General features: G+C 64.8%; 43 protein-coding genes and 1 pseudogene. 21 read left to right on the top strand and 23 right to left on the bottom strand.

Annotated elements, in window-relative coordinates:
* Positions 1–485, bottom strand: a pseudogene (locus AB7F49_RS17990) (Fe-S cluster assembly protein SufB); the annotation flags it as partial.
* 97 nt (positions 486–582) lie between these two features.
* Positions 583–1,746 carry a cysteine desulfurase family protein gene (locus AB7F49_RS17985; protein WP_428524768.1) on the bottom strand — a complete coding sequence of 388 codons (1,164 nt, stop codon included), beginning with the start codon at positions 1,744–1,746 and terminating at the stop codon, positions 583–585.
* 258 nt (positions 1,747–2,004) lie between these two features.
* Here AB7F49_RS17985 and AB7F49_RS17980 point away from each other — a divergent pair, with 258 nt between their 5' ends.
* Both AB7F49_RS17980 and AB7F49_RS17975 read left to right on the top strand, forming a co-directional pair.
* The gene (locus AB7F49_RS17980; RefSeq protein ID WP_428524766.1) at positions 2,005–2,670 is read left to right on the top strand and encodes an alpha/beta hydrolase; all 666 of its coding nucleotides are present in this window, start codon (positions 2,005–2,007) and stop codon (positions 2,668–2,670) included.
* Positions 2,671–2,746: 76 nt separating this feature from the next.
* Entirely contained in the window at positions 2,747–4,783 is a 2,037-nt protein-coding gene (locus tag AB7F49_RS17975) for an ABC transporter ATP-binding protein/permease (RefSeq protein WP_428524764.1), read from the top strand.
* 147 nt (positions 4,784–4,930) lie between these two features.
* Here AB7F49_RS17975 and AB7F49_RS17970 read toward each other — a convergent pair whose 3' ends face one another.
* On the bottom strand, positions 4,931–6,082 hold the full coding sequence (locus tag AB7F49_RS17970; protein ID WP_428524762.1) for an anhydro-N-acetylmuramic acid kinase: 1,152 nt from the start codon (positions 6,080–6,082) through the stop codon (positions 4,931–4,933).
* A 238-nt stretch (positions 6,083–6,320) separates the two neighbouring features.
* On the opposite strand from AB7F49_RS17970, the gene tyrS reads away from it, so the two are divergent.
* Positions 6,321–7,574: a tyrosine--tRNA ligase gene (gene tyrS / locus AB7F49_RS17965; protein ID WP_428524760.1), complete on the top strand. Its 1,254-nt coding sequence runs from the start codon at positions 6,321–6,323 to the stop codon at positions 7,572–7,574.
* Between the two features lie 15 nt (positions 7,575–7,589).
* Here tyrS and AB7F49_RS17960 read toward each other — a convergent pair whose 3' ends face one another.
* Positions 7,590–11,108 (bottom strand): DUF3971 domain-containing protein, encoded by a 3,519-nt coding sequence (locus AB7F49_RS17960; RefSeq protein ID WP_428524758.1) that lies wholly within the window; start codon positions 11,106–11,108, stop codon positions 7,590–7,592.
* A 164-nt stretch (positions 11,109–11,272) separates the two neighbouring features.
* Between AB7F49_RS17960 and bcp the strand changes: the two genes are divergently transcribed.
* Both bcp and AB7F49_RS17950 read left to right on the top strand, forming a co-directional pair.
* Complete coding sequence (gene bcp, locus AB7F49_RS17955) at positions 11,273–11,743, top strand: thioredoxin-dependent thiol peroxidase (RefSeq protein ID WP_428524756.1); 471 nt, start codon at positions 11,273–11,275, stop codon at positions 11,741–11,743.
* 98 nt (positions 11,744–11,841) lie between these two features.
* On the top strand, positions 11,842–13,233 hold the full coding sequence (locus AB7F49_RS17950) for a peptidoglycan DD-metalloendopeptidase family protein (RefSeq protein ID WP_428524754.1): 1,392 nt from the start codon (positions 11,842–11,844) through the stop codon (positions 13,231–13,233).
* Positions 13,234–13,612: 379 nt separating this feature from the next.
* Here AB7F49_RS17950 and prfB read toward each other — a convergent pair.
* The 3 genes from prfB to AB7F49_RS17935 form a co-directional block, all read right to left on the bottom strand.
* Positions 13,613–14,744 (bottom strand): peptide chain release factor 2 gene (gene prfB / locus AB7F49_RS17945; RefSeq protein WP_428524752.1). Its coding sequence is split into 2 segments (ribosomal slippage): positions 13,613–14,674 and positions 14,676–14,744, totalling 1,131 coding nucleotides; the frame shifts between segments, so codons are not numbered across the junction.
* Between the two features lie 96 nt (positions 14,745–14,840).
* Positions 14,841–17,366, bottom strand: coding sequence for a penicillin-binding protein 1A (locus AB7F49_RS17940; protein WP_428524750.1), 2,526 nt, complete (start codon positions 17,364–17,366; stop codon positions 14,841–14,843).
* Positions 17,367–17,522: 156 nt separating this feature from the next.
* On the bottom strand, positions 17,523–18,725 hold the full coding sequence (locus AB7F49_RS17935; protein ID WP_428524770.1) for an N-acetylmuramoyl-L-alanine amidase: 1,203 nt from the start codon (positions 18,723–18,725) through the stop codon (positions 17,523–17,525).
* Positions 18,726–19,081: 356 nt separating this feature from the next.
* On the opposite strand from AB7F49_RS17935, the gene AB7F49_RS17930 reads away from it, so the two are divergent.
* A complete protein-coding gene (locus tag AB7F49_RS17930; protein WP_428524748.1) occupies positions 19,082–19,918 on the top strand; it encodes an alpha/beta fold hydrolase in 837 nt (278 codons plus the stop codon).
* Positions 19,919–20,158: 240 nt separating this feature from the next.
* Positions 20,159–20,419: a PilZ domain-containing protein gene (locus AB7F49_RS17925; RefSeq protein WP_428524746.1), complete on the top strand. Its 261-nt coding sequence runs from the start codon at positions 20,159–20,161 to the stop codon at positions 20,417–20,419.
* A 35-nt stretch (positions 20,420–20,454) separates the two neighbouring features.
* Here AB7F49_RS17925 and AB7F49_RS17920 read toward each other — a convergent pair whose 3' ends face one another.
* Both AB7F49_RS17920 and AB7F49_RS17915 read right to left on the bottom strand, forming a co-directional pair.
* Entirely contained in the window at positions 20,455–21,426 is a 972-nt protein-coding gene (locus tag AB7F49_RS17920; protein ID WP_428524744.1) for a Bug family tripartite tricarboxylate transporter substrate binding protein, read from the bottom strand.
* Positions 21,427–21,442: 16 nt separating this feature from the next.
* Positions 21,443–21,916 (bottom strand): MarR family winged helix-turn-helix transcriptional regulator, encoded by a 474-nt coding sequence (locus AB7F49_RS17915; protein WP_428524742.1) that lies wholly within the window; start codon positions 21,914–21,916, stop codon positions 21,443–21,445.
* A 101-nt stretch (positions 21,917–22,017) separates the two neighbouring features.
* Here AB7F49_RS17915 and AB7F49_RS17910 point away from each other — a divergent pair, with 101 nt between their 5' ends.
* The 3 genes from AB7F49_RS17910 to AB7F49_RS17900 all read left to right on the top strand — a co-directional run bounded on the left by AB7F49_RS17910 (position 22,018) and on the right by AB7F49_RS17900 (position 25,493).
* Positions 22,018–23,565, top strand: coding sequence for a sulfatase-like hydrolase/transferase (locus AB7F49_RS17910; protein ID WP_428524740.1), 1,548 nt, complete (start codon positions 22,018–22,020; stop codon positions 23,563–23,565).
* Positions 23,566–23,606: 41 nt separating this feature from the next.
* Positions 23,607–25,100 carry a sulfatase-like hydrolase/transferase gene (locus AB7F49_RS17905; protein WP_428524738.1) on the top strand — a complete coding sequence of 498 codons (1,494 nt, stop codon included), beginning with the start codon at positions 23,607–23,609 and terminating at the stop codon, positions 25,098–25,100.
* Between the two features lie 132 nt (positions 25,101–25,232).
* Positions 25,233–25,493 carry a PilZ domain-containing protein gene (locus AB7F49_RS17900; protein WP_428524736.1) on the top strand — a complete coding sequence of 87 codons (261 nt, stop codon included), beginning with the start codon at positions 25,233–25,235 and terminating at the stop codon, positions 25,491–25,493.
* 80 nt (positions 25,494–25,573) lie between these two features.
* On the opposite strand, the gene AB7F49_RS17895 is transcribed toward AB7F49_RS17900, so the two are convergent.
* Positions 25,574–25,777 (bottom strand): hypothetical protein, encoded by a 204-nt coding sequence (locus AB7F49_RS17895; protein WP_428524734.1) that lies wholly within the window; start codon positions 25,775–25,777, stop codon positions 25,574–25,576.
* Between the two features lie 207 nt (positions 25,778–25,984).
* Positions 25,985–26,350: a DUF3597 domain-containing protein gene (locus AB7F49_RS17890; RefSeq protein ID WP_428524733.1), complete on the bottom strand. Its 366-nt coding sequence runs from the start codon at positions 26,348–26,350 to the stop codon at positions 25,985–25,987.
* Positions 26,351–27,177: 827 nt separating this feature from the next.
* Here AB7F49_RS17890 and AB7F49_RS17885 point away from each other — a divergent pair.
* From AB7F49_RS17885 to AB7F49_RS17855, 7 genes are all read left to right on the top strand, one after another.
* On the top strand, positions 27,178–30,195 hold the full coding sequence (locus AB7F49_RS17885; protein WP_428524731.1) for an Rne/Rng family ribonuclease: 3,018 nt from the start codon (positions 27,178–27,180) through the stop codon (positions 30,193–30,195).
* A gap of 19 nt (positions 30,196–30,214) precedes the next feature.
* Positions 30,215–32,275 carry a bifunctional aldolase/short-chain dehydrogenase gene (locus AB7F49_RS17880; protein ID WP_428524729.1) on the top strand — a complete coding sequence of 687 codons (2,061 nt, stop codon included), beginning with the start codon at positions 30,215–30,217 and terminating at the stop codon, positions 32,273–32,275.
* 23 nt (positions 32,276–32,298) lie between these two features.
* Positions 32,299–33,126 carry a CmcJ/NvfI family oxidoreductase gene (locus AB7F49_RS17875; protein ID WP_428524727.1) on the top strand — a complete coding sequence of 276 codons (828 nt, stop codon included), beginning with the start codon at positions 32,299–32,301 and terminating at the stop codon, positions 33,124–33,126.
* An 83-nt stretch (positions 33,127–33,209) separates the two neighbouring features.
* Positions 33,210–33,641, top strand: a complete 432-nt coding sequence (locus tag AB7F49_RS17870) for a hydroxyisourate hydrolase (protein WP_428524725.1) — start codon at positions 33,210–33,212, stop codon at positions 33,639–33,641.
* Positions 33,642–33,750: 109 nt separating this feature from the next.
* Positions 33,751–34,722 carry a Bug family tripartite tricarboxylate transporter substrate binding protein gene (locus AB7F49_RS17865; RefSeq protein ID WP_428524723.1) on the top strand — a complete coding sequence of 324 codons (972 nt, stop codon included), beginning with the start codon at positions 33,751–33,753 and terminating at the stop codon, positions 34,720–34,722.
* 45 nt (positions 34,723–34,767) lie between these two features.
* Positions 34,768–35,259 (top strand): tripartite tricarboxylate transporter TctB family protein, encoded by a 492-nt coding sequence (locus tag AB7F49_RS17860; protein WP_428524721.1) that lies wholly within the window; start codon positions 34,768–34,770, stop codon positions 35,257–35,259.
* Positions 35,260–35,261: 2 nt separating this feature from the next.
* Positions 35,262–36,767: a tripartite tricarboxylate transporter permease gene (locus tag AB7F49_RS17855; protein WP_428524719.1), complete on the top strand. Its 1,506-nt coding sequence runs from the start codon at positions 35,262–35,264 to the stop codon at positions 36,765–36,767.
* On the opposite strand, the gene AB7F49_RS17850 is transcribed toward AB7F49_RS17855, so the two are convergent.
* Both AB7F49_RS17850 and AB7F49_RS17845 read right to left on the bottom strand, forming a co-directional pair.
* Positions 36,764–39,577, bottom strand: a complete 2,814-nt coding sequence (locus tag AB7F49_RS17850; RefSeq protein WP_428524717.1) for a methyl-accepting chemotaxis protein — start codon at positions 39,575–39,577, stop codon at positions 36,764–36,766. The two genes, AB7F49_RS17855 and AB7F49_RS17850, sit on opposite strands and share 4 nt — an antisense overlap.
* Before the next feature lie 310 nt (positions 39,578–39,887).
* Entirely contained in the window at positions 39,888–40,385 is a 498-nt protein-coding gene (locus AB7F49_RS17845; protein WP_428524715.1) for a chemotaxis protein CheW, read from the bottom strand.
* A gap of 282 nt (positions 40,386–40,667) precedes the next feature.
* Between AB7F49_RS17845 and AB7F49_RS17840 the strand changes: the two genes are divergently transcribed.
* A complete protein-coding gene (locus tag AB7F49_RS17840; protein ID WP_428524713.1) occupies positions 40,668–42,863 on the top strand; it encodes a tetratricopeptide repeat protein in 2,196 nt (731 codons plus the stop codon).
* Between the two features lie 30 nt (positions 42,864–42,893).
* Here the strand turns inward: AB7F49_RS17840 and AB7F49_RS17835 are convergent, their stop codons facing one another.
* Together AB7F49_RS17835 and AB7F49_RS17830 are read right to left on the bottom strand one after the other, a co-directional pair.
* Entirely contained in the window at positions 42,894–44,756 is a 1,863-nt protein-coding gene (locus AB7F49_RS17835) for a methyl-accepting chemotaxis protein (RefSeq protein WP_428524711.1), read from the bottom strand.
* Between the two features lie 140 nt (positions 44,757–44,896).
* Positions 44,897–46,108: a polyhydroxyalkanoate depolymerase gene (locus AB7F49_RS17830; RefSeq protein WP_428524709.1), complete on the bottom strand. Its 1,212-nt coding sequence runs from the start codon at positions 46,106–46,108 to the stop codon at positions 44,897–44,899.
* Positions 46,109–46,237: 129 nt separating this feature from the next.
* On the opposite strand from AB7F49_RS17830, the gene AB7F49_RS17825 reads away from it, so the two are divergent.
* Both AB7F49_RS17825 and AB7F49_RS17820 read left to right on the top strand, forming a co-directional pair.
* A complete protein-coding gene (locus AB7F49_RS17825) occupies positions 46,238–46,894 on the top strand; it encodes a glutathione S-transferase family protein (protein WP_428524707.1) in 657 nt (218 codons plus the stop codon).
* A 163-nt stretch (positions 46,895–47,057) separates the two neighbouring features.
* Positions 47,058–48,032, top strand: coding sequence for a hypothetical protein (locus AB7F49_RS17820; RefSeq protein ID WP_428524705.1), 975 nt, complete (start codon positions 47,058–47,060; stop codon positions 48,030–48,032).
* Between the two features lie 6 nt (positions 48,033–48,038).
* On the opposite strand, the gene AB7F49_RS17815 is transcribed toward AB7F49_RS17820, so the two are convergent.
* Together AB7F49_RS17815 and AB7F49_RS17810 are read right to left on the bottom strand one after the other, a co-directional pair.
* Positions 48,039–49,772, bottom strand: coding sequence for a caspase family protein (locus AB7F49_RS17815; RefSeq protein WP_428524703.1), 1,734 nt, complete (start codon positions 49,770–49,772; stop codon positions 48,039–48,041).
* A 137-nt stretch (positions 49,773–49,909) separates the two neighbouring features.
* Positions 49,910–51,091 carry an FAD-dependent monooxygenase gene (locus AB7F49_RS17810; RefSeq protein WP_428524701.1) on the bottom strand — a complete coding sequence of 394 codons (1,182 nt, stop codon included), beginning with the start codon at positions 51,089–51,091 and terminating at the stop codon, positions 49,910–49,912.
* A 106-nt stretch (positions 51,092–51,197) separates the two neighbouring features.
* Between AB7F49_RS17810 and AB7F49_RS17805 the strand changes: the two genes are divergently transcribed.
* Positions 51,198–52,175, top strand: a complete 978-nt coding sequence (locus AB7F49_RS17805) for a Bug family tripartite tricarboxylate transporter substrate binding protein (protein WP_428524699.1) — start codon at positions 51,198–51,200, stop codon at positions 52,173–52,175.
* Between the two features lie 126 nt (positions 52,176–52,301).
* Here AB7F49_RS17805 and AB7F49_RS17800 read toward each other — a convergent pair whose 3' ends face one another.
* From AB7F49_RS17800 to AB7F49_RS17775, 6 genes are all read right to left on the bottom strand, one after another.
* Positions 52,302–52,757, bottom strand: coding sequence for a cupin domain-containing protein (locus AB7F49_RS17800; RefSeq protein ID WP_428524697.1), 456 nt, complete (start codon positions 52,755–52,757; stop codon positions 52,302–52,304).
* Between the two features lie 8 nt (positions 52,758–52,765).
* Complete coding sequence (locus AB7F49_RS17795) at positions 52,766–53,740, bottom strand: Bug family tripartite tricarboxylate transporter substrate binding protein (protein ID WP_428524695.1); 975 nt, start codon at positions 53,738–53,740, stop codon at positions 52,766–52,768.
* Between the two features lie 104 nt (positions 53,741–53,844).
* Positions 53,845–54,882 carry a S1C family serine protease gene (locus AB7F49_RS17790; protein WP_428524693.1) on the bottom strand — a complete coding sequence of 346 codons (1,038 nt, stop codon included), beginning with the start codon at positions 54,880–54,882 and terminating at the stop codon, positions 53,845–53,847.
* Positions 54,883–55,043: 161 nt separating this feature from the next.
* Entirely contained in the window at positions 55,044–55,565 is a 522-nt protein-coding gene (locus tag AB7F49_RS17785) for a DedA family protein (protein WP_428524691.1), read from the bottom strand.
* Positions 55,566–55,567: 2 nt separating this feature from the next.
* Positions 55,568–56,356 (bottom strand): LssY C-terminal domain-containing protein, encoded by a 789-nt coding sequence (locus AB7F49_RS17780; RefSeq protein ID WP_428524689.1) that lies wholly within the window; start codon positions 56,354–56,356, stop codon positions 55,568–55,570.
* A gap of 17 nt (positions 56,357–56,373) precedes the next feature.
* The gene (locus AB7F49_RS17775; protein ID WP_428524687.1) at positions 56,374–57,108 is read right to left on the bottom strand and encodes a YoaK family protein; all 735 of its coding nucleotides are present in this window, start codon (positions 57,106–57,108) and stop codon (positions 56,374–56,376) included.
* Positions 57,109–57,232: the final 124 nt, after the last annotated feature.

Raw genomic sequence — 57,232 nt, 5'->3', positions numbered from 1 at the left:
ATCACGCCGGCTTTCTTCAGTTCGGCCTGGAAGGTGGTCGCGACCGAGACCGAGACGAACACGGCGTCGACCGCGACGCGGCGCTCGCCTTCCGGCCGGACCACACCCGCCAGCATTTCCTGCTCGCGCAGCGGAATGCCAAGCTTCTCGTAGGTCGCCAGGATTTCCGGATCGACCTCGTCCAGCGAATTCAGCTGCGGACGCTTCTTCGGCGCCGCGTAATAGTAGTAATCCTGGAAATCGATCTTCGGATAACTTACCCGCGCCCAGCTGGGCTCGCGCATGGTCAGCCAGCGGCGATAGGCATCGAGCCGCCAGTCGAGCATCCATTGCGGCTCGTTTTTCTTCGCCGAGATGAAACGGACAATGTCCTCCGACAGGCCCTTCGGGGCCTTGTCGGATTCGATCAGCGTCTCGAAGCCATATTTGTATTGATCGACGTCGATACGGCGAACCTGTTCGACGGTCTCTTGTACGGCCGGCATTCTCGTCTCCCCTCGCGGTTTCAAGGACCGCAGCGGATGTGTCGGTTATGTCAGTTTCAGTCCTGGGCCCTGCGTCGGTTTCCCTCCGCCAAGCCGCTCAAGCGGCGATGACTGTTCGCCCCTTAAGTAGTGATTCAGACAGCTTTATCCAAGCGTTCAGAAAGCGTTCAATATCCTCGTCCCGGGTCTCCGGGCCGGTCGAAACCCGGATCGCTCCGCGCGACAGCGATGGCTCCACCCCCATCGCCTCGAGCACGTGCGAGGGCTGGACCTTGCCTGACGAACAGGCCGAACCGGACGAAACGGCGACCCCCGCGAGATCGAGTGCGATGATGGCCGTCTCCGCCCGCAACCCTGAAAGGCTGAAGGCTGTGGTGTTGGGCAGCCGCGGCCCGGCCTCGCCAAAAATCACGATATCCGGCGTCGCGGCCCGCAGCCCGGTCTCCAGGCGCTCACGCAGTCGCAACATGTGCGCCGCATCAGGCCGCAGGCCGAGGCGCGCGGCCTCGCACACCGCGCCGAAGCCGGCGATTGCCGCCGCATTCTCGGTTCCGGCGCGCAACCCTCGCTCCTGTCCGCCGCCCCGGATGAGCGGATCGGCCAGATGCAGGCCCGCGCGGCGGATCAGGGCGCCGGCGCCCTTGGGACCGCCGAATTTATGCGCAGAGACCGCTAGAAAATCCGCACCCAATCTATTGATATCACAGTCGATACGACCGGGACCCTGCACGGCGTCCACATGCAGCAGGCCGCCCGCCTGATGCACAATATCAGCCACCTCATGAACTGGTTGAATCGCGCCGGTTTCGTTGTTGGCCAGCATCACCGACACCAAGGCCGGCCGCCCGGACCGAAGCGCGGCGCGCAGCGCATCGAGATCGACCATCCCCCCCGGCGACACCGCAACCCGCGAGATCCTGTCGGCATCAAACCGACCGCCCTGCAGGACCGATGGGTGCTCGATCGCCGAAACAACCAGCCTCTGCCATGGCCCCGCGCCGGGTTCGGCCGACCATGCCGGCGATAGCGCCAGTGCGTTGGCTTCGGTTCCGCTCGACGTGAAGGTGACATCTGCGGGGTCGACACCGGCGAGCGCTGCAACCTGTCCGCGGGCGCGCTCGACCAGGTAACGCGCCGCGCGACCCTCGGCATGGATCGACGATGGGTTACCGGCGCGCGTTAACGCATCCATCATCGCCGCACGCGCTTCCTGCCGCAGAGGGGCGGTCGCATTCCAGTCCAGATACGCACGCTCGGTCATGCTACTGTATTACCGCCGCCAGAGTTCCGATCGCGATGGTCCTACCACAAGGCGTGAGAAAGCTTGCATTCGACCCCTTGCCTCATGATAGAAACCGGCCACGCTCCAACGGCTTGACACCCCCGGTTTGCAGCCGCTGGGCGCTCAATCTTTAGAATGGTTCTAAAAAACTACGTGCGACCGATCGATCCGTCAAGCGCGCATTAGAACCATGCAGCAGGGCTCCCGGCCCTTCGAAGCACCAGCCGAGGTCCTTTCATGCCTGAAGTCATCTTCACCGGTCCCGCAGGACGCATCGAGGGCCGGTACCATCCGGCCGCCCAGAAGAATGCGCCACTCGCCCTGATCCTGCATCCGCACCCGCAATTCGGCGGGACCATGAATCACCAGATCGTCTACCAGCTCTATTATGCCTTCGTGCACCGCAATTTCTCCGTGGTGCGGTTCAACTTCCGCGGGGTCGGAAGAAGCCAGGGCTCGTTCGATCACGGCGTCGGCGAATTGTCGGATGCGGCCTCCGCGCTCGACTGGGCACAGACGATCAATCCGGAGGCACGCTCCTGCTGGATCGCGGGATTCTCGTTCGGCGCCTGGATCGGCATGCAGCTGCTGATGCGCCGTCCCGAAATCGAGGGCTTCATCTCGATCGCGCCGCCCGCCAATCTCTACGACTTTTCGTTCCTCGCGCCCTGCCCGTCCTCGGGACTGATCATCCATGGCGACAAGGACGCGGTGGTGCCGCATCGTGACGTAACGACGCTGGTCGACAAGCTGAAGACCCAGAAGGGCATTGTCATCGAGCAGAAGGTGGTGACCGGCGCCAATCACTTCTTCGACCAGAAGATTGAATCGCTGATGCTGTCGGTCAACGACTATCTCGACAAGCGGCTCGGCACCAGCGGCCGGAAACCGAGCGCGGCATAGGCCCTGCCGCCTGCGACAATCTGGAACGGAACTTTGCTGACGGCGTTGTGCCCCGCATCCAGCGGGGGCAGACGCCATGTCCGACGGCGATCCAGCAAATGCCAAGACCGGGCCGGCTCCCGACGCAGCAGGCCGGCTGACGAGGGACGACGCGCCGAAAATTTCGGGCGAGAGCAATTCGCCCGACACACCCGAAGCTGCGCCTGAAAAGTCGCTCGACGACAGCGCCGCCGAACCGGAAGCGCCGGCGCAGCCGGATAGCGATGCCGAGGACGAAGCAGAAAAGGAAAAGCTGCGCCGCCGCGCCCTGCTCGGCCGGTTCTGGGCTTCGGCAAAAGGCTTCTGGAGCCCGCGTCAGGGGGACCGCCTCGCCTGGCCGCTGACCATCGGCATCGCGCTGCTGGTGATCCTCGCGGTGCTCGCGCAATACGGCATCAATGTCTGGAACCGCAAGATTTTCGACGCGCTGGAGAAGCGCGATTCCGCGACCGTGCTGGTGCTCGCCATGGTGTTCTTCCCGCTTGCCGCGGCGAGCGTCGGCGTCGGCGTCGCCAGCGTCTATGGCCGCATGTCGATGCAGCGGCGCTGGCGGGCGTGGCTGAGCGATCATGTGCTCGACCGCTGGCTCAAGAACGGACGCTATTACCAGCTCAATCTTGTCAGCGGCGATCACCAGAATCCGGAAGGCCGGCTGACCGAGGATTTGCGCGTGTCCACCGACGCCCCGATTGATTTCGCCGTCGGCGTCTCGACTGCGAGCCTGTCCGCACTCACCTTCATCGCCGTGCTCTGGACCATCGGGGGCGCCCTCACCGTCCCGCTCGGCGGCACCGAATTCACGATACCCGGCTTCCTGGTGATCGCGGCGGTGCTCTACGCGGCGATCGCAAGCGGCGCGATGGCGATCGTCGGCCGAAGCTTCGTCGCGGTCTCCGAAGCCAAGAACCAGGCCGAGGCCGACTATCGCTACAATCTCACCCGCGTGCGCGAGAATGGCGAAAGCATCGCGCTCCTTGGCGGCGAGGAGGAAGAACGCGCCGGCCTCAACCGCTCCTTCATCGAGGTGCTGCGCAAGTGGCGCGCGCTGTGCGCGCAGCATATGCGCACCACCATCGTCTCGCACGGCTCGGGCATCATCGCGCCGGTTCTGCCGATCATCCTGTGCGCGCCGAAATTCCTCGACGGTTCGATGTCGCTTGGCCAGGTGATGCAGGCGGCCTCCGCCTTCACTATCGTGCAGGCCGCCTTCGCATGGCTGGTGGACAATTATCCGCGGCTTGCCGAATGGACGGCCGGCGCACGCCGCATTTCCTCGCTCATGGTATCGGTCGATGCGCTGGAAAAAGCCGAGACCGGCCAGGGAATCAACCGGATCAAGCGCGCCGACATTACGGACGCCGCGATCCGGATGAAGGATCTCGTGGTCTCGCTCGACAACGGCACCGCCGTGGTCGACGACACCGACGTCGTGGTCAAGAAGGGCGAACGCGTGCTGGTGGCCGGCGCCTCCGGCTCCGGCAAGAGCACGCTGGTCCGCGCGATATCGGGACTTTGGCCCTGGGGCGGCGGCGAAATCGCGATCCAGCAAAACGCGCGGCTGTTCCTGCTGCCGCAGCGGCCCTATGTGCCGACCGGCACGCTGCGCCGCGCCATCGCCTATCCAGGCGCGGCGGAGGACTGGGACCTCGACACCATCAAGAATGCGCTCGACCGCGTCGGCCTCGGCCATCTCAAGGACCGGGTGGAAGAGGAAGCGCCCTGGGACCAGACCCTGTCCGGCGGCGAAAAGCAGCGCCTCACCGTGGCGCGCGTCCTCCTGCACCGGCCCGACATCATCGTGCTCGACGAGGCCACCGCCGCGCTCGACCCGAAGAGCCAGGACGACCTGATGAGGCTTCTGTCGGAGGAGATGGAAGGACTGACCATCCTGAGCGTCGGGCATCGCCCCGAGCTTGAGCAGTTCCACTCGCGCAAGCTGACGCTGGAGCGACGCGACAAGGGCGGCGCCAAACTGGTCAGCGATATCCTGCTGGTGCGGCCGCCCGGGCAGCCGCGGCTGATCGAGCGCCTGTTGCGGCGGACTACGGCGAAACCACAGCGCCAGGCGGCCTGACGATTGCTCGCGCACGAGGATCGCGGCGACGGGGCGCTCCAGCCGGTGCAGGCCGCCGAGCAACCGCCCTTCTGCGAGCATGAAGAATGCCGCATGACGCGTGATAGGACTTTTTTCATGTGAAACGGGCCGCGGCAAGCCGTTGTTCTATATGCGCATCCGCTTGCGTCTGGCGGCGCGCGGCTCGGCGACGACGCCGCCGGTCATCGGCTCCGGCGCGCCCGTGGTGGTCGGAAACGTGATCGGCAATCCCCGCAAACTGCGCACCGCCATATAGGCGAAGGCCTGGGCCTCGATGGCGTCGGCGTTCCAGCCCGCTTCGTTCGCGGTCTCGACCCGCGCCGGCGCCAGCCTTTCGCCGAGCATGCGCATCAGCGTCGCGTTGCTGGCGCCTCCGCCGCACACGATCCAGCTCTTTGGCGGCTCCGGCAGATGCGGGACGATGGTGGCGACGGTCGCCGCCGTGATCGCTGCGAGCGTCGCAGCGCCGTCTTCGACGCTCTTGTCCGCCAATGCGGCACGGTCGGCGACCCATTCGCGGAACGCGTTGCGGTCCAGCGATTTCGGCGGCTTCAGCGCGAAGAACGAATGCCCAAGCACGCGGGCAACCGCTCCCGCATCGACCCGCCCGCGAGCCGCCGCGCCGCCATTCTCGTCGCGGGCTTCGCCTCGCCGCTCCCGCATGAAATCGTCGATCAGCGCGTTGCCGGGGCCGGTGTCGCAGGCATAGGGATCCGGCACGCCATCGATGAAGGTGACATTGGCAACGCCGCCGATATTCAGCACCGCAATCGGACGCGGGCAGGCAAGCGTCGCGGCCAACGCGCGGTGATAGACCGGTACCAGCGGTGCGCCCTGCCCGCCCGCCGCGACATCGGCCGCGCGCAGATCGTAGACCACGCGAATGCCGGTTTCATCGGCCAAGCCCTGCCCGTCGCCGATCTGGACGGTCAGCCGCTCATCGGGCCGGTGCAGCACGGTCTGGCCGTGGAAGCCGATCACGTCGATTCTCTCGGAATCGATGCCGTTGGCGTCGAGAAACACGCGAACCGCGCCGGCATGCAGGGCCGTCACCATCCGCTCGGCCTCGCCGACCGCGCCCGGCCGCGCATCGCGGTCCGTCAGGGCGCGAGCCTCGTCGAGTGCGCGACGCAGCAGCGCGACCTCGTCCTCGCGATAGAGATGCAGCGCCGAGGGGCCGAACCGGGAAATCATCTCCCCATCGGTTTCCAGCATGGCGATGTCGATCCCGTCCATCGACGTGCCGCTCATCAGCCCGATCGCCCGAAAGGTCCGCAAGAGAGCCGCCCCGTTTCAATCCCCCGACGGACCTGATACACCACGTCCGCGCCGCTAGTGGAGCGGATTTGACATTCGCTAGCACCCAGCCGCGGGCTCACGAAGCGAAAGTAAAATCCAAAGCTCCACTGGAGTCATATACTTGCCAGTGGGCCTTCGATTCCAACATTCGCACACGACCTCGCCGAGAAAGGGATGCGAATGTTAGAATCGGACCACTAGCGAATACGGTCTTACCATGAGCCAGTTCAAATCCGATTTTCTGCGTGTCCTGTCGGAGCGCGGTTTCATCCATCAGGTCTCGGAACCCGACCAGCTCGATGCGCTGGCCGCCGCGCAGCGCGTCACCGCCTATATCGGTTTCGACTGCACGGCGCCCTCGCTCCATGTCGGCTCGCTGCTGCCGATCATGATGCTGCACTGGATGCAGCAGACCGGCCACCGGCCGATCGCCCTGATGGGCGGCGGCACCACCCGCGTCGGCGATCCCTCGGGCAAGGACGAGAGCCGGCGCATTCTGACCGACGAACTGATCAACGAGAACCTGCGCGGCATCCGCACCATCTTCTCGAAGTTCCTGACCTTCGGCGACGGTCCGGGCGATGCCATCATGGCGAACAATGCCGACTGGCTGAACACGCTCAATTACATCGACTTCCTGCGCGACGTCGGCAAGCATTTCTCGATCAACCGGATGCTGTCGTTTGATTCGGTGAAGCTGCGCCTGGACCGTCAGCAGGAGCTGTCCTTCCTCGAATTCAATTACATGATCCTGCAGGCCTATGACTTCGTCGAGTTGCACAAGCGCACCGGCTGCGTGCTGCAGATGGGCGGGTCGGACCAGTGGGGCAACATCATCAATGGCATCGATCTCGGCCGTCGTATGATGAATGCGCAGCTGTTTGCGTTGACCTCGCCGCTGATCACCACATCGTCCGGCGCCAAGATGGGCAAGACCGCCGCTGGCGCGGTGTGGCTCAACCCGGACATGGTGAGCCCGTACGATTACTGGCAATACTGGCGCAACACCGAAGACAACGACGTCGGGCGCTTCCTGAAGCTGTTCACGGTGCTGCCGCTCGACGAGATCGCAAGGCTCACCGCGCTGCAGGGTCAGGAGATCAACGAAGCCAAGAAAACGCTGGCGACCGAGGCCACTGCGCTGGTTCATGGCCGCGAGGCCGCCGAACAGGCCGCGGGGACGGCGCGCCGCACCTTCGAGGAAGGCGCACTTGCGGAAGACCTCCCGACCATCGACATCAAATCGGACGAACTGGCGCAGGGACTGGGGGTGCTGACCGCTTTCGTGCAGGCCGGCCTCGTCGCCTCCACGAGCGAGGCGCGGCGCCAGATCAAGGGCGGCGGCCTGAAAGTGAATGACGAGACCGTCACCGACGAAAAGATGACGCTCAATGCGGGAAATCTTACGCCGCAAGCCGTTATCAAGCTGTCGCTCGGCCGCAAGAAGCACGTGTTGCTCAAGCCGGCCTGATCCGGTCGCGGTTCTCTATCGCGTGGTCGGCATGATCGGCGCCAGATCGGCCGGTTCGCTGGGACGCGCGCTTGGATATTCGAAAAACTTGCGCAGGAAGCCCGGCACCAGGCCGGAGGCCGGGTTCACGTTGAGCGTCGGCGCGCTGGGCGGACCGACCACCTGATAGGTAAAGCCGAACAATCCTTCCTTGGGGCCGCCGAGAAATGCTCCGAGCAGCGGCAACTGGCCAATCGGATTGTTGATGCCGTAAAGCGGCACGATGGTCCCGCGCATGCGCACGTCGTTTCTGGCGAAGTCGATATCACCTTCCATCGTGGCACCGATCACCGGACCCTGCACGATGCCTTCCTTGACCTGCAGACGCCCCGCCGTCCGGATGAAGTCCACCCGCATGCGGGTGAAATCGACGCCCCGCGAATCATTCTGCGCGGCGCCGACGACCCCGTTGAGCTTGGGCTCGCCGCGCACCGAGAAATTCTGGATATTGACGATACCCGCCTGTGGCGCCTGATCCGGTGTCGGCACCTCCATCGCAACCGACATCTGACCGCCCTGAATTTTCGGATAGGTGTCGGTAAAGCGTATCAGCGCGCCGGCATCCAGCGTCTCGAAATGCAGAAGATTCCTTCGTTGCGCCGAGGTGCGCATGTCTCCTGTGAGCGAGGCATTCTGGCCGATCTTCGAACTCAGTGCGAAGCTCTGGATCTGCCCGTTGCGGCGCGCCATCCGCATTTCCACTCCGCGCAGCGCCTCGCCATTGTGACCGGCGATCACGCCAAGGCGCATGTCGAATTCGAGATCAATCGGCGCACTCTTTTGCTTCTCGCCCGGCTCGCTGCCGAAAAATGCCTTTACGAAACTGCGCCCGTCGTAGACGTCCCCACGCATCGACACGCGCAGGGTGCCGTCGTTGCCGCGATCCGCCTTGACGCTGGTCTTGTCGCCATCTGACATGGCGAAGACCGGAAAATTCGCCATCGACAGATCACCCTTTTCGTCGAGTTCGACGCTTCCCCGCACATTGACGCCGGAGCCGTCGATCGCAACATCTTCGAACCGGGTGGCTTTCTCGCGCGTGACCACCGTGAATGCCGCGCGGTTCGGGCGCCCGGGAGGTTTCACCCAGCCCGGCAGCAGGTTGTCGACCTTCGCCGGCGTAAGGTCGGCCTCGACCGTCAGTCGCACGTCCTTGTTGTCGGCGATCTTGCCTGAAATCTTCACCGGCACCGGCCCCGACAGCGACGGCCCCGTGCCGAAACCGAAGCGCGCGCGCGCCGCTTCATCGAGGGTGGCCCGAACCTGCACATCGGCCTCGGCGCTGTCCGCGGCCTTGCGATAATCGAGAGTCGCCGGCGTGCCATTGATGCGAACATCGCCCCTGATCTGATAGCCGCGATTGTCCGCACTCACCTTGAGCGCCTGCGCCTCGATCTTCTGGCCCATCACCATCTTGTCGGCGGAGAAGCCTGCGACATCGAGGGTGATCGCGTATTGGGTCGCACCCGGTGGCGGATCCTTGGTGATCGGGAGGTCGACACGCACCTGCCCGCTGATATTGCCGCGGCTGTTTGTGGAATCCATCGGGACCGCCGCCTGTCCCCGCAGCCGCTCACCCGCGAGCAATTCGAGCGCGGCCGGCACCGGCCCGTCGACGCGAAACTGCGCGCGTGCCGGCGGCGCCTTGGGGTGCGTGTCCGGGACCTCGAAACGGCCATTGCTGACGGCGAGCCTGCGCCCGCCGCCCAGATCGACAACACCGCGCCCGACGGTGACCACGACATGCCGACCCTTGATGCTGCACATGAGATCGGCCTCCGAGATGGGGGGCATTCCGATCACCGGACGGATCACGGCATTCCGGACCGTGATGTCGACGGACAGCCCGTCATCCGGAATCGGCGGACCGTCCTCCTTCAGGTTTTCGATTGGCGAGTTGGTCGCGATATCGATCCGCTCGATATCGCCGCTCTGCAGATTCTCGACCACCCAGTTGCGCACTTTCGTGGCGACGAAAACCGGCCAAACCTTCTTGGCGATCGGGGTCGACATCGGCGTTACCGCGATGCCGGCCGCAAGCCTCGGCTCGCCCGAAAAATCGACGCTGCCGTTCAGGAAACCGGCGATATTGCCGCCCGCAATGTCGCCCTGCACCAGTTCGAGGCGCTTGCGCGCAACGTCGAGATCGGCCCGCAGCATGATCTTGTTGAGAACGACAGGCTGCGGATCGGCTGCACCATCGGCCAACACCACCGACCCACCCGTAACCGTGATCCGCCATGGCTGCTGCGGCATACCGGGCGCCTCGAAACGGCTGAACAGCGTGAAGCGATTTGCGCCGGACAGAATCTGGAACGGCATGGTGAGATTGCGGCGATTGGCGTCCCAGTCCAGCGTGAAGTCGGCATGATCGATGCGAAAATGTCCGCCGATATCGGCTGGATCACCAATCAACCCGGCGCCAGCAATGATCTTGCCCTCCACCACGCGCGGCAGGGAATCCGGGCCAATCTCCGCATAGATTGATCCCGACAGCGGAATGTCGGCCTGGAATTGCCCGCTTCCCAGACGTGTCGCGAGAAACAGATCCTTGGTGGAGACGCGATTGAGATCGATGCGCACGAGCCTTCGCTGAACGCCGCTTTGCCTGACCGACGCGCCGATCGACCACGGACGCGTTTCGTCCTCCGAACTCAGCCGGATGCTGATTCCGTTGCCCGGCCTGTTGACGCTGAAATTGATGTGCTCGAACGTCCAGTGCTTGTCGGTGCGCAGATCGTCGACCTTCAGGATGCCGTTCTTCAATCCGATTTCGCCGAGCCCCTGCCCGTCAAGGCCGAGCGTCGATATCCGGTCGAGCCAGGCGACGAGCCCGGCAAAACGTTCCGCTCCTGTCGGTTCGGCAGCAGCGGCAGCCCGCGCCGCGTCTTCACCCGAAGGAGGGGCCGCCTTCACAATCGCCGGGGTGACCGCGAGCGGTCGTTTTTCGGCACCGGTCGAGATGGTGATCTGGCCGTCCTCCTCGATTCGCACGGACAGTTCCGCGCCAACCAGGCTGACGCGTTCTGCGCGCAACTGGCCGCGCAGCAGGCTCGTTCCGGATACCGAAACCTCGGCCTTGGGGGCGCTTGCGACAACCACGCCTTCGGTGTCGCTGACCTGCATGTCGCGGATCCGGACCGCGGTACGACCGGCATCGTCGCGCTCGATCTGAGTGCCGCCGATCACCACCCGGTACGCCTGGCCGATATTCTGTTCAATGGCGGCGGCCAGCCAGGGCGAGACAAAATTGATTTCGATCGGCCCCGCCGCGAGCCGCAGCCACAGGCCGCCGGCAACCACGACCGCGAGCCCTAACACGCCGCCCAGTCCATAGCCGACCCGGCGCACCACCGGACGGCGGCTGATCCGTCTCAGCCGCCACCACAGCCGCCGCGCACGCGACCGCAGGTCGCCGCCGCGCGTGCTACGATGCTCCCGAAGGGTATCTTCGAGCGCACGCAAACCGTGAAGACGCGGAGCCGGTTTGGTCATGCCGGGTCGGACATCCCCTTGTCCGTATCGCCAGCGCCGGTAACGTCGCCAGACTGGTTGACCTGATCATGGTGGATGGACACCGCAAAGTGTCCCCCCGCCTTCGCCCCAAGGCAGGATCGAACCGGCAGATTGAGCCGCCGAAAGCGTCGAAAGGAAGGCATATGGCCAAGGGTCCGACCGAGGGCGAGAAGGCCCCTGCATTCAAGCTCCCAAGCGCTTCCGGAGCCGATATCTCGCTCGCCGATTTCAGCGGCCGAAAGCTCGTGGTCTATTTCTATCCGAAGGCCGATACGCCGGGCTGCACGCAGGAAGCGATCGACTTTTCGCGGCTTGCCAAGGCGTTCGAGAAAGCAGGCACCGGCCTGCTCGGGGTGTCCGCGGACCCGGTCCGTGCGCTGACCCGCTTCCGGGAAAAACACAACCTCGACGTGCCCCTCGCATCGGACGAGCGTCATACGATGCTGCAGGCCTATGGCGTCTGGGGAGAGAAGACGATGTTCGGCCGAAAATACCTTGGCGTGAAGCGTACCACGTTCCTGATCGGCCCGAGCGGCCGGATCGCCCGACTTTGGCACAACGTCAAAGTACCCGGTCATGCTGCAGAGGTCCTCGCGGCTGCGAAGGCATTATAAAAGTCTATCACCGAAACATTTGCGGAAAATTAACCATACCGGACTGAAATCGGCGCTGTTCAGCGTCGGCCCGCCGAAGGGTCTGGCGGGGAGTGCTCATGTCCAACCGGTCGCATTCTTATCACCCGAGTCCGGCTCCGTCGGCCGATCAATGGGCCTACGAATACCCGAAGGGCCACGGCTATGATCCCTATCAGGCTTCGCCTCCGCAGCCCCGCCCGCAGCATTCCGCGCAGCGGCCGCGACCGCAGCGTGCCTCCACCGACTACACGCTCATGCACGGGCGCCGCCAGGTCCGGCTCGGACCGGTCGCGTTCTGGATCGTGGTCGGCAGCCTGGTCGCTATGGCCGGATGGTCGGTCATCACCGGCACCTATTTCGCGTTTCACGACGACGTTCTCAAGCGCCTGATCGCCCGGCAGGCGGAAATGCAATACGCCTATGAAGACCGGATCGCAGAATTGCGTGCGCAGGTCGACCGGATCACCAGCCGACAATTGCTCGATCAGGAACAGTTCGAGCAGAAGCTCGAACAACTCGTGCGAAAGCAATCGCTGCTGGAGCAGCGCGCCGCCACCCTTGGGTCGCTGCCGGACATGACGCCGACCGGTTCGATTCCGAAGGCAGGGCGAGCCGAGCCTGCGAAAGGATCTCAGGCAAAACCGTCACCGATCAATGACACCGTGATCTTCCAGGCGCCGCCGGACCGCGAAGCGCGGCTGCAGTCACGCGGACAGCCGGTCTTCAACTCGCGCAACGCCGCAACCACCCGCGGCGGTGTCGAGGGCGCGCTCGCACGCATGCAGGAATCGCTCGACCGGATCGAACAGAAACAGACCCATTCGCTGAGCGCGCTGGAGGAAAGTTTCGAAGGACGCGCACGGCGCTTGCGTGGCGTGCTGTTGGATCTCGGTATCAATCCGGGCAAGGCCCCGGTGACGCCGCCGGCCCGCGCTGTGGGCGGCCCGTTCGTGCCGGCCAGCCTCGATTCCGCGGAGAAAATATTCGAGCGTCAACTCTACCGAATCCATGTCTCGCGTTCGCAGCTCGACCGCCTCACGCGCGCATTGTCGGACGTGCCGGTGCGAAAGCCGGTGAGCGGGGAAATCGACATGTCATCGGGATTCGGCATGCGCATGGATCCGTTCCTGCGTTCACCCGCGATGCATACCGGTCTCGACATGCGCGGCGACACCGGCGATCCGGTTCGCGCGACCGCCAACGGAACCGTAACAACGGCAGGAAACAATGGCGGCTACGGCAAGATGGTCGAGATCGAACACAGGAACGGCTTGTCGACGCGCTACGCGCATCTGTCGTCGATCGATGTGAAGGTCGGACAGTCCGTGAAGATCGGCCAGATCATCGGCAAGATCGGTTCCACCGGACGTTCGACCGGTCCACATCTGCATTATGAAACCCGCGTCGACGGCGACGCCGTCGATCCGCAGAAATATTTGCGTGCGGGCATTCGGCTCGGGCTGCATTGAGTTGCGACGGCCCCCCGATTCGTCCGGGTGCTGTCCACATTGCGACGTTTCGTGACTTGACTTCCGCGCCGGATGATTCACGCTGGTCAACGCAAGCCACGAGCACGGAGGTTACGATGGAGCCACCGATGCAGGAAGCCGCGATGATCGCCGACGGAATCGTTCGGCCGTTTGCGTAGCGGCGTTTAGCAACACGAGCGGCGTGCCGGCGCGGGCCTCAGGGGCAGCATCAGTCAGGCAATGCCCCGCCTTGGCTCGCCCCGGCGATGCTTCGAGCTTGCGGATCGTAGCGTGTACGCGCCTCCGTCGGCGCTGTCTCGTTTCGCTTCCTTGGCGCTGGTGATCGGACTTTGCCCGCTGCCGCGTTTCGTTTCTGTGTCTAGTCCACGTCCTCGATCTGCTCAGGTCCGCCCCCAAATGCCTTCTGCGCAAGCGCTGCGGCCATGAACTGATCGAGATCGCCGTCAAGCACCCCGGCGGTATCGGATGTGGATACGCCGGTCCGCAGGTCCTTCACCATCTGATAGGGCTGCAGCACGTAGGACCGGATCTGGTGGCCCCAGCCGATATCGGTCTTGGCCGCGTTTGCCGCGGCAGCTTTCTCTTCCCGCCGCTTCAGTTCGGCTTCGTACAGCTTCGCACGCAACATGTCCCAGGCCTGGGCGCGATTGCGGTGCTGCGAGCGGTCATTCTGACAGAACACGACGATCCCGGTCGGAACATGCGTCAGGCGGATTGCCGATTCCGTCTTGTTCACGTGCTGACCCCCCGCGCCCTGCGCGCGCATGGTGTCGGTGCGGACGTCGGCTTCGTTGACGTCGATGACAATGCGATCGTCGATCACAGGATAGACATTCACGCTCGCGAAGGATGTATGCCGCCGCGCGTTCGAATCGAAGGGTGAGATGCGCACCAGCCGGTGCACGCCATTTTCTGATTTCAGCCAGCCATAGGCGTTGCGGCCGGTAATCTTCACTGTCGCCGACTTGATCCCCGCCTCTTCGCCAGGCGATTCTTCGAGATACTCGACCTTGTAGTCATGCTGCTCCGCCCAGCGTACGAACATGCGCAGCAGCATCTGCGCCCAGTCCTGGCTCTCGGTGCCGCCCGCGCCGGCATGGACTTCAAGAAACGTGTCGAACGAATCGGCTTCACCCGCCAGCAAGGCCTCGAGCTCGCGGCGCGCGGCCTCCGCCTTCAGTTTCGCAAGAGCCTGCTCGGCTTCGACAATGACCGTCTGGTCCTTCTCGGCCTCGCCGAGTTCGATCATGCCGACCTGATCTTCGAGTTCCTGCTCGATCCGCCCGATCGCCTTGAGCTGATCGTCGAGCGCGTTGCGCTCCTGCATGACCCTGGATGCGCGCTGCGGATCGTTCCAGAGTGCGGGATCTTCGGAAAGCTGATTCAGTTCGGCGAGCCGGGCATTGGACGCATCGAAGTCAAAGATGCCTCCTCAGCAGCCCGACCGACCGCTTGATGTCCTCGACAACGCTTTCAGTTTCTGCGCGCATGATTTTGACCAGGGAGAGTGACGGCGCATTTACCCGGTGACCGGCTGCCACGCAACCGGTCACGGACGGGATGGACGCGGATTTGTCAGCCGCGGATCAATGCAATCCACCAAGGCCCGGCCGGAACAGCCGTTCGAACGGGTTCATCGATTGCGGAGGCGGGCTTGCCACCGGCGCCGGACTGCCGCCGCCGTGATCGGACGTATGGCCACCGCCGCCGTCGGAATAGCCGACAACCGAGTAGGAATCCGGCGGCGCCGTACCCGGCTTGAAGGCCTCGAGAATCACCCGGTCGGAGCCTGGTCCCGCCCGCATGCCGCTTTTCGGATCGATGCGGATCAGCTTGATGCCCGCAGGCACCCGGAACGGAACCGCAGGCTTGTCGGCGAGCGCCGCTTTCAGGAAATCGCGCACGACCGGTGCCGCCATCCCGCCACCGGTGGACCCGCGGCCCATGGAGCGTGGCTTGTCGAAGCCGAAATACACGCCGACCGCGAGATCGGGCGAGAAACCCACAAACCAGGCATCCTTCTCGTCGTTGGTGGTCCCGGTCTTGCCGGCGACCGGCTTGCCAACCTCGCGAATGGTGGTCGCCGTGCCGCGCTGGACGACGCCCTCCATCATCGAAGTGATCTGATAGGCGGTCATCGGATCGATGACCTGCTCGCGCCTGTCGATCAGGGTCGGTTCGGGCTGGTTGGCCCAGCGGTCGGCGTCGCAGCCACGGCATTCGCGCTGATCGTGCTTGTAGATGGTGTGCCCGTAGCGATCCTGGATGCGATCGATAAGCGTCGGCTTGATGCGGCGTCCGCCATTGGCGAACATCGAATAGGCGGCCGTCATGCGCAGCGTTGTCGTTTCGCCGGCGCCGAGCGCGAAGGAGAGATAGGGCGGCAGGTCGTCATAGACGCCGAAACGCTTGGCGTATTCGGCGATGAGCGGCATGCCGACATCCTGCGCGAGGCGCACCGTCATCACGTTGCGGGAAAACTCGATGCCGAACCGCAAGGTCTGCGGGCCGTAGAACTTGCCGGCCGAATAGTTCTGCGGCGTCCAAACTCCTGCGCCGGGCCCCTGGTCGATCGAGATCGGGGAATCCATGACCACCGTCGACGGCGTGTAGCCGTTGTCGAGAGCGGCGGCGTAAACGAACGGCTTGAACGAAGAACCCGGCTGCCGCAGCGCCTGCGTTGCGCGGTTGAACTGGCTCTGATCGAACGAGAAGCCGCCGACCATCGCAAGCACGCGGCCCGTCCACGGATCCATCACCGTGATGGCGCCGGAAATTTCAGGAATCTGGCGCAGGCGATACTGGACCTCCTGCCCGTCCTTGGCTTCACCCAGCGGCTCGACATAGATCACGTCCCCGGCTTCGAGCACCTGACTGACCTTGGCGGGGGCACGGCCACGCTGCGGTCCGGCCGCGGCCTTCGCCCATTTGACGCCCTCGATCGGGATGATGCCCACGCGCCGCTCGCGCACCACCGCACCACCAGGCTCGCGCGTCGGCTGAAAGCCGATGCGCGCCGACTGGTCGGAGGTTTCCAGCACCACCGCGAGATTCCAGCCGATGTCCGACAGCGCCTTCACCTCGGCAAGCTTGACGCCCCAGTCGCCCGAAACGTCGATCTTCTGGAGGGCGCCGCGATAGCCGTGGTTTTCGTCATAACGGATCATGCCGGCGATCAGCGACTTGCGGGCGAGTTGCTGCAGCTTCGGGTCGAGCGTCGTACGCACCGACAGGCCGCCCTCGTAGAGCTTCTTCTCGCCGTAACGGTCATAGATTTCGCGGCGCACTTCCTCGGCGAAATATTCGCCGGCGAAGATATGCGATCCGGTCGTGCGCGCGGTGACGGCGAGCGGGGCCTTCTTTGCGGCGTCGCCATCCTCGGACTTGACATAGCCATTCTCCACCATGCGGTCGATGACGTAATTGCGTCGCTCGATCGCACGTTCGCGCTGGCGGAACGGATGCAGCGTCGACGGCGCCTTCGGCAGCGCGGCCAGATACGCCGCCTCCGCGATCGTCAGTTCATGAACCGACTTGTCGAAATAGAGAAGCGAAGCGGCTGCAATCCCGTATGCCGAGAAGCCGAGGTAGATTTCGTTGAGATACAGTTCGAGAATCTTGTCCTTGGTATAGGCGCGCTCGATCTTCATCGCGAGCAGCGCTTCCGTGATCTTGCGCGTGAATGACACCTCGTTGGTCAAGAGGAAATTCTTCGCCACCTGCTGCGTGATCGTGGAGGCGCCCTGGGGGCGGCGGCCGGTGCCGTAATTCTGCGCGAACAGGATGCCGGCGCGCGCCATGCCCTGAAAATCAAGCCCGCCATGCTCGTAGAAATTCTTGTCCTCGGCCGAGAGGAAGGCGTGGATCACCCGCTTCGGCACCGCCTGGATCGGCAGATAGAGCCGCCGCTCGCGCGCATATTCGGCGACCAGCGATCCGTCGCTGGCATGCACCCGCGTCATCACCGGCGGCTCGTAATCCTGCAGCTGCGAATAGTCCGGCAGGTCCTTCGAGTAATGCCACATCAGGCCCGCGACACCGGCGACACCCACCAGGAACAGGATGGTTCCGACCGCGAACAGAAAGCCGAAAAAGCGCAGCATCAGTCTCATGATCGTTCAACCATTGGTGCGAATCGAACCCGCACGGCACAGGCCGGCGGGGGCGCGCTGAAAGACATATCGATCATATCGGAATTTTCGTTGATTTTACAGCGGCACGCGACCGCTAGATGGGGCGCTTTTATGTTAAAATTCGGGCCTGCCGGGTTACCGCCGGCCGGCGGACGCCCCGGCGCCCGCAATCCGGGTGCGGAAGAACTGGTCGACGGCCTGCACCATGGTACCCGCCGCCCTGGCCCGCCAGGTTTCGGAGGTCAGAAGCCGCAGGTCCTGCCGGTTGGTCATGTAGCCCAGCTCGATCAGCACCGAGGGCACGTCCGGCGCCTTCAGAACCACGAAACCCGCCGATTTCAGCGGCTTCTTGTGCAGCCGCACCGCATTCTTCATCTCCCCGACCAGAAGACGGGCAAAGGCGTGGGAGAAGGTCTTGGTCTCGCGATGGGCAAGATCGAACAGGATGTCGGCGACGTCGTCCGGCTCCTTGGTGAGGTCGATCCCGGCGATCACGTCGGAGCGGTTCTCGGCCTCGGCAAGCTTGGCGGCTTCGGCGTCGGAAGCGGTCTCCGACAGCGTGTAGACGGTCGCGCCCTGGGTATCGCCCTCGGATTTCGGCAGCGCATCGGCATGCACCGAGATGAAGAGCTGCGCCTGGCGGTGGCGGGCGAATTTCACGCGCTCGGCAAGCGGGATGAAACTGTCATCGGTGCGCGTCATCACCACCCGGTAGCGGCCGCTTTTCTCGAGCTGATCGCGCAGCGTCAGCGAGAAATCGAGCACCACGTTCTTTTCCATGACGTCGCCGCCGCCGACCTTGGTGCCGGTATCCGGGCCGCCATGGCCGGGATCGATCACGACCAGCGGCCGCGGATCGCCCTGCCGGTCCTGCGGCCGGGACGCGGTCGCGCCTGCATTGCTCCCGCGCAGGGCGGTGCGGTCGAGCGCCAGATGCCGCAGGAACGCCTCGCGATCGGTGGCGGACAGATCGAGCACCAGCCGCGCCGGTTCCCCGCCGCGGGCCTGCAGCACCACCGCCTTCTCGATGCGGACCGGCCTGCTCACGTCAATCACCAGGCGAGATCCGCCCGCCATCACCAGCCCGTAGCGATAGGCCTTGACCAGCCCGCGTCCGCTCTCCCCGGCGTGCGGCGGCAACTGGAACACGGTCTGGGGAATGTCGACCACCACGCGGTACGGATCGGCGAGCGTAAAGGCCCGCACGCCGATATTGGCGGTCAGGTCCATGATCAGGCGCGTCTGCTGGTCGTCGCCGGCCACCCGGATATCGGTCGCGACCGGGAGCGCCGCGGTCGCGCGGCCTTGGGCCAGCGCGGACGAAGGCCCGCACAGCATCAGCGCAGCGGCAGTAATGCAACCAATCCGCCAGCGGCCGGCCACTGAGTCGCCCTCCCCGCCTGATCCTTAGCCTTTACGGAGTGGCGAGTTAACGACTTGTTAAGGCCGGCGGAGCCGTTCGCCCGGCGGTGTTGCGCCCGGGCGACGGCGGAGCCTTGGGCTTTTCAGCCGGTTCGCGACCGGTCTCGTGCCGCTCGTGTCATCTGGCTGGCACAGAAGATGTATGGAACAGGCCTGCGACCGTGCGATGCATCGCCCCTGCGTGCTAGGCAAACGCGCAGCCGCCTGCGCGGCGCCGGTCGTTCCGGCGACCGCCGCACCGTCGAAACCCTTCGCACCGAAAGGACCAGCCCATGAGCAAAGTCACCACAAAGGACGGGGTCGACATCTTCTACAAGGACTGGGGGCCGAAAACCGCGCAGCCGATCGTGTTTCATCACGGCTGGCCGCTGACGTCCGACGACTGGGACACGCAGATGCTGTTCTTCGTGCACAACGGCTATCGCGTCGTCGCGCATGACCGCCGCGGCCATGGCCGGTCGTCACAGGTCAGCGACGGCCACGACATGGATCATTATGCCGCCGACGCGTCCGCGGTGTTCGAGCATCTCGACCTGAAGAATGCGGTGCATATGGGACATTCGACCGGCGGCGGCGAGGCCGCCCGCTATGTCGCGCGCCACGGGCAGCCGCAGGGCCGCGTCGCCAAGCTGGTTCTGATCGGTGCGGTGCCGCCGATCATGGTCAAGACGCCGGACAATCCCGGCGGTCTGCCGATCGCGGTGTTCGACGGATTGCGCAAGCAGCTCGCCGACAACCGCTCGCAATTCTATCGTGATCTCCCGAGCGGCCCGTTCTACGGGTTCAACCGGCCGGGCGCGAAAGTCTCGGAGGCGGTGATCCAGAACTGGTGGCGGCAGGGAATGGCCGGCGGCGCGAAGGCGCATTACGACGGCATCAAGGCGTTTTCCGAGACCGACTTCACCGAGGACCTCAAGGCCATCGACGTGCCGACGCTGGTGATGCATGGCGACGACGACCAGATCGTGCCGATCGCCGATTCCGCGCTTCTGTCGGCGAAGCTGCTGAAGAACGGCACGCTCAAAATCTATGAAACCTTCCCGCACGGCATGTGCACGACGCATGCCGATGTGGTGAATCCGGACCTGCTCGCCTTCGTCAAAGGCTGACGCATCGCGATCGCCCGCCGCTGCGTGGTAGGTCGCGCAGCGGCGCGCTCGTCCGCGACATTCGCTGCATGAAGTCGCCCGCCTCGCCAAGTCGCGCCGACTGAGCGGCACGCGCCGGCCCGGCACAACCTTTAACCTTGTCCTCAAACAAACTGCGCCGTCCTGCCCGCGCCGCCGGGCCGGCGCTGGACATTCCGGGCGCTCTCCCCACGTCCGACGCAAGCAAGAACCGATCTCGCCATGACCCTGTTCGGACGAAAATCCAGAAAGCCGCGGCAAAAGGTGAACCGCTCGGCCTGGCTTGCCGGCGATTCCGACTTTGCCCTGCGGCCCTGCACCATCATCGACATGTCGAGCGAGGGCGCGAAACTCCGGACCGAGGACGTGGCGCGTCTGCCGAAACAGTTTCGCCTGACATTCTCGCGCTCGACTCGCGACGGGAAGCGCTGTGACCTGCGCTGGCGGCGGGGACAGATCTTCGGGGTGAAATTCGTCCCGTGATCGCCCCGCCTTGCGCCGCGGCGCGGGCCCACCCCCTACTCCACCTTGATTCCGAACTTGTCGGCCAGGCTCTTGTAGAGCGCGTTGTCAGCGGCATAGGCCCTGGCGAAGGCGTCCGCCGGCAGCGCCGTCGCGGTCAGCCCCTGACTCAGCATGAGCTGCTGAATCTCGGGCGCCGCCAGCGCGGCGTTGATCTCCTCGTTGAGCCGCCCGACGATCGCAGGCGGGGTCCCCTTCACGGTCGCGACGCCAAACCACTGGCTGAGATCGACCCCATCGAAGCCGAGTTCGGCGAGCGTCGGCACATCGGGAATCGTCGGAAAACGCGTGGTGGTGGTCACCGCATAGCCGCGCAGCTTGCCGGCCTTGATATGCGGGGCCAGCGGGCCGACGCCGGACACTGCCAGCTGGATGACGCCGCCGAGGACATCCTTGGTCACCTGCGCGCCGCCGCGATATGGCACATGCGCGATTTTGGTGCCGGCCTTGTCGTTGAACAATTCGCCCGCGATGTGCTGGGAGGAACCGTTGCCGGAGGAACCGAAATTGAATTTCGACGGTTCGGCTTTGGCGCGCGCGATGAACGCTTTCAGATCGGGAATGTCGGCGCTCGCCGGCCCGGCCAGCAGCATCGGGCCCGTGCCGAGCAGCGCCACGGACTCAAGGTCGGGCCCGACCGCCGGCGTCGGGCGCCCATACAGGATCGGACCCGGAATGGTGATCAGCGTATAGCCGTCGGGCTGCGCCGATGTCACCGCATTCAGCGCGATGGTGCCGACGCCGCCGGTGCGGTTCTCGATCACGATGGTCTGACCGATCTTTTTCGAGACGCGGTCGGCGACCGCGCGCGTGATGGTATCGGCGGCGCCTCCCGGGGCAAAACCGATCAGCCACGTGATCGGCCGGGCCTTCGGCCAGTCGGAGCCTTGCGCCGATGCCTGCGGCGCGCCGAACATCACGGCGAACACCGCAAGCAGCATGGCGGTCTTCAGCGATTGCAAGGACATCGATTCACCCTCCCTGTTATCCCGGCTCGTTCGCTGCGCAGAGCAGCTTGCCGATGATTGGAAACACGGCGATTTGCTCGCTCTTGTTCAACGCCTGCATCAGCGCGCGCTGGCGCGCCTGCATATGGGGAATGGTCTTGTGGTAGACCGCGCGTCCTTTCGCGGTGAGCGCGACCAGGCTCGACCTTCGGTCGTTCGCATCGGTCACGATCGAGATCAGTCCGCGCATCTTCAGGCCGGCAAGGATGCGGCTCAGAAGACCTTTGTCGATCGCCGAAATCTGCCCGATCTTCGTTGCATTGAGGGTAGCGCCGGTGCCGAGCAGCGCGATCACCCGCCATTCCGGAAGCCGCAGACCGGATGCGCGTTCGAGAATGACGGAGGCTTGCCGGTTGAGGGCGCTATGCAGCGCATGCAGCCGATAGGTCAGGAACTGCTCGACCGGCAGCCCGGCTCCGTCTTCCAGTTTGACCTCAGCGAGACGTGACATCGCGCAATCCCCGCTCCGCGCCGGATTATGCACCGTCGCGGATTGCTTGACAAGTCAACGAAACCGTCGCCACATTTCCGTCTGCGACAGCGGAGACCGACATGGGCGTGGGCATGGGCTTGGGCGCGAGGCGGCCGAATATTGTTCTGATCACCTCCGATCAGCAGCGTGGCGACTGCTTCGGCTTCGAGGGCCGCAAGGTGAAGACGCCGCATCTCGATGCGCTGGCACGCGACGGCACGCGGTTTTCGGCCTGTATCTGTCCAAGCGTGGTGTGTCAGCCGGCGCGCGCCTCGATCCTCACCGGACAATTGCCGCTTACCCACGGCGTGCACGACAACGGGATCGATCTGTCACCCGAGGTCGGCGAAAGAGGCTTTGCCGGTTCGCTAGCGCACGCGGGTTACGACACCGCCTTCATCGGCAAGGCGCATTTTTCGACCTACCACACATTCAATCCGACCGGCACGCCGGAATGCATCGTCTCTTCGGCCAATTACGGAGCGGACTGGCACGGACCCTATATGGGCTTCCAGCATGTGGAGCTGATGCTGATCGGCCATAACTGGTTCCTGCCCGAGAAGCCGCCACGCGGACAGCATTACGAGCGCTGGTTCTATGCCGACGGTCACGGCGACGAGAAGAACACGCTGTATCGCGACAATGCCGGCAACACTGGCGACGCCGCGCAATGCTGGCATTCGCGCTTGCCGGTGGCCTGGCACAACACGACATGGACCGCCGATCGCGCCATCGACTGGCTCAAGCGCAAGCATGACGATCCGTTCTGTCTCTGGGTGTCGTTTCCCGATCCGCATCACCCGTTCGACTGCCCCGAGCCGTGGTCGCGGCTGCATCATCCCGACGAGGTCGATCTTCCGCGTTACCGCACGCGCAATCTCGACGACCGGCCTTGGTGGCATCGTGCGGCGCTCGAGAGCGAACCCGCCGGCGCGCCGGAACGCGCCGCCATCCGCAAGTCCTACAGCCGCATCGCGCCGCAGAGCGACCGGCAATTGCGCGAGATCATCGCCAATACCTACGGCATGGTCTCGCTGATCGATCACAATGTCGGCCGCATCCTGATCGCGCTCGACGAACTGGGACTCGCGGACGACACCATCGTCGTCTTTACTGCCGACCACGGCGACTGGCTCGGCGATCACGGCCTGATCCTGAAAGGACCAATGCCGTACGAAGGGCTGCTGCGCGTCGGACTGATCCTGCGCGGACCGGGCGTCCCGAACGGCAAGGTGATCGACGATCCGGTGTCCACGCTCGATCTCGGCGCGACCTTTGTCGATTATGCCGGCGCTTCAGCGCTGCAAACCCAGCACGGCGCGTCGCTCCGCCCGCTGGTCGAGGGCCATGGCGGTGCCCGCGTCTTCGCGCGCAGCGAATGGGAACTGCATCCCCAGCGCGCCGGCGTCGCACTCAGCCTCAGAACGGTGCGGACCAAAACCCACAAGCTCACGGTCGATCTGCGTTCGGGAGATGGCGAGCTCTACGATCTCGCAAGCGACCCTTACGAACGGCACAATCGCTTCGCCGATGCGGGTAGCGCCGCCTTGCGCGCGAGCCTGATGGACATGATCCTGTCGCGACCGAACGATGCCGGTCCGATCCGCGAACCTGTCGGCATGGCGTGAACTACGGCCTGACTTCGGCCTGAACTTCCGGAGGCGCAACAATGACCCCCGCCAACACGCTCGTGATCCTGTCGGACGAGCATCAGGCGCGCGCCATGGGCTGCGCCGGGCATCCGTTCGTCTCGACGCCGAATCTCGACCGGCTCGCCGCGCGCGGCACGATGTTCACCAATGCGGTAACGCCGAGCCCGATCTGCGTACCGGCGCGCGCCGCATTTGCCACCGGCCAATATGTCAACCGATGCCGCTATTGGGACAATTCGTTCGGCTATGATGGCCGGGTGCGCGGCTGGGGCCATGCCTTGCAAGAAGCCGGAATGCCGGTCGAGTCGATCGGAAAGCTGCATTACCGAAGCAGCAATCTGCCGACCGGATTCGATGTCGAGCATATTCCGATGCACCTGCATCAGGGCATCGGCATGGTCTGGGCCTCGATCCGCGATCCGCTGCCGGCGCGGCGCCCGGAAGGGAAGCGGATGCTCGGCAATTATATCGGCCCGGGAGAATCGGATTACACGCGCTACGATCACGCCATTGCCGATCGGGCCGTTGCCTGGCTGCACGACAGGACAAAAACAGCGCGCGAGCCCTGGTGCCTGTATGTCGGATTCGTCGCGCCGCATTTTCCGCTGGTCGCGCCGCCGCAATTCTTCGAACGATATCCGCTCGGCTCGCTTCCGGAGCCGAAGCTTCATCCGCGGACCGGCTACAGGCTTCATCCATGGCTCCAGGAGCACGAAGATTTCTGGAGCCACGAGGCGACACTGAAGGATGACATCGAACGCCGGACCGCCATCGCCGCCTATTACGGACTGGTCTCGTGGCTCGACCACAATGTCGGCCGCATCCTGACCGCGCTGGAGGATGCCGGCCTCACGGCTTCGACCCGCGTCATCTACGCGTCGGATCACGGCGACAATCTGGGCGCGCGCGGACAATGGGGAAAATCGAACCTGTACCGGGAATCGACCGACATCCCGCTCATTGTCGCGGGACCGGGGTTTGAGCGCGGACATTGCGAGACGCCGGTCAGCCTGCTCGATCTGTCGGTCACGCTCGTGGAGAGCGCAGGACTTGATGCCGCGAGCGTCCTTCCCGACGCCAGCGGCCGGTCCCTGCATGCCATCGCGGGACAACCCTACGATCCGGACCGGGCGGTGTTCAGCGAGTATCACGCCGTCGGATCGAACACGGCCGGCTACATGGTCCGCCGCGGCCGCTGGAAGTATCATTACTATGTGCGCCACGCGCCCGAACTGTTCGATCTCGATACCGATCCTGAAGAGACGACCAATCTCGCGGCCTCGCCCGAACACAGTGCGGTGCTCGCCCGGATGCATGACGCCCTGCTCGCGATCTGCGACCCCGAGGCTGTCGACCGCGAAGCCAAGCGCGATCAGGCCGCCTTGATCGAGCGGCTTGGCGGCGCGGACGCTGCGTTCGATCTCGGCCGCGCGGCGGCAAGCGGCACGCCTGCGCCCAATCCGGCTCTGTCGGTACGATGGCGCGATCCGCTCCGCCCGGACAACGCGTAGCCGCCGGTCATGCCGGCCCTTGCCCGTTGTCCGACGCCGCCGCTGCGCCGCAAGGGCCGCGGCGGGCAAGCGGGTCGTTTCCGTAAGATTGCAAGTACCCGCAACTTCGGCCGCGTCACCGCATTGGCGGGCATGGCGCTGTTCGGACGAAAATCACGGGCTCCCCGACACCGGGTCGAGAAAGAGGCCTGGCTGGTTCTCGACCGGAGCTTTGCCCTGCGCCCCTGCAAGGTCGTCGACCTGTCCGATACCGGTGCGCGCCTGTATGTCGGGCCGGGCGACCGGATCCCGAAGCATTTCAACCTGACATTCACCCGCTCGTCGCGCGAGGGGCCGCGTTGCGAATTGCGCTGGCAGCGCGGCCATTCCATCGGCGTCAAGTTCGTCGGGTGAGAGGCCGACTCTGATGCGGCGCGCCATTGTTTCGCTGCGCACCGCCGGCTGTCGTGTTCGCGCGCAACGTCCGCGACGCGTCACTTCCGCTTCGTCGCCTTGCGCTTTTTCGGCGCCGCCTTTCGCTTCTTGGCCTTGCGCTTCTTGGCCTTGCGCGTGCCCCTGGTTTCGTCCTGGCTGAGCACCGAAGCAGCCAGCTGCATGATGTCCTTCCGTGTCGCCTCCGCGCCCTTCAGGATGCGCGATGCCAGCCGTGACAGGGCGTTGCTCGATTGCTTGGCCATGATGTCTCCATGCGAGAAAGTGAGCCGCGTCCGGCACAAGATGGAACTCACCGGTCCCGCGCTGTGGAACTCGGCAGCGGCGAATAGGTTCCCGGCCGCGCGCCGGGCTTTGCGTCGCGACGCACGGCTCGTGCATCAAGGCCAAAAGAAAAGCCCCGGTGTTCATCGCACCGGGGCCGAAAAGCCGAAGCCTGGATGGCGATACGATCAGGCTTTCAGGCTGTCCGGGACCTTGCCGCCATTCTCCGCGAGCTTGGTCATGACCTGCTTGTGCAGCCAGATATTCATCTTGGCGGAATCGTTCATGTCGCCGGTATAGCCAAGCTCCTTGGCGAGCTCCTGTCGGTTTTTCAGACTCGAATCGAGGTCGAGCACCTTCATCAGGTCGACAATCGACTTCTTCCAGTCGAGTTTCTCTTTCTTCTTTGCAGCGTATTCGGACACGACCTTTTCGACGTCGACCTGCTGCATCGCAGTGCCGCCGCCCGCCGGCACCGCGGCCGACCCGGTACCCGCCGCGGTCGAACTCGACCCGAGGCCAATGGCCGACAAGATTTTCCCGAAAATGCTCATCTCATTCCTCCTGCTTGCACGTCGCCTACCGAACACGTGTTCTCATCGAGCAAGCGCTCCAGGGACGGCGGCAATGTAGTGCCAATTCTCGCCGATGTCGCCGCGGGGCAGCGCGGAATTTGTGTTCAACGCGATCGTGAAATCCGGATGACATGGCGGCGTCCGGTTGGGGGTATCTCAACACCATCGCCGCGGCGCGCGTTGCCAGCCACTGAAAAATATAACGAATCGAATGAGTTAACGCATGCATATCAGGCATCGCCGACGATTGCTCACTTGCTATCCGTTCATGTGCGGCTTAATAAGGTGATGCTTACGGTTTGCACCGTTCCGGGCGTGCCGCGTTCAGGCACCGGCACGTTCGCCACGAAGACAGCGCCGGCATGAGGGTCCGGACGCAGAGCTGGCGAACGTTGGGCATCACTCGACCCCCTGCCATGTGCAGGCGGCGGGCTGTCCGTCAGCCAGTGTCAGCGAGTTTGTGAGTCTTGGGATTCAGCGCAGGACAAAGGCGATTGGGTCGCAAGGACGGCTGGGGCAGGCGCCAGTACAAGAACAGGGCGCCATGTGAAAACGCAAGCGAAACAAGGAATTGCGGCCGCGCCAAGAGCAGCGGTCGCCCGCCACGGGTTTTGAAGTGATGGCGCAGGTGGAAGCCAGGGGCAGCTCTCCGACACGCGGATACGTCCGTGATCGCGAGATCGGCTCGCGCACGATCGCAAGACCCACTCATTCACGCACACCATTCCCCGGTTGCCCGCGCCGCGTTTCGACGCGCGAGCTCCGCCTGACGGACGCAGCGCCGCCCGGGGCCAAGAGAAGATTCGATGTCCAACAAAATGCTGATCGACGCGACCCATCCGGAAGAGACCCGGGTGGTCGTCCTGCGTGGCAATCGTGTCGAGGAATTCGACTTTGAGAGCGCAAGCCGCAAGCAGCTCCGCGGCAATATCTATCTGGCCAAGGTCACGCGCGTAGAGCCGTCGCTGCAGGCCGCCTTCGTCGATTACGGAGGAAACCGGCACGGCTTCCTCGCCTTTTCTGAAATTCATCCGGACTATTACCAGATCCCGGTCGCCGACCGTCAGGCGCTGCTCGACGACGAGCGGCGAGCCCAGCGCGACGAGGATGACAATGGCGGCGAGCAGCGCCGCGGCGGCCGTCGTGGCCGCCATCGGGGGCGTGGCGCCAGCCGCAATCGCAACCGCGACGTGGTCAAGAGCGAAACTGTCGACGCGCAACCGACCGACGGCGATGTGCCGCAAGCCGTGACCGAGGGGACCGGCGATTCACTTGCGCCCATCCCTTCCGAGCACGACCATCCCGTCGACGAGTCACATGGCGAAACCGCGGCTGGCGATGTCGCGGCAGCGGCACCGCTCGCCGAACCGGCGGCCCAATCCGACGCGGAGCAGACCGCTCCAGAGCAGGCCACTCCAGAGCAGGCCACTCCAGAGCAGACCGCTTCGGAGCAGACCGCATTGCCGGTCGAGGCCGAAGCGAGACCCGAACCCGCAGCGATGCCGGCCGAGAGCGCTGCGTCAGCGCCGGAGACCGCGGATTCCGACCGCGCCTCCCCCGATATCGTCGAGGAGATTGCCGAATCCGAGCCGCAGGATCTTGCGGCTCATTCCGACGCCGAGGGCGGCGAGCAGGCCGTCTCCGACGATTCGGATGACGACGAGTCCGACGATGACGACGATGGCGAGGAATCGGAAGAAGAGGAGGTCGTCGAATCGGTCGGCGGTGACGCCATCGAGGAGGTGATGGAGCGGGCGCCGCGCTATCGCCGTCATTACAAGATCCAGGAAGTCATCAAGCGCCGCCAGGTCATGCTGGTCCAGGTCGTGAAGGAAGAACGCGGCACCAAGGGCGCGGCGCTGACCACCTATCTGTCGCTCGCCGGCCGCTATTCGGTGCTGATGCCGAATACCGCACGCGGCGGCGGCATCTCCCGCAAGGTCACCAATGCGGAAGACCGCAGGAGCATGAAGGAGATCGCCGAGGAACTCGAAGTGCCTGAGGGCATGGGCGTGATCCTGCGCACCGCCGGTGCCTCGCGCACCAAGCTCGAGATCAAGCGCGACTTCGAATATCTGCTGAGGCTGTGGGAGACGGTGCGCGATCTCACGCTGAAATCGACCGCCCCCACTTTGGTCTACGAGGAAGGCTCGCTGGTGAAGCGGGCGATCCGCGACCTCTATCACAAGGACATCGAGGAGATCGTGGTCGAAGGCGAAGGCGCCTATCGCGAAGCGAAAGACTTCATGCGCATGCTGATGCCGAGCGCGGTGAAGAATGTGGTGTCCTATAGCGACGCCCAGCCGATCTTCACCCGCTATGGCATCGAGCCGCAGCTCGATGCCATGTTCCAGCCCACGGTGCAGCTGAAGTCCGGCGGGTATGTCGTGATCAACCAGACCGAGGCGCTGGTCGCAATCGACGTCAATTCCGGCCGCGCCACCCGCGAGCATTCGATCGAGGAGACCGCGACCAAGACCAACATCGAGGCCGCGGCCGAAATCGCCCGCCAGCTTCGACTGCGCGACCTCGCCGGCCTGATCGTGATCGACTTCATCGACATGGACGAAGGCCGCAACAACCGCGCGGTCGAGAGAAAGCTCAAGGAAGCATTGAAGAGCGACCGCGCCCGCATCCAGGTCGGCCGCATCTCGCATTTCGGGCTGATGGAAATGTCCCGCCAGCGCATCCGCTCGTCGGTGCTGGAAAGCTCGACCGAGGTCTGCCCGCATTGCGGCGGCACCGGACACGTCCGCGCCGTCTCCTCGGTCGCGCTCCAACTGGTGCGCGCCGTCGAGGAGACATTGCTGAAGGGCGCGACCCACAATCTGATCGTGCGCTCGCGTTCGGACGTCGCGATCTACGTTCTCAACCACAAGCGCGCGCATCTGCGCATGCTGGAGGAACGGTTCAAGATTTCGGTCGCGGTCAATGTCGATCCGAGCCTGACCGGTCATCCGTCCTTCGCCATCGATCGCGGAGAGCAGATCATGTCGATCGACCAGGCCAGAGCGATCGCCGCCACCATCCGGCCGGACACGATCCCGGCCTATGAGGGCGAATCGCCCGAAGACATGGGCGACGACGTGCTCGACGAGATCGAAGCCGAGGGCGAAGAGGTTTCGTCCGGCGAAGCCGCCGAGACCGGTGACGATGGCCGCGAACGCGGCGGTCGCCGGAAGCGCCGCCGCGGACGGCGAGGACGCGGCCGTGACGGCGAGCGCGAACATGTCGAAAGCCCTGATCTTGCCGCCGCCGAGCCGGGCGAGGAGGACAATGCGGAGACCGCCGACACCGAATCCGATGAGGGTGAAGGCGATGCCGAGACCGTCGCCGCCAACGGCGATGGCGACAAGCGCCGCAGGCGGCGCGGGCGCCGCGGCGGACGCCGCAACCGGCGCGGGCGCGAAGACGAGGGCGACGAGGCGCAAGCGCAGGACGGCGAGCCCGCCCGCGAGAGCAATGGCGTGGCCGCCAGCGATGACGACAGCGCGCAGGACGAGCCGCAACGGATCGTCGTGACCGAACAACCGGCGACCGAACCGGAGCCGGCCATCGCCGAACCCGCCAGGACCACGACCGCATCGCCCGAGCCCGCACCCGAACAAGCCGCAGTTCCCGAACCGACTGCGGAGCGGCCGACGCGGCGCAGGTCGACCGTGCGTGAGGCGCCACCGGCCTTCACCTCGATCGACGACCCCGCCTATGCGCCGCCGAGTCCTCCCCCGCCCGCTCCGGTTCAGTCCGCGCAGCCTGACGAGCCCGCGCAGGCGGAAGCCGCGGACAAACCGCGGCGCCTGGGCTGGTGGTCGCGGCGCGGCTGAGCGTCGCGCGGAGTGGACCATGAAAAGCGCGTGGGTGGAATCCGACGCGCGGGCTGTCGTCGCGCGGTACGAAGGCGACGCGATCCCGGCCGATATCGCATTGCGCGTCTACACGACACGCCTGCTGGGCCGCGATCCGAAACTCGTGCTGCATGGCGGCGGCAACACCTCGGTGAAGACGCGCATGCGCGATCTCAATGGCGAGGAGACCGGCGTTCTCTGCGTCAAGGGCTCGGGCTGGGACATGGGCCGTATCGAGCCCGCCGGGCTGCCCGCGGTTCGGCTCGACAACCTGCGCAAGTCCCGAACGCGCGAGTCGATGTCCGACGAGGAGATGGTGCGAATTCAGCGCGCCAACCTGATCGACCCGATGGCGCCGAATCCGTCGGTCGAGACGCTGCTGCACGCCTTCCTGCCGCACAGATTCGTCGACCATACCCATGCCACCGCGGTGCTTGGCCTGGTGGATCAGGAGAACAGCCGTGACCTGTGCGACGAGGTCTATGGCGCCCGCATGGGCTTCGTGCGCTACATCATGCCGGGCTTCGCGCTAGCGAAGGAAGCGGCCGATGTGTTCGACGCCGACCCGGATGTCGAAGGCCTGATCCTCGACAAGCACGGCCTGTTCACCTTCGGCGACACCGCGCGCCAAGCCTATGAGCGCATGATCGAGATGGTCACGCTCGCGGAAGCGCGGCTGGCGAAGAACCGCAAGGCGGTGTTCGTCAGCGCGCAATTGCCGCAAAGCGCCGGAGCGCTGGCGGAGATCGCGCCGATCCTGCGTGGCGCCGCCGCCCTCCCCGATCCGAAAATCGAAGGCGCCTGGAAGCGGCTCATTCTGGATTTCCGGGGCAGCGACGCGATCCTGAATTTCGTCGGCGGCGCCGAGGCCGCGCGCTACGCTACGGCCGGCGTGATTACGCCGGACCATACCATCCGCACCAAGAACTGGCCGATGATTGTCCCCGCTCCGGATGGCGGCAGGCTTGCGGATTTCCGGACCGGCGTCCGCGAAGCCGCGACCGCCTTCGCCGAACGCTATCTCGCCTATTTCGCGCGCAACAACGCCCGCGCCGGCGGAAACAGGAGCATGCTCGATCCGGCGCCGCGGGTCGTCCTCGTGCCCGGGCTCGGGCTGTTCGGATTGGGCCGCACCAAGAAGGACGCGCGCGTTGCAGCCGATCTGGCGGAAGCGGCAGTGGAGGCCATTACCGAAGCCGAAGCGATCGGCCGCTACTCGCCGATCGGCGAGGCCGACATGTTCGACGTGGAATACTGGTCGCTGGAACAGGCCAAGCTCGGCACGGCGAAGGAGCTGCCGCTGGCAGGACAGATCGCGGTTGTCACAGGGGCGGCCGGCGCCATCGGCTTTGCGACGGCGAAAGCGCTTGCTGCGGCCGGAGCGGAGGTCGCGCTGCTGGATATCGACGCCGACGCCGTCACCGGGAAAGCGAGGGCGATCGGCGGTACTGCGCTCGCGCTACCCTGCGACGTCACCGACGACGCGTCGGTGCGTGGGGCCTTCGACACAATCGCCGAGACTTTCGGCGGCGTCGACATCGTGGTGTCGAATGCCGGCGCCGCCTTTCAGGGAAAGATCGGCGCGGTCGACGATGCCACCCTGCGCGGAAGCTTCGAGCTGAATTTTTTTTCGCACCAGCGGGTCGCACGGAATGCGGTCCGCATCATGCTGGCGCAGGGCACCGGGGGCTGCCTGCTCTTCAACGCATCCAAACAGGCGATCAATCCGGGACCCGATTTCGGACCCTATGGCCTGCCGAAAGCGGCGACGTTGTTCCTCGCGCGTCAATATGCGCTCGACTACGGCGCAGACGGCATCCGGTCGAATGCGGTCAATGCCGACCGCATCCGTTCCGGCCTGCTGACCGACGACTTCATCGCCGAGCGGGCAAAGGCGCGGGGCGTGAGCGAGGCCGACTACATGGCCGGCAACCTGCTCAAACGGGAAGTCACCGCCGACGACGTGGCGCAGGCCTTCCTGCATCAGGCACTGGCGCTGAAGACCACCGCCGACGTGACCACCGTCGATGGCGGAAACATCGCCGCCGCGTTACGGTAACGTGGAAAACCCGGGGAGACGGCATGATGCAACTCGCAACGCAGAGCCGCGACATCGCCTCCATCGAGGCCACGCTGAATTATGTGAAGAATGACGGCCAGAAGATCGTGGTCGAGCCGGTCGGCGGCGGCTCGACCGAAATGAAGACGCTCGGGACGCTGGACCCGCATCCGGTCGTCATTCGCAACGGCCGGAAGTTCGAGACCTCGCTCGACGGCGAAGGCTTCCTGCTGGCCTGGCACGAGACCGCGGTCACCGACTTCTTCGACGAGACGCAATTGCGCGATGTCTATTATCCGGAGATGATCGAACTGATCAAGGCGCAGAGCGGCGCGAAGCGTGTCGTGGTGTTCGACCATACGCTGCGCACCGCCGATGACGCCGACCGCGCGGCGCGAAGGATCCGCGAGGTCGTGCCGCGCGTGCACAACGACTATACCGAATGGTCCGGTCCGCAGCGCGTGCGCGATCTCTTGCCCGACGAAGCCGACAGACTGCTGGCCGGGCACTTCGCCATCATCCAGGTCTGGCGCCCGATCCGCTATCCGGTCGAGACCTTTCCGCTCGCGCTCTGCGACGCGCAGACCATCGCGGTGAACGACCTGATCGTCACCGAACGGCGCCATCCGGACCGGATCGGCCAGACCTATTCGGTCAGCTACAATCCCGGTCACCAATGGTTCTGGTTTCCGCTGCAGCGGCGGGAAGAGGCGATCGTGTTCAAGGTCTATGACTCGCTGAAGGACGGCCGCGCCCGGTTCAGCGCGCATACCGCCTTCGACGATCCGACCGCGCCGCCGAATGCCCGCCCGCGCGAGAGCATCGAAATCAGGACGCTGGCGTTTTTCTGAGATCGCGCCACGCGCTCTTCGAGCCACGACCGCGAGCCTGGTCGCGCGTCACACAACAAGGTGTCGAGCGCCGCCCGGATTTCGTGTCGCGGAGTACGGTTTGGAAAGCCGATCCGGATGTGCTGAAATTCGGCCGGGCTTTTCGGGGCGGCTCGCTGATGCCGGGGATTTCCATTCATGTGGTCGACGTATCGCGCGGCATCGTGGCTGCGGGCATGCGCGTCGCGCTGTACGCGGTGCGCGAAGGCCGACCGCCGGAGCTGATCGCATCCGGAAACCTGTCTGGCACGGGGGTGCTTGCCGATCCGGAACTGGAACGTCGGTTCGAACCGGGCTTCTACGAAGTGCGCTTTCACGTGGCCGACTATTACCGGACCGCAACCGGCGCTTCGCCTTCGGTCCCGTTTCTGGACGTCATCAATTACCGGTTCGGCATCTCCGATCCGCAAGCGCATTATCACCTGCCGATGAAGTGCACCCCGTGGGGCTATTCGTGTTTCCGCGGTGGCGCCTAGACACGCTTGATTGGTTTCGCCGGCGATTCCGATCCCGCCCGGCCTGCATCTTGCATACTACTTCAGCGCCACGCTTCTTCAGCGTCGAACACCAGGGAGGGTGTAACACATGAAAGCAAACCGGCTTGTCGCGCCAATCGTGCTGGCCTTGGGCCTTTCGATTCTGCCGGCCGCAGCGCAGGATTATCCAACCAAGCCCGTCCGGATCGTGGTCACCTTCCCGCCCGGCGGATCGAGCGACGTCACCGCGCGCGCCCTGTCGGTACCGCTGCAAAAGGCCCTCGGTCAGCCGGTCGTCGTGGACAACAAGCCGGGGGCCGGCGGCACGATCGCGGCGACGGAAATCTTCCGTGCGGCACCGGATGGCTACAACCTGATGATGTCGAACACCACGCCGATCTCGCTTGCGCCATTCATGCTGAATCCGCAGCCCTATGACTCGATCAAGGGCTTTACGCATGTCAGCCTGGTTGCAACCGTGCCCGACGTGGTGATGGTGCATCCATCGGTGCCGGCCAAGAGCCTTGCCGAGCTGATCGACTGGGTGAAGGCGCAGAACAAGAAGGTATTTTACGGTTCGGGCGGCGTCGGATCGATCGGGCATATCCTTGGCGAGACCTTCAAGAAACAGACCGGCCTCAACATCGAGCATGTCGGCTACCGCGGCAGCGCACCCATGATCACCGACCTGATCGCGGGCCGCCTCTCCTTCTCGTTCGATACGCTGCCGCAAAACGTGCCGCATATCAAAGCCGGGAAGCTGCGTCCGCTTGCCGTCACCTCCCGCGCGCGCTCGCATGTCGCCCCCGACATACAGACCGTGGTCGAGGCCGGCATGCCCTACCTCGTCGCCGAGAACTTCATCGGCGTATCGGCACCGGCGAACCTCCCGGAACCGGTTCTGAGCAGGCTGCATGCCGCCATCCAGAAGTCGCTCGACGATCCCGATCTGGTCGCGCGGCTGCGCGATCTCGGGCTTACGGTTCAAAAGATGTCGCAGCCGGAATTCACCGCGTTCGTGAGCAAGCAGGTGGAGGGCTGGGCCGAACCGGTCAAGGCTTCGGGCGCGAAGCTGAACTGACCACTTCCAGCACCCACCGCGCGAGCATCGGCGTCGGAAGACGCCGTGCCCGCGCAACAAGACCCGCCGGGCGCACCGATGACCATCCGCAATCCACGCGACTTCTGGGCCGGCGCGCTCTACCTCGCGCTGGCGATGGCCGTGCTGTGGATCGGGCGCAACTACGAGACCGGAAGCAGTGCGCGGATGGGCCCGGGCTATTTCCCGACCGCTCTCGGCATGCTGCTGGGCCTGTTCGGCGTCGCGTCGATTGCGCGCTCGTTTCTCCGCGACGGTGAGCCGATTGCGCCATTCGCATGGCGGCCGATGCTGCTGGTGCTCGGATCAGTCGTTCTTTTCGCATTGCTGGTCACGCGTCTCGGTGCCCTGATCGCGTTACCCTGCATGATCGTGATGGCCGCGCTGGCCAGCCGTCATTCGCGGCTCGATGCCAAATCGCTTGCGGCGCTGTTCGGCATCGTTGCCTTCTGCTTGCTGGTCTTCATCAAGGGACTTGGGCTGCCGCTGCCGCTCGTCGGCTCCTGGCTGGGCGGCTGACCATGGACATGCTCGACAATCTCGCGCTCGGCTTCCAGACGGCGATGAGCCTGTCGAACCTCACCTATTGCCTGATCGGGGTGTTCCTGGGCACGGCTGTCGGCGTGTTGCCCGGGATCGGGCCAATCGCGACCATCGCGATGCTGCTGCCGCTGACCTTCGGACTGCCGCCAGTCTCGGCCCTGATCATGCTGTCCGGCATCTATTACGGAGCCCAGTATGGCGGTTCGACCACCGCGATCCTGATCAATCTGCCGGGCGAATCGGCATCGGTCGTGACCGCGCTCGACGGCTATCGGCTGGCGCGCCAGGGCAAGGCCGGGCTTGCGCTCGCGACCGCGGCGATCGGTTCGTTCATTGCGGGCACGGTCGCAACCGTGCTGGTCGCGCTGTTCGCGCCGCCGCTTGCAGAGGTGGCGTTGCGTTTCGGTCCGGCGGAATATTTCTCCCTGATGGTTCTGGGTCTCGTGGCCTCGGTCGTGCTGGCGAGCGGCTCGCTGCTGCACGCCCTCGCCATGGTGATCGTCGGCCTTGTCCTCGGCCTGATCGGCACCGACGTGAATTCCGGCGTATCGCGCTACAGCCTGGGCTTGCCGCAACTCGCCGACGGCATCGGCTTCGTCGTCATTGCCATGGGCGTATTCGGGCTGGCAGAAATCGTGGCCAATCTCGAGCACGAGGCGACGCGCAGCGCGGTCGTCAAGCGAGTCAAGGGGTTGCTGCCGACGCGCGAGGAATGGCGGCGCATCATCGGCCCGATCCTGCGCGGAACGGTGCTCGGCTCGGCGCTTGGAATCCTGCCGGGCGGCGGCGCGATCCTTGCGTCGTTCGCGTCGTATTCGATCGAGAAGAAGATATCGAAAACCCCGGAACAATTCGGCCAGGGTGCGATCGAGGGCGTCGCCGGCCCCGAAGCCGCCAACAATGCCGGCGCGCAGACGTCGTTCATTCCGATGCTGACGCTTGGCATTCCCGCCAATCCGGTGATGGCGCTGATGATCGGTGCGCTGATGATCCAGGGAATCCAGCCCGGTCCCACCATCATCACCGAGCAGGCCACGCTGTTCTGGGGCGTGATCGTGTCGATGTGGGTCGGTAATGTGTTCCTGCTGGTCCTCAATCTGCCGCTGATCGGGCTATGGGTGCGGATGATCGCCGTTCCCTATCACCTGCTCTATCCTGCGATCGTGGTGTTCTGCGTGATCGGCGTGTTCTCGATCAACAACACCACGTTCGACATCTATCTGATGGCGCTGTTCGGTGTGCTGGGCTGCGTGTTCCACAAGCTCGGCTGCGAGCCCACCCCGATGCTGCTCGGATTCATACTCGGTCCGCCGATGGAGGAATATCTGCGCCGCGCTCTGGTGCTGTCGGAGGGCCGTCCCAGCGTTCTTTTCACCGAACCACTGAGCGCGGTGCTGCTGCTGGTTGCAGCAATCTTGCTGGCATCGACGCTGCTGCCTGCGATCCGCAAGGGCCGCGAGGAGACCTTCGTCTCCGAAACCTAGAACGCTTCCCACTCGTCGCCGGCGACCGCGGTTGCAAGCGCGGCCTGCATCTGCCGCGCGCTGCCGCGCACCGGCTTTCGCACCGTCGGGCCGGCACGCTGTTGCAGCGGTGTTACCTTCGCCGGCGGCGCGGCCGCGGGCGCCTCCTGCTCGTAAAGCCGGAAGGCGGCGACCCGGCCGTCGAGCGCATGGGACTGATGTTCCAGCGTCTTCGCGGTTGCGGCATTCTCCTCCACCAGCGCCGAATTCTGCTGGGTCACCTCGTCCATCTGGCTCAGCGCCCGGTTGATCTGCTCGATGCCGGTCGCCTGCTCGGCACTGGCACTGGCGATGTCGGCCACGATCTCGGCGACCTCGTTGATGCTCTTGAGGATATCCTTCAGGGACTCCCCGGCGCGGTTGACGAGCTGCACGCCCTGCCCGATCGCACTCGACGAACTCGTGATCAGGTCCTTGATGTCCTTCGCAGCCTGCGAGGACCGCTGCGCGAGATTGCGCACTTCGGAGGCGACCACCGCAAAGCCGCGTCCAGCGTCTCCGGCGCGCGCGGCCTCCACCGCGGCATTGAGCGCCAGCAGGTTGGTCTGTCGCGCGATCTCGTCGATCACCGAGAGGATGTCGGCAATCCGGCGCGAGCAATCCTCGATCCGGGTCATCGCGGAAACCGCCTGCGACACCACCTCTCCGCCGCGGCCGGCGACGTCGCGGGTTCCGCGCATCAGGCCGTTGGCATGCCGGGCATTCTCGGCATTCTTGCGCACCGTGGCCGAAATCTGCTCCATGGATGCCGAGGTTTCTTCCAGATTCGCGGCCTGTTCCTCGGTGCGCTGCGACAGGTCGGTCGTGCTCGACGAAATCTCCGCCGAGGCGCTCGACACTTCGCGGGTCGATTCCACGATCGCGGTCAGCGTCTCCTGCAACTGGTCGATGGCGTTGTTGAAGTCGTCCTGAACCTTCCTGTATTCGCCGGCCCAGTCGTCGCGCACCCGGTAGGTCAGATCGCCACCGGCCAGCCGCTCGAGCCCGCGGCCGAGACCATCGACCACCTGCGCGACCTGGCGGGCCGCCTCCGCGCGTGTCGCATCGTTGCGAGCGCGCTCGACCTCCGCGGCCTCGCGGTCGCGTACTGCCTGTGCCTCCAGCCGCTCCTTGGCGACCGCCGCATCGCGGAACACCGTGAGCGCGCGCGCCATCTCGCCGATTTCGTCGCCGTCATGGTTACCCGCAATGGCGACATCGTTTTCGCCGGCGGACAGCCGGCGCATGGTCTCGCCGGTCGCGCTCAAGCGCCGCACCAGGCTGCGCTGGACATAGAAGAACCCGATCGTCCCCGCGATCAGCAGCGAGACCAGCGCGACCGCGACCAGCAGCATGCGGCTATGGGCGAGTTCGGTCAGAAGCACCGCAGTGCCATCCTTCATGCCGGACTCGGTCTCCCTGACCAGAGCGGACACCGCCTGATCGAGCTGCTTCTGGATCGTGAGGTTCTCGTCGATCACACGGTTGGCGCCGGCCGTGACATTCAGTTCCTGGCCGCGCAACGTGAAAATGTTGTCATCGCCGCGGCCGAGCTCCAAAAGCGCGTCCAGGTGTTCTCGAATTTGCGGATCGGGAACGCCCTGCGCGGCCTGGAGCAGGAGCTGGGCCGAGGTCTGGAAGCGGTCGAGGATCGGCTGCAGGTCCGCCGACTGCCTCGCTACCGCGGCTTCGCTCAGCAGACTCGCGATCAGATGGGTCTGGATTTTCAGTTCGAGCACGCTGCGGAAGTTGGCGAGCTGGCGGTTGACAAGGTCCTTGACCAGCCGGCCGGTGCGCTTGACCGCCTGCTCGCCCTCCATGACCGCATCGAAATTCAGGTCGTCGATCAGCGTGATCAGCACATTGGCGAGGCCCTCATGCGCCCGGAACACGTTCTGCAGCCGTGCGGTCTCGTTGTCTCCTGCCGCCACCTTCCTGAACTCGGCGAGCTTGAGCAGCCCGGCGGCGCGCTCCCGCAGGGTGTCGTACCTGACGTCATTGGGCAGGCGCGCGAGCTGCTTCTCGGCGCGCCGCGCCGAGGCCGTGAAGCGATCCTCGAGCATCGCAAGAATGGCCGGCGACGAGGTCAGCGCGCCGGCGGTGAGAAGCCCGGTCACGAGGTTGGTCTCGGTGCCGATCTGCACCACGGTCTGCATCATCTGCATGCCGTCGTCGACCAGCGTCTTCACCGTACGGTCGCCGGTTTTCCCGATGTCCTCGGCCTTGGTGACCGCATCGAAATAGGACTTGTCCACGATCGGGGTCAGTTCCTCGGCGATCCGGGTATGCACGGTGTGCAGCGCGTCGAGCCTGCGGTCGAGCGTGCTGCGCAGATTCGAACGCGACAGGATCACGACATCAAGATCGGACAGATTGCTTTCCAGCAGCCGCGACGCCACCTCGACCGCCCCGAAGGCTTCCTTGCTCGATCCGGCACGCACCCTTTCGATCAGGTGGCGCAGCTGCAAGGATCGGTCTTCGATCTGCGCGGCGATCTGGCGCTGATCCCGGACATTGCTGGCCGAAACGAAGCGCGCGGCTGCGGCGGAGATTTCTCCCGACATCACCGAGAGACGCAGCGCCTCCGTCATCAGCGGCACCTCCCGTTCCGCGATGCGCTCCACGCGATGCTCGGCCGAACGGAAGCCCATGATCGCCAGCCCGGTCGCGACCACGGTCATCAGGGCGACCGAACCGAACGCGAGCTGCAGCTTGGTGCGGATGCCGGCATTCGCGAGCTTCACCGCATTGAGCCCGCCGCAGATGCGGCCGATCCCGCCAGTATCACCCATCTCGTCCCCCAAACCGGCTTCGGCCGGAACCCCAGGCGGACCTTCGGCCTGCCCTTCTCAAATCCTAGTGAGCCGACAGCCGGACCAGGCGCTCGACCGCCCTGAAAGAGCCGTCCGGCTGGATCACCGTCATGAAGACCTTGTCGAGGCCTTCATTGACGTCTTGACCGAAGGTCATCGTGAGCCCGCGCAAGGTGGCGCCGGAAGCGGCGGTAATGGTCGGTGCCTATCGGCCGAGCGCCGCCTCGCCAGAGCTCCGCCTGACGATAACGGATTGTGGTAAACTCGCAGCTAACGCGCTGCAGCGACGTCACGCCGCCTCCGCCTCGATGCGCGCATCGAGAAGGTGGGACAGGTCGATCAGCGCGATCATTCCCGCATCGACCGTAAGCAGGCCGGAGAGAAACATCGCGCGGCCATTGCGCACGACGGTTGGGACCGGCTGCACCTGCGCGGATTCGAATGCCACGATATCCAGTACGCGGTCGGCCAGGAGTCCGATTTGCCGATCCCCAATCTGCACGATAATGACGACATGAAGCGGCGTCGCCTCGGTCAGGCCACCGCCGAACCGGCAGCGCAAGTCGATGATCGGCACCATCACGCCGCGCAGGTTGAGGACGCCCCGCACGAATTGCGGCTGCCCCGGAAGGTGGTTGATTTCTGACCAGCCCTTGATCTCGCGCACCGCCATGATGTGTACGCCATATTGCTCCTCGCCGATGGCGAAGCTGATCAGCTCGGCACGGATCGATTCCTCGGCGCGCGTTGCGGCAGCGTGGTCCAGGTTAGTCGGGCTTTTCGTCATCGGCGATCCCGCTGTCCGGTCGCGGCCACGAACCTGCGGTGGCAGCGCTGCGTCATACGGGCGACCCGGAGCGGCTCACGCATGAAGAGCGGCCTGACGCTTTGGTGAATTCACCGCTTCAGGCTGCCACACAAGTCTTAAGACGCGGCTAAGTATCGAGCAAAGCCGCCATCCAGACCCGGCCGGCATCCCGGGAGCGGGAACGCATGCACCACCGGCCACGGTGCAATCCACCCGGAACTGTGTCAAAATAAATCAGAAGCGCGCGAAAAGGATCATCGCATGCGTCACGCGATCATCTCCATTGCGGTATTTCTGATGCTGACGGGTCCGTCTCTGGGCGATCCGAAACAGGATCTTGCGGACTGCGACAAAGCCGATTCCGACCTCGCAGCCTGCGAGCGGGTGCTCAAGAATCCCAAGCAAGGCAGGACCAATCACGCCATCGCCCATTACATTCGGGGCACGAATGCCTACAACAAGGCCGACTACAAGGCGGCGCTGCCCGAGTTCGACCGCGCCATTTCATTGAACAAGGAACTGGCGAACGCCTATTACAACCGCGCGCTCACTCACCGAAAGCTCGGCCAGCCCGACCGCGGCATCGCCGACATGACCACCTATCTGCGGCTCCAGCCGAACGAACACGACGCGCATTTCGAGCGCGGCAACCTGCACTTTGACAAGCGCAATTTCGATCTGGCTTCGGCCGACTATGAACGCTCGCTGGCCCTGAAACCGGGTTACGAAATGGCGCTGGTCGCGCTCGGCAAGGTCTACATCGAGAAGGGCGACGAGAAGAGAGCCAGGGAAAATTTCGACGCGGCGGTCCGCATCAATCCGAGTTCGGCGAACCTTGTGGCGCGTGCCGAAGGTTTTGCGGTGCTGAAACGACTGGACCAGGCGGCGGCGGATTACGACGCCGCGATCAAGGCAAACCCCTCGGATCCCGACGGCCATAGCGGCCGTGCATGGGTTCATGGCGAGAAGCGCGAATACGCCCTTTCAGTCGAGCGCTACAATGATGCGATCCGTCTGTCGCCGGACAACGCCGACTTCTACAATGGGCGCGGCTGGTCGTATCTCGAACTGTTCGACTATGCGCGCGCACGGATCGACCTGGACCACGCGCTGAGGATCGATCCGAAGCACGGGCTTGCATTGTTCAATCGGGGTCGCGTGCTGATGGAGAGCGGCCAACTGGACGCAGCGCTCGCGGATCTCGACGCCGCAGACCGCGCGAAAGCCGACACCACCTATGTTCCGATCTATCGCGGCTGGGTTTTCAGTTTCAAGGGCGATCAGGTTCGCGCGCTGGCCGAATTTCAGAAAGCCCTTGTGGCGACACCCAATGACGCCGCCGCGCTCAACGGGCTCTGCTATGTTCATGCGCTGAGAGACGAATTCGACAAGGCGGTGCCGTATTGCGACCGGGCGCTGGAAGTCGAGCCGAAGGATGCCGGCATCCTTCATACGCGCGGCCTCGCCAAGTTCCGGATGGGTGCGCATGGCGTTGCCCTGGCCGATTTCGACGAGTCGATCGCGCAGAAACCCGACATGCCGCATGTCTATGCCGATCGCGGCCAGGTCTACGAAGCGCGCGGAGATCGTGCGCGCGCCGTCGCCGATTATCAGAAGGCCGTCAGCCTGCCGAGCCAGGGTCTTTATGACGACCGCTCCAAGGTCGAGGCACTCCGCCGCTTGACGGCGCTCGCCACCGCCGCGCCGCCGGCGGCCGTGGCAAGCCTGCCCAGCCCGCAGACCCAGCAGGCACCCGAGCGCCGGGTCGCTCTGGTGATCGGCAATTCGGCTTATCAAAGCGTCCCGGCGCTGCTCAACCCGAAGAACGACGCGCGCGCCATCGCCGCAGCACTGCGCCGCCTCGGCTTCACCGACGTGGTCGAGCAATACGATCTGACGCGGCCCGCGATGACGGCGGCGCTGCAGCGATTCGGCGAGACCGCCGAAAACGCGGACTGGGCGGTGGTCTATTATGCCGGCCACGGCATTGAGGTGGGCGGCGTGAACTTCGCGATCCCGGTCGACGCCGCGCTCAAGGCCTCCACCCATGTCGACGACGAGGGCGTTTCGCTCGAACGCGTGATGGCGACGGTCGGCACCGCCAGGAAGATGCGGCTGGTGATTCTCGATGCCTGCCGCGACAATCCGTTCGTGCCGAAAATGCGCAATGTCGGCGGAACGCGGTCGGTGGGACGAGGACTGGGCCGCATTGAACCGCCGGCCGGCGTGCTGGTTGCCTACGCCGCGCGCGACGGCCTTGTGGCGCTGGACGGCGAGAGTGGCAACAGCCCGTTTGCATCAGCGCTGGTGGAGCATATCGAAGAGCCGGGGCTGGAGATCAATCTCCTGTTCCGCAAGGTGCGCGACCGGGTATTCGCCAATACGCGTGGACAGCAGGAGCCCTACACCTATGGCTCGCTGCCGGCGCAGCAATTCTTTTTCCGCGCACAGCCGTGATGGGCGGAGCGCCGGCGCGGCGCTCCGGCTCTAGAACTCCTCCCATTCGTCCTGGGAAATCGCGGTCGCCAGCGCGGTCCGGACCGGACGCCCGCCGCCGCGAAGCGCCGGACGTTTCGGTTTCATCCTGACGGGCGACGAGGCCATGTCGGAGACCTTCGCCGGCGCGGCGATCCGTTGCGGCACCGTGCCTCGCGGCGTGTCCTCTGCCTTGCCGAGCCGGTAGGCCGCCATTCGTGCGTCCATTTCGCCGGCCTGCTGCTCCAACGTGCGGGCGGTCGCGGCATTCTCCTCGACCATCGCCGAGTTCTGCTGGGTCACCTCGTCCATCTGGTTCAGGGCCTTGTTGATCTGCTCGATCCCGCCGGCCTGCTCGGTCGAGGCGGTCGCGATGTCGGCGACGATATCGGCGACCTGTTTGATCGACTCCAGAATCTCCTTGAGCGAATTGCCGGCGCGATTGACGAGCTGGACGCCGTCCTGGACCTGGCTCGACGAACTGGTGATCAGGTCCTTGATGTCCTTGGCCGCCTGTGAGGAACGCTGCGCAAGGCTGCGCACCTCGGCTGCGACCACCGCGAAGCCGCGTCCCGCCTCGCCCGCGCGCGCGGCTTCCACCGCGGCATTGAGCGCGAGCAGATTGGTCTGGCGCGCGATCTCGTCGATCACCGAAATGATGTCGGCGATCTTGCGCGAGGACTCCTCGATGCGAGCCATGGCGCAGACCGCCTGCGCGACGACTTCGCCGCCGCGATCGGCTACCTCGTGGCTGCCCCGCGTCAGGTCGTTGGCGTGCTTGGCATTCTCCGCATTCTTCCTGACCGTGGCGGCGATCTCCTCCATCGAGGCCGAGGTCTCCTCCAGGCTCGCAGCCTGCTCCTCGGTGCGCTGCGAGAGGTCGGTGGTCGCACTCGAGATTTCGGCGGCTGCGCTCGCCACCTCCTGCGAGGTGGCTTTGATCTCGCCCATCACGTCGGCCATGCTGTCGAGCAATTCGTTGACGCCGCCGCACAGCACTGCCAGTTCGCCGGTCTTGCCGGTCATCGGGATGCGGTGGGTCAGATCTTTCTGCTTGGCCGCCTCGACCGCCTCCCGGGTCTGTTCGACCGCCATGCGCATCGCTGTGATGTCGGAGGCGAACTTGACCACCTTGAACGGCCTTCCGCTGGCGTCCAGGATCGGATTGTAGCTCGCCTGGATCCAGACCTCGCGGCCACCCTTGGCGATGCGCTTGTACTGGCCGGCGTCGAATTCGCCGCGGCCGAGCTTCTCCCAGAACATGCGGTATTCGGGACTCTGCCGGTAGCCCGGCTCGACGAACATGCTGTGATGCTGTCCCTTGATCTCCGACAGGCTGTAGCCCAGCGTGTTCAGGAAATTCTCGTTCGCGGTCAGAATGATGCCGTCGAGATCGAACTCGATGATCGCCTGGGCCTTGTGAAGCGCGGCCATCTGGCCTTCGAAGTCGGCGTTCCTGCGTTTCTCTGCGCTGATATCGGTCGCAAACGCGATGACGCCTGTAACCGTCCCCGACCGGTCCCGCAAAGGATTGTAGCTCGCCTGAATCCAGATTTCCCTGCCGCCCTTGGTGATCCGCTTGTACTGGCCCGCGTCGAACTCGCCGCGCCCGAGCTTTTGCCAGAATGCCCGGTATTCAAGGCCGTCCCGATAGGCGGGCTCCACGAACAGGCTGTGATGCTGGCCCCTGATTTCATCCAGCGCATACCCGAGCGCGTTCAGGAAATTCGCGTTGGCGTGCACAATCCTGCCCTCGGTCGAAAACTCCATGACCGCCTGAGACTGGTTGATGGCCGCCACCTGCGACGCCATGGCCGCCGAACCGAGATTGCGCTTGTCAACGCTGTTGGACTTGGTCGCGCTGAACCAGGACATGGTCTGATCTTCCGCAAGGCTGACGCCGTCCGCGCAGGACCGGACGAACGAAATACCCAGGCGATTCCTGCGGAATGGAACCTGCCCGAGCAATATTGATGCAAGCTTAATTTTATCGTTCGACGACCGATCGGCCGCACTTAATCCGAAGCCAGGATGAGATTCTTCACCAGCGGGTAGATTTGCGATTCCCATTTCCTTCCGCTGAACACGCCATAATGCCCAACGCCCGGCTGCATGTGATGGCGCTTGCGATAGGGCCGAAGGCCTGAACACAGGTCGTGTGCCGCCAGCGTCTGCCCCACGGCGCAGATGTCGTCGCGCTCGCCCTCGACCGTGAGCAGCATGGTGCGGCGGATCGCCGACGGATCGACCCGGCGGCCTTCGTAATCGAGTTCACCGAGTGGCAGCTTGTGCTCCTGAAACACGATGCGCACGGTTTCCAGATAGAACTCGGCGGTGAGATCGAGCACCGCGAAATATTCGTCATAGAAATCCTTGGTGACCTTCGCCTTCTCGAATTCGCCCTTGGCAAGATTGTCGTACAGTTCGCGATGCGCCTTGGTGTGACGGTCCATGTTCATGGCCATGAACGCCGCGAGCTGGACGAATCCCGGATAGACCTTTCGGAACGCACCATCGTAGCGGAACGGCACGCGCGCGATCAGGTTCTTCTCGAACCAGGACATCGGCTTGCTCTTGGCGAGATCGTTGACCTTGGTCGGGTTGACGCGGGTGTCGATCGGCCCGGCCATCAGCGTCATCGAGCGCGGCTGCGCCGGGTTGTCGCCCTGCGCCATCACGGCCGCGGCAACCAGCGCCGCCACCGTGGGCTGGCATACCGCAACCATGTGCGCGCCTGGCCCGATAACCTCCAGAAACTCGATCAGATGGGTGACGTAGTCGTCGAAGCCGAACCGGCCGGCAGAGGTCGGGATATCGCGCGCATTGTGCCAGTCCGTGATGTAGACGTCATGTTCGGGCAGCATGGTGCGCACGGTACCGCGCAGCAGCGTGGCGAAATGGCCCGACAGCGGCGCCACGATGAGAACGCGGGGCTGCGCGGTGTCGACGTCTTTCCGGAAGCGCAGCAGCGTCCCGAAAGGAGTGACGTGAGCGACCTCCTCGGTCACTTCCACCTCGCGGTTTCCGACCGGGACAGTGTGTATCCCATAATCGGGCCGGGTATGGGTCAGCCGCGCCCGCGAAATCAGCTCATAGGCCGCGGTCAGATTGCGGACGGCATGCCCGTTCAGGTGCGGGACGGCCCCGTGCGCCGATAGCGCAAAGCCGGCAAGGGCGCGGACCGGCAGCATGATGTCGGCACTGGCCTGATACGCCTGATAAAGCATCCACCCCGCGGCCCCCGCCGCCCCTGTTGCAGTGCAAAAGCCTAGTGCATTTTTTTTGCTACTGCGAGATAATTTGCGGGCCGGTGTATCGGGGGCGGGCGCCCGGGCGCCCGATCGGGGGACTTTCGAATGGCGCAAGCCACGTTAACCATCAGCAGCCGCAATTACGGGTCCTGGTCGCTGCGGGGCTGGCTGCTGTGCAAATTCGCCGGCATCGATTTCGAGGCGGTGATGGCCAACAGCGACGACCCGTCGGTGCGCGCGGAATTGCTCCTGCTGTCGCCCTCCTTCCTGGTTCCGATGCTGACCCATGACGGGGTCCGGGTATGGGACACGCTGGCGATCGGAGGCTACCTGAACGAATTGAATCCCGACGCCGGGCTGCTGCCAAAGGAAAGGGTCGCACGCGCGCATTGCCGCGCGGTCTCCGGCGAGATGCATTCCGGCTTCTCGAACCTGCGCTCCGCCCTGCCGATGAACCTGAAGGCGCATTATCCGGGGTTCAAGGTGTGGGCCGGCGCCCAGGCCGACATCGACCGCATCATCGTGATCTGGAACGAATGCCTTGTCAGTTATGGCGGGCCATTCCTGTTCGGCGACACGCCCAGCATGGCGGACGCCATGTATGCACCGGTCTGCACGCGGTTCATCACCTATGACGTGAAACTCGACCGGGCCAGCGCGGCCTATTGCCAGACCATCATGGCGATGCCGCTGATGCAGGAATGGATCGCATCGGCGAAAGAAGAGCCGGACGAGGTGGAAGAGCTCGACGTGGAGTTCTGAGGCGGCCGCCGTTGCGGCGAAGCGCGCGTGCCGATCCCCGATGCGCGCCACATGGAACTCGGAAGAAACTGCAAACCATGTGACCGGATAGCGGACCGGCTTGGTTCGCAAGCACGCCGCAATGACGGATGATGCTCCTTCGCGCAAACGAGCGGAGGACGACATGGACGTAAACCCCTTCATCTCCGGTGCGACACCGCAGCAGATCGCGGCGATGCTCGGCGCCATGCGCGCCGTCGCGGAGACCGGCGGCCCCCTGAGCGACGCCGATGGCCGCGCCCTGGCGGCGGCCTCGCGCTACATGTTCGGACAGACACAGCCGTTCGATGTCGCCGCCCTGAAGCCGGTCGCTCCGGCAGCGCTGGCCTCCGCGATCTCCGATCCCGCGCTGCGCGAGGATGCACTGAGATTCGCCACCGTGATGGCTTTTGTCGACGGCAGGCTCGACAAGGGAAAGATCGCGGCGGTGCTCGCCTATGCCAGGGCACTCGGCGTGCACGAACGCTATGTCGACGAAATCGCGGAAGCTGCGGCCGGCCATGTGCAGGCGGCGCTCGCCGACATGACGCGTGCCAACATGCGGAGCATCACCGGCAGGTCGTGGTCCGATGCCGATGCCATGGCCTGGATCCTGCCCTACGGCAGGTCGCCCGATCCGGCGCTTGCCAAACGCTGCGACCGGCTCGGCGCGCTGCCCGATGGCAGCTTCGGGCTTGCCTTCTACAGGCATTATCGCAGCAACGGATACGACTTCCCGGGCGAGCCGAACGGGCTGAATGCCGGCTTCGGGTTTCCGCACGACACCGCACATGTGGTGTCGGGCTACGATACCTCGCCTCGCGGCGAACTCCTTGTCTCGACCTTCACGGCCGCGATGCATCGCAGGCTGCCGATGGCCGGCCATATCCTGCCGGTCATCTTCTCCTGGCATCTCGACGTGCAGATCAACGCCGTGGCGAAGCACGCCGCAGGCGCGCTCGATCCGGCCGAGTTCTGGCACGCCTATGCCGGCGGCAAGACCGCAACCGTCGACACCTTCGCGCCGGACTGGGATTTCTGGGCCCATGTGGAGACGCCGTTGCGCGACTTGCGGCGGCAATGGTCGATCCCGGAGGATGGGCTGGATCGCAAACCATAACCACCGCTACCCGCCACGCCTGAAATAGAACTCGCCGGTCAGCGACGAATGATCCCACGGCACCTGGCGCTCGTTGGTCTCGCGGATCACGTCGGCGCGCACCCGCGTCAGCAGCGTGCGCACTTCGAGATTCGGCGTGTGGATATGCTTCAGCAGCGCCGCGGTGAACGGACTGTTGCGGCCGGTGCCGTCGAGCGCGATCCGGTTCGGGCTTGTGGCGAAAGTAATGAGCGTTCCGATGCCGGCGTTGAGCTGCGCGAGTCCCTGCCCGACCGCCGCCGAGCGCGCGCCGCCGCCGAAAGCGCGGGCGAGCGAGCGCGAAAGCGGATTGTCGCGGCATGCATCCAGGAATACGAGATTGATGCGTTTCTCGGTTTCCATGTCGGACAGGATCGTATCGACGGCGATCGCTTCGGTGCTGAGAGCGGACGGCCGTTCGAGTCTCGCGTCGGTCGGGATCAGATAATTGTTGCCCGCGACCTGCACGCCGTGACCGGCATAGAAGAACAGCGTGGTGGCCGCACCTTGCATGGCGGCGCCGAACTCGCCGATCTTCGCGCGCATGCCGGCGCTGTCGAGATCGTAGCCTTCGATCACCTTGAAGCCGAGCGCGCGCAGCGCCGCGGACACATCGCGCGCGTCGTTGGCCGGATTGGCAAGCTCGGGCGCCGTCCGGTACTTGCCGTTGCCGATGACCAGCGCGACCCGGGGGCCGCCCTGAACCGCGGACGCCGCCGGCGCCGGAACAATCGGCGGCTGCGTTGCGGCGGTGGTTGTCTTGCTCGCAACGTTCGCCATAAGCCCGCGGATGTGGTCGCGCTCCTTCACTGACTCTTTGTGCTGGGGGTCAAGGGCAATGGCTTGGACGATGTCACGGTATGCATCTTCGAACCTGTTGCTCAACTGGAGAGAAATCGCACGATGGTAATAGCCAAGCCCATTTTTCGGATCGAGCCTGATCGCTTGATCATAGTCGCGGATCGCATTGTCGAACTGGCCGAGCGCGCGATGGCTGATACCGCGACCGAGATAGGCCCCTGCGAGATTCGGATCGAGCCGGATGGCTTCGTCGTAGTCGCGAATGGCATCCGTCCATCGATCGAGACTTCGCCTAGTGGTGCCGCGCTGATTGTAGAATCCCGCGTTCGTGGGATCGAGCGCGATAGCCTTGTCCATGTCCGGAATGGCATCGTTATATTTGCGGATACGGTAATACGCCTCGGCGCGCCACTGATAGGCGGCCGCGTCATTCGGATCGAGCCTGATCACCGTGGAGAAATCTGCGGCCGCCGCGGCATGCGCACCTTTCGCGCGATGGGCAAGCGCACGACTTTTTGCATGGCTGGGGTTGTTGGGGTTGATCCGGATCGCCGCATCCGCTTCGGCGATGGCGCGGTCAAAGTCACCCTTGTCACGATACACCAGCGAGCGCGCGTCGTGATAGGTTGCGGCCGCTTTCGGATTGATCCGCATCGCTGAGGACAGGTCCGCGATGGCGCGGTCGTAATCGCGGTTCCTTCTGAAAGCGAGCGACCGGAACGCGTGTAACAACGCAAGCTGTTCGCCCTTGTAGCGACCGGAGGCAATCACCCGGCCGCAGGCTGCGATGGCGATGTCAGCCGGGGTGTTGCCATTGGTACAGGCTTTGCCGTCGTCGACGGACTGCGCGCCTGCCGGACCAGGCATGATCAGCGATTGCGCGGCAAACAGGCTCAGCGCAACAAAAACAGCTCTCCACATGGCTGCCTCGCGTTGAAAACGACGACCGCAAATGGGAACACGATGATACGCTGCGGACCAGGAACGGCGTAATCACTTTGTCGCGGCAACCTGCGAACTGGTTCGACGACGTGTTCCGATCCCGGACCTGCGGCGGCCTACAGCGCTTCCGCCGCCTCCCTCGCCTCCACCACCACGTCGTGATCGTAGAGCGTCTTGCGGAACGACGCATGCGCGACGATCTCGGCGTCGCGCTTGGCGACATCGCCAAGCATGGTGTCGTAGCGCAGGCCGTTCTCGCGGGCGCCGCGCTGCACGCCGGCGACGCGCTCGCGCCGGAGTTTCTCATAGGCCACCAGTGCCGCCGGTGCGGTATCGCGGTCGGCGTTTGCAAGAATGGTCGCGAGCGCCATGCCGTCCTCGATCGACTGGTTGGCGCCCTGCCCGAGATGCGGCAGCATCGGATGCGCGGCATCGCCGAGCAGCGTAAGCCGCCCCCTGGTCCAGGTCGGCAGCGGCTCGCGATCATAAAGCGCCCATTTGAAAGTCGACGTGACCTCCTTCAGCAGCCCTTCGATGCGCGGGTCCCAGCCGGCGAATTCGGCGCGGAGCGCGTCGGGATCGCCTTGCGCGGTCCAACTCTCCTTCATCTGCGCATCCGCCGGAACGAAGCCGACATAGTTCACGAGTTGGCCGGCGCGCACCGGAAAAACCAGGAAATGCTTGCCGCGTCCCAGCCACATCTGCCACGCATCTTTCGGCCAGTCCGGAACCGCCGCATGCGGCACCAGACCGCGATAGGCGACGGTGCCGGAGAACACCGGGTCCGAGGGCGGAAACACGAACGGCCGCAGTTCGGAATGAATGCCGTCGCAGGCAACCACGATATCCGCTTCGACGACCGCGCCATTCGCAAAGGTCACGCGCGCCGTGCTTTCGTCCTGCGCGAAACCGGTCGCACGATGACCGGTATGCACGACGCCTGCGGGAAGAGCCGCGGCGAGGAAATTCACCAGATCGGCACGGTGCATGCCGAAGGTTGCGTTCCAGCCCGCGGAGTCCGTCACCTGCACCGGCGCGATCGGACTTCCGTCATCGCGAAAATACCGCGAACCCGAACCGACCCGCGCACCCCATGTCTCGACCGCGGGACCAAGCCCCACACGCTCCAGCTGGCGCACGCTGTTGGGCGTGATGAATACACCGGCCCCGACCTCGCCGAGCGCGGGCGCCTGTTCGTAGACCTGCACCGAAAGACCATGCGCGATCAGCGCATTGGCGGCGAACAATCCGCCGATGCCACCACCGATGATTGCGATGCTGGGACCCGAGGCTGTCATCCCCGTCACTCCTGTTGCCTGCGACACGAAAATGCTTCGGATATCACTCGGTTTCAAGTAAGTGTGCCCGCAAGCCTGTCAGAACAGAAAAGCCGGGAGACCGCCCATGATCAAGATCCGCGGCCTGCGCGCCGCCTTCGCCGTCCTCGCCCTCGTGGCAGCCGCCGGAGCCGCGGCCGCGCAGGATTATCCGAACCGCGCCGTGAAGATCATCGTGCCATTCCCGGCCGGCGGAACCGCCGACGCGGTGCCGCGGCTGGTCGGCGACTGGCTGTCGAAGAAATGGGGCCAGCCGGTCATTATCGAAAATCCGACCGGCGCCGCCGGCAATATCGGCTCGGAGCAGGCCTTCCGTGCCGACCCCGACGGCTACACGCTGCTTTCGGCGCCGCCGCCGCCGCTGGTGATCAACCAGAACCTCTACAAGAACCTGAATTTCGATGCCTCGAAGTTCGAGCCGATCATTGTCATGGCGCAGGTGCCGAACGGCGTCATCGTCAATCCGTCGAAGGTGAGCGCCAAGACGCTGCCGGAATTTCTCGCCTATCTGAAGGCCAATCCGGGCAAGGTGACGTCGGCGACGCAGGGCAACGGCACCACCTCGCATCTCACCTCCGAGATGCTGCAATTGATGGCCGGTGTGAAGGTGCAGCACGTCCCCTATCGCGGCACGGCGCCGGCCCTGCAGGATCTCGTCGCCGGGAATGTCGACTTCATGTGCGACAATCTCGGCGTCTCGCTGCCGCTGGTTCAGTCCGGCAAGCTCAGGCTGCTCGCGGTCGCGACCGCAAAGCCGATGGCCTCGCTGCCGAACGTACCGACCGTCGCGCAAACATTGCCGGGCTTCGAATCGGTCGCCTGGTATGCGGTGGTCGCGCCGCCCGGGACGCCGAAGGCGATCACCGAGAAGATCAACGCCGACATCAACGAAGCCTTGCGCGACCCCGCGATCCAGGAGCGGCTGAAGAAGCTGTCGGCCGAAGTGGTCGGCGGCTCGACCGCGGAGACGGCGAAATATCTCGGCGCGGAAGTCGATCGCTGGAACAAGGTGATCAAGGACGCCAATGTGAAGATCGGGGGGTAATCGCTTTAGCGGCGCACCTATGATCGGCATTTGAGGTCGTCCCCGCGAAAGCGGGACCCACAACCACCACTCTGGAATATGGGTCTCCGCCTTCGCGGGGACGACAACGCAGCTGGCGCGACCGCCCTACCCCGTCGCCTCCAGCGCGCCGACCGGCTCCGCCGAGACCAGAACGAAGGCGATCACGCATGGCTTGTCGCCATTGTTGATCCAGTCGTGAATGGTGCCGCGCTGGACCAGCACGTCGCCGGCCTTCAGGTGCACGATCTCGTCGTCGAGCGTCATGTCGATCTCGCCGGACAGCACCACCGCAAAATCGATCGAGTTGGTGCGATGATTGCGGGGCGCGACGCCCGGCGCGTATTCGATCACGCGGAACACCGCGCGGTCCTTCATGGCCGTGCCCATGATCTGCTTCGCGCCATCGGCTGCGCCGTTGTTGTCGGCGGGAAGTGCCGTCGACCAGATATTGAAGAAGGTGCAGCCGGAACGCGGATTGACCACATCCTGCGAGACTTCATCGATCAGGACGGTGGCCTTGCCATCCTTCTTGTGACCGGTAACGACACGGCGAACCTGCATGGCGCTGCCTATCGCGGTTCGAGGCCAATGCGGCGGATGATATCTCCCCAGCGGCTGGTTTCCGACTGGACATAGCCCTGCGCATCGTTCACCGAACCGCCAACCGGCATGAAGCCAATTTTCTCAAGCTGCGCCTGCGTATCGGCGTCCTTGAGCATCGCGTTCACGTCGGCATTGATTTTCTGAATCACCGCATCCGGGGTTTTCGCCGGCACGAACAGTACGACCCAGGTGGTGTCATCGGCATCCCCCAGCCCGAGCTCGCGCGCGGTCGGAACGTCCGGCAGCGCCTTGACGCGCTCCTTGCTGGTCACCGCAAGCCCCTTCACCTGCCCGGCCTTGACGTTCTGAACGGCAGCCGACAGCGCCACGCTGGCGAGCGGAATATGCGAGCCGATCACCGCCTGGGTCGCGGGGCCCGCGCCAGTATACGGTGCATGCGGAATGTCGACCTTGCCTTCGAGCTTGAAAATGCGTTCCGCCGACAGATGCGGCGTGGTCCCGGCGCCCGCGGTGCCGTAGGTCATCTTCTCGGTCTTCGCCGCCTCGATCGCTTCCTTCAGATTTTTTGCCTTCAGGGACGGTGCGCCGATGATCAGATTGGGCGTGGTCGCGACCACCGCCGCCGCCTTGAAGTCGTCCGCCGCGTAGCCGGGAGTCTTCGACAACGTCTGGTTCACCGCAAAGGCCGACGTCGTCACCAGCACGGTGTAGCCGTCCGGATCGGCCTTCGATGCCTGTGCTGCCGCGATATTGCCACCGGCGCCGCCGCGATTCTCCACGACCACGCTCTGCTTCCAGCGGTCGTTCAGCTTCTGGCCGACGATGCGGGCGATGGAATCGGCAGGTCCCCCGGGGGCGAAGGCGACCAGCAGCTTGACCGGCTTGTTGGGGTAATCCTGGGCCTGCGCCAGCGGTGCCGCCAGCAGCCCGATCACCGCGGCGGCGGCACAGACACGCGCTGATTGTCCTGATCTGGTCACAAGCGTTCTCCCGATGGTCCTCTTCGTTGCGGGCGAAGTGGCCATAACGGGCCGCGCTTGGCAAGTTTTCCGGAACGGCGGCAGACTGCGCGCTCGTGCTGCGTCTATTTCGCGGCCGCGGCCGGGCGCGTCGAGACGCGCTCGGTCGGAACCACATCGAACTGACGCAGCATGCCGCGGCGCAGAACATCGAATGTCACAATGCGGCCGATGCGCTCGGCGTTGAGCAGCCGGATCAGGTCGTCGACGCCGGTCACCTTCTCGCCATCGACCCTGACGATCACGTCGAGCGTCATCAGCCCGCCGGTATCGGCCGGAGCACCCTGCTCCATCGTCGTGACCATCGCTCCCGAACCGTTGTCGATTGCCGCAGCCAGCGCATGGCGGCGCGGCACCGCGACGGTCTGCCCGGCAATGCCGACAAAACCGCGCCGCACCCGGCCGTGCCGGATCAGTTCGCTCAGCACGATCTGCGCGGTGTTGCTGGCGACCGCAAAGCAGATGCCCTGCGCACCCATGATGATCGCGGTGTTGATGCCGATCACCTCGCCGTGCGATGTCACGAGCGGCCCGCCGGAATTGCCGGGATTGAGCGCGGCATCGGTCTGGATCACGTCCTCGATCAGCCGTCCGGTCTGCGCGCGCAGCGAGCGGCCGAGCGCCGAAATCACACCGGCGGTGACGGTCGATTCGAACCCGAGCGGATTGCCGATCGCAACCACCAGCTGGCCGCGGCGCAGCGCCTTGGAATCGCCGAGCGCGGCAGCCGGCAGATTGCGCACGGAATCGGCGCGGATCAATGCGAGGTCGGTGTCGGGGTCCTCGCCGAGCAGCCGCGCCTCCATCACGCGGCCCTCGGAATCGGTGAGCCGCAATTCGCGCGCGCCGTCGACCACATGGCTGTTGGTCAGCACCAGGCCATCGGGAGCGATGATGACGCCGGAGCCGACGCCGCCGGCAGCACGGCCTTTGGCATCCTTCCTGCGGGTCTCGACCCGCACCACGGCAGGGCCGACGCGGTCGGCAACGCCGATCACGGCATGCGAATACGCATCGAGCAGGGCCGCATCCTGCGCGGCATTGTCGACATGAGGCTGGACGTCGTCCGTATCGAACACGGACATATGGGTGACATCGAGCATGGCAAGGCTCTCACATATGCATGCGCGGTCCGCAGACGGGGTCGCAGAAGCGCCTTTGGGGCGCCCAATTCCGCCGGCCGCGCTTTGGGGATGCCGGCAGATATAGGCGTGGCACGCGGGAGTTAAAGAGCCGCGCGCGCGCCCGCCGTCGCGGGGCGCGGTCACCGCAAATGCTGAAACGCCTCGCTGAAGAAATACGGCCCAAGCGCATAGAGGCTGGTCCACATCAAGGCACCTGCCGATTGCGCCATCAGAAAGCGCGGGAATGGCATGGCGAGAGACCCCGCCAGCAGGCCGTTGACCTGGCGCATCAGTGGAATGAAACGCGCCACCACCACGATCCAGACTCCGCCTTTGGTGAAACGCTGCTCGATATTGTCCAGCCGCTCCCCCGTCAGGCCGATGCGCGGACCGAACCGGCGCAACAACATGTTTCCACCGAGCCGTCCGATCAGAAATCCGGTCGAGTCGCCGAGTATCGCGCCCGCCAGCACCGCGAAATAGACCGAGACGATCGAGAGCTCGCCCTGCGCTGCGAGCAGGCTTGCCGCGATCACCCCGGTCTCGCCCGGCACCGGCGAGCCCATGGATTCGAGATAGATCATCGCGAAGATGGCGAACGCGCCATAGGTCTTGATGAACGGCTCGAAAATTGCCCAGCCTTCATGCAGCGTCGCGAGCATCATCAGCCCCCGAATGTATCGCCAAGCTGCTTCATCACCGCGTCCTTCCACTGCACGATCTGCGGCGTATCGAGCGTCTGCGGCGGCTTGTCGGTCTTGACCGCGTCCCTTGTCAGCCGCGCGATGCCGATTTCGCCATCGGTCCAATAGGGGTCGCCGCCGCCATTGCGCCCGGTCAGCGTGGGTCCGATACCCGTCACCTGATAGATCGCCTCGACCACCTGCGCGGTCTTCAGATCAGCCATGAGACCGTCGCGTTCCTCGTCGATGTCGGGCGCAATGTGATGGGTCACCTGCCCGGTATAGTGACTGAGTCCCACGCTGCGGTCGAACGTCACCGCGCCGAGCCAGACCGGCCGCTCCTCCACGCCCTTGTCCAGCACCTGCCAGAACCGCACATGATGCCGGCGGTCGGCGCTCTTGCCGGAGGGCTTTTCGAAGGCGAGGTCTTCCACCCGCCCGGCATAAAACAGCGGACTGACCGGCGCGTGCTCATAGGGCCGCTTGAGCAGCACCGAGCCGACAATCTTGACGCTCGACGTCAGCGTCACCGGATCGGCCGGAAACCAGCCCGCGTCGTTCATCGCCCGGATGATGGCCTCGCGCTCGCCGACCAGTCCGACATTCAGCGCGTCGCCCGGAATTCCCTGTTTGGTCTGAGTCACCATCGGGTGTTTCGCGAGCCCGGGCTGATGCTCGTGATGATGCCAGGCCATCGGCAGAAGAATGTACGCAACCACGCCATAGACCAGCGCTGCGAGCGCGATCGTCAGAATGAGTGTCCCGTCCATGCGCCGCTACGCCGCCCTCACACAGGATCGCTGCCGCCGCGTTTGGCGGACCATGCAATCAGCCCGGCCACGATCACTATGGCAAGACTTGCACTCCAGGGTCCAGCCAGCGCATAGGCCAGCGCGCCGCCGAGCGCGCCCAGCAGAAATCCTGCCAGTACGGAGAAAACGGTCGCAAAGCGCTTGCGGGCTTCGGCCGCCAGCGCCGGATCGGCGGCCATGCGCGACGGGCGCAATCGCGCATAGATCAGTTCGGTCGCGTCGATCGCGAGTTGGGTTGAGTTGCCGGTCATGACATTGGTCTGTGGCACCCCGCGCAGCAGGAGGCGCACCAGCGTCGATTGCACGCCCATGGCGGCCGCCGACAGAAGGCCGGCCGCCGCGCCAAGCCACGAATCCGGGTCGGTGATCGGCCATGAATAGACCATCAGCGCGACGAAGCCCCCAAGCAGCACCGCCTCCAGCGCGAACACCAGCGGCAGCGAGGATCGCTTCCCGCCGCGCCGCGCGATGATGATTGCAGCGGCCATGCCGGCGCCGAGCATGAAGACCGGGATCGCAAGCATCTTGGCGGCAACGCCGCGATCGTCCACCCCCAATTCGGCCGCGGCCACCACGAAACTGCCGGTCACCTGGGCTGCAAAAAATCCGAACAGAGCAAGGAAGGTGATGGTGTCGACATAGCCGGCAACCAGGCTGAGCAAAGGCGGAACGGCGCGCGGCAGCGGCGCGGGTCCTGCTTCCGCGCTCATCGGCCTATCAGCCACGCGCCGATACGCTTCACCGCCTCGTGCATGTCCGCCTGCGATTGCGCATAGCAGAAGCGAAGATAGTGGCGCCCGTCGACGGGATCGAAATCGTCGCCCGGCGTCGCCG

The sequence above is a fragment of the Pseudorhodoplanes sp. genome (genome assembly GCF_050250235.1).
GTDB lineage: Bacteria > Pseudomonadota > Alphaproteobacteria > Rhizobiales > Xanthobacteraceae > Pseudorhodoplanes.
Note: the sequence above shows the minus strand (reverse complement) of the source record. Positions and strands in the feature narration are given on the sequence as shown.

Bases quoted from the DNA above. Each gene is read 5' to 3' on its own strand.
- AB7F49_RS17815 (WP_428524703.1), bottom strand. From the start codon at position 49,772: ATGTGGAGAGCTGTTTTTGTTGCGCTGAGCCTGTTTGCCGCGCAATCG.
- AB7F49_RS17825 (WP_428524707.1), top strand. From the start codon at position 46,238: ATGGCGCAAGCCACGTTAACCATCAGCAGCCGCAATTACGGGTCCTGG.
- AB7F49_RS17865 (WP_428524723.1), top strand. From the start codon at position 33,751: ATGAAAGCAAACCGGCTTGTCGCGCCAATCGTGCTGGCCTTGGGCCTT.
- tyrS (WP_428524760.1), top strand. From the start codon at position 6,321: ATGAGCCAGTTCAAATCCGATTTTCTGCGTGTCCTGTCGGAGCGCGGT.
- AB7F49_RS17900 (WP_428524736.1), top strand. From the start codon at position 25,233: ATGGCGCTGTTCGGACGAAAATCACGGGCTCCCCGACACCGGGTCGAG.
- AB7F49_RS17915 (WP_428524742.1), bottom strand. From the start codon at position 21,916: ATGTCACGTCTCGCTGAGGTCAAACTGGAAGACGGAGCCGGGCTGCCG.
- AB7F49_RS17840 (WP_428524713.1), top strand. From the start codon at position 40,668: ATGCGTCACGCGATCATCTCCATTGCGGTATTTCTGATGCTGACGGGT.
- AB7F49_RS17940 (WP_428524750.1), bottom strand. From the start codon at position 17,366: ATGAGACTGATGCTGCGCTTTTTCGGCTTTCTGTTCGCGGTCGGAACC.
- AB7F49_RS17975 (WP_428524764.1), top strand. From the start codon at position 2,747: ATGTCCGACGGCGATCCAGCAAATGCCAAGACCGGGCCGGCTCCCGAC.
- AB7F49_RS17800 (WP_428524697.1), bottom strand. From the start codon at position 52,757: ATGCAGGTTCGCCGTGTCGTTACCGGTCACAAGAAGGATGGCAAGGCC.
- AB7F49_RS17810 (WP_428524701.1), bottom strand. From the start codon at position 51,091: ATGACAGCCTCGGGTCCCAGCATCGCAATCATCGGTGGTGGCATCGGC.
- AB7F49_RS17960 (WP_428524758.1), bottom strand. From the start codon at position 11,108: ATGACCAAACCGGCTCCGCGTCTTCACGGTTTGCGTGCGCTCGAAGAT.
- AB7F49_RS17895 (WP_428524734.1), bottom strand. From the start codon at position 25,777: ATGGCCAAGCAATCGAGCAACGCCCTGTCACGGCTGGCATCGCGCATC.
- AB7F49_RS17850 (WP_428524717.1), bottom strand. From the start codon at position 39,577: ATGGGTGATACTGGCGGGATCGGCCGCATCTGCGGCGGGCTCAATGCG.
- AB7F49_RS17805 (WP_428524699.1), top strand. From the start codon at position 51,198: ATGATCAAGATCCGCGGCCTGCGCGCCGCCTTCGCCGTCCTCGCCCTC.
- AB7F49_RS17950 (WP_428524754.1), top strand. From the start codon at position 11,842: ATGTCCAACCGGTCGCATTCTTATCACCCGAGTCCGGCTCCGTCGGCC.
- AB7F49_RS17790 (WP_428524693.1), bottom strand. From the start codon at position 54,882: ATGCTCGATGTCACCCATATGTCCGTGTTCGATACGGACGACGTCCAG.
- AB7F49_RS17935 (WP_428524770.1), bottom strand. From the start codon at position 18,725: ATGCTGTGCGGGCCTTCGTCCGCGCTGGCCCAAGGCCGCGCGACCGCG.
- AB7F49_RS17930 (WP_428524748.1), top strand. From the start codon at position 19,082: ATGAGCAAAGTCACCACAAAGGACGGGGTCGACATCTTCTACAAGGAC.
- AB7F49_RS17780 (WP_428524689.1), bottom strand. From the start codon at position 56,356: ATGGACGGGACACTCATTCTGACGATCGCGCTCGCAGCGCTGGTCTAT.
- AB7F49_RS17830 (WP_428524709.1), bottom strand. From the start codon at position 46,108: ATGCTTTATCAGGCGTATCAGGCCAGTGCCGACATCATGCTGCCGGTC.
- AB7F49_RS17845 (WP_428524715.1), bottom strand. From the start codon at position 40,385: ATGACGAAAAGCCCGACTAACCTGGACCACGCTGCCGCAACGCGCGCC.
- AB7F49_RS17905 (WP_428524738.1), top strand. From the start codon at position 23,607: ATGACCCCCGCCAACACGCTCGTGATCCTGTCGGACGAGCATCAGGCG.
- AB7F49_RS17785 (WP_428524691.1), bottom strand. From the start codon at position 55,565: ATGCTCGCGACGCTGCATGAAGGCTGGGCAATTTTCGAGCCGTTCATC.
- AB7F49_RS17925 (WP_428524746.1), top strand. From the start codon at position 20,159: ATGACCCTGTTCGGACGAAAATCCAGAAAGCCGCGGCAAAAGGTGAAC.
- AB7F49_RS17855 (WP_428524719.1), top strand. From the start codon at position 35,262: ATGGACATGCTCGACAATCTCGCGCTCGGCTTCCAGACGGCGATGAGC.
- AB7F49_RS17985 (WP_428524768.1), bottom strand. From the start codon at position 1,746: ATGACCGAGCGTGCGTATCTGGACTGGAATGCGACCGCCCCTCTGCGG.
- AB7F49_RS17775 (WP_428524687.1), bottom strand. From the start codon at position 57,108: ATGAGCGCGGAAGCAGGACCCGCGCCGCTGCCGCGCGCCGTTCCGCCT.
- AB7F49_RS17885 (WP_428524731.1), top strand. From the start codon at position 27,178: ATGTCCAACAAAATGCTGATCGACGCGACCCATCCGGAAGAGACCCGG.
- AB7F49_RS17890 (WP_428524733.1), bottom strand. From the start codon at position 26,350: ATGAGCATTTTCGGGAAAATCTTGTCGGCCATTGGCCTCGGGTCGAGT.
- AB7F49_RS17835 (WP_428524711.1), bottom strand. From the start codon at position 44,756: ATGTCCTGGTTCAGCGCGACCAAGTCCAACAGCGTTGACAAGCGCAAT.
- AB7F49_RS17980 (WP_428524766.1), top strand. From the start codon at position 2,005: ATGCCTGAAGTCATCTTCACCGGTCCCGCAGGACGCATCGAGGGCCGG.
- AB7F49_RS17875 (WP_428524727.1), top strand. From the start codon at position 32,299: ATGATGCAACTCGCAACGCAGAGCCGCGACATCGCCTCCATCGAGGCC.
- bcp (WP_428524756.1), top strand. From the start codon at position 11,273: ATGGCCAAGGGTCCGACCGAGGGCGAGAAGGCCCCTGCATTCAAGCTC.
- AB7F49_RS17910 (WP_428524740.1), top strand. From the start codon at position 22,018: ATGGGCGTGGGCATGGGCTTGGGCGCGAGGCGGCCGAATATTGTTCTG.
- AB7F49_RS17820 (WP_428524705.1), top strand. From the start codon at position 47,058: ATGGACGTAAACCCCTTCATCTCCGGTGCGACACCGCAGCAGATCGCG.
- AB7F49_RS17880 (WP_428524729.1), top strand. From the start codon at position 30,215: ATGAAAAGCGCGTGGGTGGAATCCGACGCGCGGGCTGTCGTCGCGCGG.
- AB7F49_RS17920 (WP_428524744.1), bottom strand. From the start codon at position 21,426: ATGTCCTTGCAATCGCTGAAGACCGCCATGCTGCTTGCGGTGTTCGCC.